Raw genomic sequence first — 55,873 nt, 5'->3', positions numbered from 1 at the left:
TCGTTGGTGGTCCCGGCGATGATCATGTTCGGCATCGGGACAGGCGTGTGGGACGCGGCGATGAACATCGAAGGGGCTGCCGTCGAGCAGCGCCTGGGCCGCGCCATCATGCCGCGCTTCCACGCCGGCTTCTCGTTCGGCACGATGGCCGGCGCGGGCCTCGGGGCGGTCGCCGCCTGGCTGCACGCGCCCGTGCTGGTGCACCTTGCCGTCGTGCTGACGCTCAGCCTGACCGGGGTGCTGGTCGCAGCGCGGTACCTGCTGCCCGAGGGCACCCACGACGCGGTGGACCACGAGCCGAACGCCGCCGCCCCTGAGCCGGGTGCGAGCCCGCGGCGTGCCGTCAACGCCTGGCGTGAGCCCCGCACCCTGCTGATCGGGCTGGTCGTGCTCGCCGCGGCGCTGACCGAGGGCGCCGCGAACGACTGGGTGAGCCTGGCTGTGGTGGACGGCTTCGGCACCTCCCACGCGATGGGCGCGGTGGGCTTCGGGGTGTTCGTCACGGCGATGACCGGGATGCGCCTGCTCGGCACCGCTCTGCTCGACCGGTGGGGAAGGGTCCGCGTGCTGCGGCTGTCGGCGGGTCTGTCGTTGGCGGGTCTGCTGGTCTTCGCGCTGGTGGGACCCCTGTGGCTCGCGCTGATCGGTGTGGTGGCCTGGGGGATGGGCGCCGCCCTCGGCTTCCCGGTCGGGATGAGTGCGGCCTCGGACGACCCCACGCGCGCGGCCCCGCGGGTCGCGGTGGTGGCGACCATCGGGTACAGCGCGTTCCTGGCCGGGCCGCCGCTGCTGGGGATGCTCGCCGAGGTCACCAGCTACCGTTCGGCGCTGCTGGCGATCACGGTGCCGGTGGTGATCGGGCTGTTCGTCCTGCGCGCCGCCGAGCCGCTCCCCACCGCCGCGGGGGCACGCCCCCGCGAGGAGCGAACTAGCCTGGGGGCGTGACGTCCACCTCCTCCGCGGCGACCCCTGCACCCACCCGGGCCCCCGCGCTCGCCGATCTCACGACCCTGCGCCTGGGTGGACCGGCCGGTCGGTACCTCGAGACGACCTCGGACGAGGAGCTCGTCGCCGCGGTCCGCTCGGCGGACGACGCGGGTGAGCCGGTCCTCGTGCTCGGCGGCGGCTCGAACGTCGTCGTGCACGACGACGGCTTCCCGGGACTGGTGGTGCGCGACGTCCGTTCGGGCATCGAGGTCGAGGCCGCGGACACCTGCGGAGGGGCGAGCATCCAGGTGCCGGCGGGCACCCCGTGGGTCGACGTCGTCGACCGCGCCGTGGTCGAGGGGTGGGTGGGGGTCGAGGCGCTCGCCGGGATCCCCGGGTCCACCGGGGCGACTCCCGTGCAGAACGTCGGCGCCTACGGGCAGGAGGTCTCGGGGGTCGTCTCGACCGTGCGGGTGTGGGACCGGGACGAGTCCCGGGTGCGGACCTTCACCCTGGGGGACCTGGACTTCGGCTACCGCAGCTCGGTGCTCAAGCGGTCGCTGCGCGGGCCAGACGGCGGGCCGTCACGGTTCGCCCCGACGCCCCGTCACGTGGTGCTCGACGTCGGGTTCCAGCTGCGTCTGGGCACGCTCTCGGCTCCGGTCGCCTACGCCGAGCTGGCGCGTCGCCTGGGTGTCCCGGTGGGGGGCCGCGCTCCGTTGGCCGAGGTGCGCGCGACGGTCCTGGAACTGCGCGGCGGCAAGGGCATGGTGCTCGACCCGGCTGATCCGGACACCTGGAGCGCCGGCTCGTTCTTCACCAACCCGATCGTCCCGGCCGCACTCGCCGACGGCTTGCCCGAGGGTGCTCCTCGGTACCCGGTGCGGTCCGCCCGCCCCGAGCGCACGACCGGGCCGAGCCTCGGGGCGGTGGACGGGTCGGTGGTCAAGACCAGTGCTGCCTGGCTGATCGAGCACGCGGGCTTCGGCAAGGGGTTCGGGCTCCCCGGTCCGGTGGGCCTGTCGACCAAGCACGCGCTGGCCCTGACCCACCGGGGGGGTGGGAGCACCGCCGAGCTGCTCGCGCTGGCGCGCACGGTACGTGACGGGGTGCGCGACACCTACGGCGTGACCCTCGAGCCCGAGCCCGTGCTCGTCGGCTGCACCCTCTGACCCGCCCGGCGCCCGATCAGCCCGGTCCGGCCAGCAGCGCACCCCGGACGAGGTCGAGCACGTCGTCGTCGGCCAGACCGGCGGCTCGTGCGGCGCGGACCAGGTGGTCCGCCGCCGTCCGCAGGGTGTCCTGCGCGCCGGTCGTCCCGTGCGCGACGACGGTCCCGGTCCGGCGTCGCGTGGTCACCACCCCGGTGCTCTCGAGCTCGCGGTAGGCGCGGGCGACCGTGCCCTGGGCCACACCGAGGTCGGTGGCCAGGGCGCGGATGGTGGGCAGCCGGTCGCCCACCCGGAGGCGGCCGGCCGAGACGTGGGCCAGGACCTGCAGCCTGATCTGCTCGTAGGGCGGGACTCCCGAGCCGAGGTCCACCTCGACCTGAAGGCTCACGCGGGGCGGTCCGCGTCGCTCGTCGGGCGGGGCGCTGCCTGGTCCGACGGCGTCTGCGGCGCTCGACCCGGCGTCGCGGCGAGGGCCACGCAGGCCCCGGCGACGAGGACGGCCAGCACGGCGACGACGGTCCCCCCCGTGGTGTAGGCAGGGCTCGCGCCGAGCGGGACGGCACCCACCGAGCCCACCGCTGACCCGATCGAGCGAATCGCCTGACCGGCCACCACCAGCACCCCGGCAAGGGTCAGCCCGACGACCAGCTGGGCCCCGCGCAGCACCCGGTGCGCCGAGAGCCGGCGCAGGCCCAGATCCCACTCGGGGGCCGCGTCCATGACCGCGGGTCTGGCCGCGATCAGGCGCAGCACGCCGACCGTGGCGAGCAGGACGACCGCCACCCCGACCAGCAGCGGCACCCCGTAGAACCATCCGGGGAAGGGGCTCGCCCCCGAGCTCCCTTCGGGGAAGGTCCGGCTGACCCGTCGACCCTCGTCGGCCATCACCCCGAAGACCAGCAGCGCGAGCACCAGCAGACCCGACCACAGCAGGAGGGCCCGTCGCAGGCGACGCGGGGCGACGTCGGTCATGGTCCGGGGGGTCAGCGGGGCACGCCGGACGGCACCGGTCGGCCGGGGCCAGGTCAGCTCGCCCACCGCGTGGACGCCGATGAAGACCAGTCCCACGGTGGCGGGCAGCAGTCCGGCCGCGACCCCCACGCTGAGCGGACCGCCCCACGAGGCGAGGGCAGGCGAGAGCGCCGCCAGCACGAGCGCGGGGCTGAGGACCCCGGCGAGCCAGGCGATGACGCTCACCACGGTCGCGTGGCGGCGCGCTGCCTCGGCCGCCTGCGAGGGCGAGGGTTCGGGCCTGCGGGCGAGGGCCACGACGAGCCCGGCGAGGGTCGCCCCGAGGCCCACCAGGAGGGCCGGGACGAGGATCGAGACGATGCGCACGGTGCCACCCATCAGTCAATGTATTGAGTGATTGACACATTGGCGGGTGCCGCGGTGGTTGTCAACCCCGGTTCGCGGCCCCGTCCCGCGCTGTCACGCCGTCGGCCGCCGCCGTGTCGCGGGGCACCGCCCCGCCCCCGACTCCGGGTGCGGACCCCTCGTCAGGTGCGGCGAGCCATGCGTCGATCCCTGCCAGCAGCCGGGAGCGCGTCTCGCCGGTGGCTCGCGAGGCCCGCACCGACCCGCGCGCCAGCTCGGCGAGCGCAGCGTCGTCGAAGCCGTGCACCGTGCGTGCCGCCTCGTACTGCGCGACCAGCCGGGACCCGAACAGCAGCGGGTCGTCCGCACCCAGGGCCACGGTCGCCCCTGCCCGGGCGAGTCGCCGCAACGGCACCTGGTCGTCCGCGGCGTAGACCCCGAGCGAGACGTTCGACGCCGGGCACACCTCGAGAGCCACCCCCCGCCGCACCACGTCGTCCAGCACCCGGTCGTCCTCGCCCGAGCGCACCCCGTGACCGAGCCGGTCCGGCACGAGGTGCTCGAGCACCTCGCTCACGTGGCGCGGCCCGAGCAGCTCGCCCCCGTGCGGCACCGACGCCAGACCGGCACGCCGCGCGATCGCGAACGCCGGCGCGAACTCCGCAGTCGCTCCCCGGCGCTCGTCGTTGCTCAGCCCGAAGCCCGTCACCTGCCCCGCCCCGTCGCCCGCATACCGGGCCGCGAGACGCGCGAGGGTGCGGGCCTCGAGCGGGTGGCGCATCCGTGAGGAGGCGACGACCACCCCGACCTCGACCCCCGTGGCCGTGCTCGCGGACCTCGCCTCGTCCAGCACGATCTCCAGCGCGGGGGTGAGTCCCCCCACGAACGGGGCGTAGGAGGTCGGGTCGACCTGGATCTCGAGCCGTCCCGACCCTTCCGCGGCGTCGTCGGCCGCGGCCTCGGCGACGATCCGCCGCATGTCGGCCTCGGAACGCACGCAGGCCCGGGCTGCGTCGTAGAGGCGCTGGAAGCGGAACCAGCCGCGGTCACCCGGCGGCAGCCGCAGCGGGTCCCCGTCGAGCAGGGCGGCCGGCAGCCGCATCCCGCGCGCGGTCGCGAGGTCGCGCAGGGTCGCCGGGCGCATCGATCCGGTGAAGTGCAGGTGCAGGTGCGCCTTGGGCAGGTCGACGAGGTCGCGCATCGGGGCAAGTGTGCCAGCCCACCGAACAGGCCACCCCTCACCACCTGGCCCTCACGACGATCCAGATCAGGCTTTCCGTCGCTTTCCACACGTGGAAAGCGACGGAAAGCCCAACCTCGGCCGCACCGTGCCGGGTCGAGCGAGGGGCGGATGAGAGGTTTCTCATCGTGGTCTCTTGGGGTTCTCACTGTGGGTGGTGATGCTGGGCGGGTGTTCATCCCTGGATCGGTCGTGACGCGGGGGTGGGGCGAGCCTGTCGCGTCGGGGGGTGCGGTCGACTTGGGAGGTGCGGTCGACGAGGCGGCTGACGTCGACCTGCTCGCCGGGCCTGCCGCGGGAGAGCTGCTGCACGCGGTCCTGGAGGCCGAGGGGGTCAGGCTCACCGCATGGTCGGTCCACCAGGTGCACCACCGCCCGGGCGTCGGCGTCACCGTGGGCTGGCGTGTGGACTGGGAGTCCGGGGCGGCACGCGGCAGCGAGTACCTCCTGGGCACCACGGCGCCCGTGCCCACCGTCGCCACGTCGACCACCGTCCTGCACGAGGGTCGGACCCTGCACGTCTGGCGCCACCCCGCCGACCCTGCCCTCCCCGGTCTGGTCGCGGCCTCGGACGTGACGCACGTGGCAGCGCTGCTCGGGACCGATCCGGCGACGACCACCCTGGACCTGGTGACCTACCGGCCCCTGCGTCGCGCGGTCCTGCGCGCGACCTCGCCGGGCCGCGCCGCGTACCTCAAGGTCGTCCGCCCGCATGTCGCGGCGGACCTGCACGCCCGCCACCGGCTGCTGGCCGCGGCCGGACTGCCGGTCGCGCCGGCCACCGTGCACGCCGACGGGCTGATCCGGCTCGACGTGCTCGAGGGTCGGCCACTGATCGTCTCGCTCGCCGCCGATGGCGCCTCCCAGGTCTCGCCCCACCTGGTCCTGGACCTGCTGGACCGCCTCCCGCGCGAGCTCGTCGGGCTGCCGCGGCGTCCCTCGTGGTCCGACCGGGTCGAGTCGTACGCCCACGCGGCCGCCGTCGCCGTGCCCGGCCGGCGGGAGGAGATCCTCGGCCTGGGTCGCGAGGTCGCCGGGATGGTGGCCGGGGCCGACCCGGGGCCCGTGGTGGCGACCCACGGCGACCTGCACGGCGCGAACCTCCTGCTCACCGGCGCCGAGGTGACCGGTCTGCTCGACGTGGACTCGGCAGGTCCCGGGCACCGGGTCGACGATCTCGCGTGCCTCCTCGGCCACCTGAGCGTGCTCCCGGCCCTTGCCCCCGGGGCCTACCGTCACGTGCCGCGGATCCTCCCCCGCTGGGTCGCGGTGATGGAGCGGGGTGTCGACCCGGTCGCGCTCCGGGCCCGCGCCGCAGCGGTCGCGCTGTCCCTCGTGGCCGGCGCCCGCACCCACGCAGGGGAGGAGGGGCCGGGCTGGACCGACGACGCGGGCCGGCGCCTCGACGTCGTCCGAGGCTGGCTCGAGGACGCCCGTCGTCTGAGAGACCTCTCATCGGCGCGTCCTGCTGCTCTCATCCGGCCGCACCAGGCTGATCAGCACGCGGCCGGACAGCTCGTCCGCACAGACGAAGGAGAACGACCATGAACGCACGCAAGGTCTTCATCGTGACCGGGGCGCTGGGTGCTCTGGGTGTCGGTGGTGCAGCCGCGGTCGGGGCGGGTCCCTTCACCGACCCCGGCCCGCGCGAGGTCGGGACCTCGGTGACCACAGGTCCGACCGCGACGCCGACCAGCCCTTCGCGGATCTCGCCGACCACCCTGAGCGCGGGCAGCGCGATCTCCACGGTGACCGCCCAGTCCGCCGAGTCGCCCGTGACCCCCGACTCCCCGGCGTCGGCCCCGTCGCCCGCGTCCCCGGCGTCGGCTCCCTCACCGGTCTCACCCCCCAGCCCGGCGTCGGCCCCGACCCCGGCGTCGGCCCCGAGCCCGCCGAGCCCCGACTCCCCGCCCAGCCCCGACTCGCCCGCCAGCCCGGACTCCCCGCCGAGCGCGGACTCCGCCGACTGACCCGCCCGCCCGAAGGTCGAGATCGGGCTTTCCGTCGCTTCCCGCACCCGGGAGACGACGGAAAGCCCGATCTCGGACGTGGGCCCGTGCTCAGGGGCGTGGGCCCATGGGGAGGGGTGTCAGGTGGGGGTGCTGGCGGATCGCTCTGCGGGGTCGGGGGCGTGGTCGGGGTCGACCAGGCGGTAGCCCATCCCGCGGACCGTCTCGACCCGGTCGGCGCCGATCTTGCGACGCAGGTACCGCACGTACACGTCCACCACGTTGGACCCCGGGTCGAAGTCGTAGCCCCACACCCGCGAGAGGAGCTGCTCGCGGCTCAGGACCTGCCCGGGGTTGCGCAGGAAGGCCTCGGCGAGCGCGAACTCGCGTGCGGACAGGTCGACCTCCCGCTCGAGGACCCGTGCGCGCCGGGTCCGCAGGTCCAGGCTCAGCCGGCCCAGGCTCAGCAGGGTGGCCTCTCCACCGCCTCCCTCCGAGCGCAGCCGCAGCCGCACCCGGGCCAGGAGCTCCTCGAAGCGGAACGGCTTGGTCATGTAGTCGTCGGCGCCACCCTCGAGGCCCGCGACGGTGTCGGTCACCGAGCTGCGTGCGGTGAGGATGATGACCGGGAGCGTGCTGCGAGCCTCCCGCAGCCGGCGCAGGACGGTGAAGCCGTCCTGGTCGGGCAGGCCCAGGTCGAGCACCAGGAGGTCGACCTCACCGCTCTGCGCCAGGTCGTAGGCCTCGCGTCCGGTGTCGACGACCACGGGGGAGTACCCGGCCGCCCGCAGGCCCTTGGCGACGAACGAGGCGATGCGCCCCTCGTCCTCGGCGATCAGGATCTGGCTCACGGGGCTCCCTCGGTGGCGGGCAGGACGGCGGGCGGGAAGCTGGGTGGCGCTCCGTCCGGGGTGGGCGCACCGTCCGAGGGCGCACCGTCCGAGGGTGCAGCGACGCTCGGTGCGGGCACGGCAGCCAGCGGCAGGTCGATCGTGAAGCGTGCACCCGGTCCGGCTCGGTCGGGACCGGGGGTCGACGACGCGGGCGTCGGGTCCACCCGGGCGACGCCTCCGTGCGCCGCAGCGATGGCGTCCACGATCGGCAGCCCCAGCCCGGCGCCGTCGACCCCCCGTCCGGCCTGGCCCCTCGCGAAGCGCTCGAAGATCCGCTGGGCGTCCTCGGCGCGCACCCCCGGACCTGTGTCGTGGACGGTCAGCAGCAGCCTGCCACGATCGAGTGCACTGCCCAGCCGCACCGTGCTGCCGGGTGGGGCGAACTTCGCCGCGTTGGCGGCCAGCTGCAGCCACGCCTGGGTGATGCGCTGGGCGTCGAGCACGACGGTTCCCTCGGCGCGACCCTCCACGACCCACCGGTGGCCTCCCAGCGTGCGGGCCTTGTCCAGGACGTCGTCGGTCAGCAGGCCCACGTCGGTGGGGGCGGGCCGCACGAAGTCCGGTCGGTCGGCGGTGGCCAGCACCACGAGGTCCTCGACCAGACGGTGCATGCGGTCCAGCTCGTCGAGCACCAGGGTCCGCGTGTCTGCCACGTCGGCGGGGTCGTCGGTGTCCATCAGCTCGACGTGGCCCCGGATGATCGTCAGCGGGGTCCGGAGCTCGTGGCCCGCGTCGTCGAGCAGCTCGCGCTGGGACCGGAACGCCCGCTCGAGCCGGTCGAGCATCGAGTTGACCGTGCGGGCCAGGTCGGACAGGTCGTCGGTGCCCTGCACGGGGATCCGGTCGGACAGGTCGGAGTCGCTGATCCGCTGGGCCGTGCGCCGCAGCAGACGGATCGGCGCGAGCAGGCGCCCGGCCACCACCCAACCGACCAGGGCGAGGACCGCGAGGCACCCCAGCGCCACCAGGGCGAACGTGCGGTACGTCCGCACCAGCTCGGCGTGCTCGGCCTGCCGGTCGAAGGCGAACACCAGCACGCCGGCACTGGTGTCCCCACGCACGGTGACCGGGATGGTCGCGTACCGGTAGGTCGTCCCCTGGGCGTCGACCGAGCCCAGGCTGACGACGTCGTCCTGCTGCGCGGCGACCGCAGCGGCGACCAGCTCGGGTACCCGCTCGGGCCGGAGCCGGACGGCGTCGATGGCACGGAAGGGCACCTCGCCGTCGACGACAGCCAGCATGCCCTCGTTCGCGGCCGGCACGGTGCGCTGGAGCGCGACGTACAGCAGGTCGCGCACCGTGGTGAACCCGGCGCCCGTGGACGGGTCGACGCCGTTGACGGCGAGCTGGCGGAACTCCTCGACGTTGCGGGTCAGGGAGTCGTCGATGAGCACGTCGACCCGTTCACGCTGCAGCAGGTAGGCGGTGCCCCCGGCGATGACCATGCCGAGCGCGGCGAGGGTGACCGCAGCAGTCACGAACCGCGCGCGTACCGTCAGGCGGGGCCGCTCGGTCGTCCGGCCGGCGACGGCGTTCACCCGGGTCATCGGACCAGTATCGAGCCTCTCGATGAGAGCCGGATGAGAGGTCCCTGGCCCCTGCGGACCAGACCGGCCTCACCTCACGGCCGGATGGTCACGGTGTCGCGCTGTTCACGGGGCGGTGAGGATGCCGCGCTCGAGGGCGACCGTCACGGCTCGCGTGCGGTCGTCGACCCCGAGCTTGGCGAAGATGCGCAGCAGGTGCGTCTTGACGGTGGCCTCGGTGATGAACAGGTCGCGGCCGATCTGGGCGTTGCTGCCGCCGCGGGCGACCTTCGCGAGGACCTCGAGCTCCCGGGGCGTCAACCGCTCGTGGCTGCTGCGGACCTGCGAGACGAGGCGTCGGGCGACCGACGGGGCGAGCACGGTCTCGCCGCGCGCGGCGGCGCGCACACCGTCGACGAGCTGGTCCCGCGGGGTGTCCTTGAGCAGGTAGCCGGTGGCGCCCGCCTCGACCGCCCGCAGGATGTCGGTGTCGGTCTCGTAGGTGGTCAGGACCACGACCCGGACCCCGGGGACGGTCGCGACGATGCGCCCTGTGGCGGTGGCCCCGTCCATCACCGGCATCCGCAGGTCCATCAGCACGACGTCGGGCCGCAGCGCCTCGGCCTGTGCGAGCGCCTCGGCGCCGTCGCCCGCCTCGCCGACCACCGACAGGTCGGGCTCACCCGCGAGCAGCCCGACCAGCCCGGCGCGCACGACCGGGTGGTCGTCGACGACGAGCACTCGCAGGGGGTTCATGGTCGCTCCGGGTCGGTGTCGGTCTGCGTGGCTGGTTCAGGACCCACGGTGCGTGGGGTGGGCGTCGCAGGCTCGCGCGCGGTGGGCAGGGTCACCCTGACATGGGTGCCGCCGCGGAGGCCGGCGCTCACCGCGAGCCGCCCGCCGCCCGAGGTCACCCGCTCGCGCATCCCGCGCATCCCGAAGCCCTCGGAGGTCCCGTCGGGGATGCCTCGACCGTCGTCGACCACCTCGAGCTCGACGGTGGGGCGCGAGGCCTCAGCCGCCGTGCCTACCGTGCCCGCCGTGCCGTCGTCCGGCAGGCCCAGGTTGGCCCGCAGCACCAGGCGGACGTGCCGCGCGTCGGCATGACGCCGGACGTTCGACAGCGCCTCCTGCGCGGCGCGCAGCAGGATCACCTCCTGGGCGCGGCTCAGCGCGGCGACGGCGGCGCCGTCGGCGACCTGGGCGACCTCGACCTCGACGCCCGTCTCGGCACCGAAACGCTCGGCGAGCCGCTCGATGGCCTCGACCAGGGTCGAGCCCTGCAGGCTCACCGGTGAGAAGGCCGCGACGAGGGCGCGCGCCTCGGCGAGGTTGTCCCGCGCGGTCGCCTCGATCAGCTCGACCCGCTCTCGGGCGTGCTCGGCGTCCCCGCGGTGCAGGTCGGCGTCCGCGGTCTGCGCGAGCATCACGATGCTCGTGAACCCCTGGGCGAGGGTGTCGTGGATCTCGCGCGCGAGCCGCTCGCGCTCGGCCGCGACCCCCTCGGCGTGGTGCGACCGGCCGAGCTCGGCCTGGGCAGCCTCGAGGCGTTCGAGCAGGTCGGCGCGCTCCTCGCTCTGCTCGGCCATCTGGGTGACCCACAGCCCCAGCAGGACGCCGAAGGCCAGCACCATCCCCGCCTGCGTGGCGAGATCGGCCACCACGGAGGTGGTGAGCACCTCCTCGCGCAGCGCGAGGGCACCGAAGACCCCGACGGTCAGCGCGGTGCATGCCAGCACGCCGAGGCGACGGGTCTCGGCGAAGAACCAGATCTGGCTGAAGGCGATGAAGAGCATCACCGTCCCGGCAGGGTTCGCCCGGACGATCACGGTCACCGCGACCACCAGGATCACCAGGTACAGCACCGCCAGGGTGGTGCTCGCGGTGCGCGCGGCGCGTCGTCCGACCAGCGTGTAGGCCACCACCAGTGCGGCCAGGCCCCCGAGCTCGACCCGCAGGTCACCGGTGGACGAGCCGGTGGCGAGTGCTCCGACGGCGATCAGCACCATCACGTAGAAGGCGATGTCCCACCAGCGCAGCGCGCGCGCCCAGAAGGCGGCGCGCTCGGACAGCACGCCGCCTGCCGGGTGGGTCTCGGCCGTCTGGTTCTCAGCCGTCGTCACGGCGCTTCCACCGGAAGGTGCGGATGCCGAGCACGAGTCCCAGCACGAGGTACCCGGCGAGCACGGCCGCGGTCATGGGGTGCTCCCACGCACCGGCCGGCTCCATCTGCTCGGCCCACTCGGGCAGGAAGACCGACCGCATCCCCTGAGCCATCCACTTGAGCGGGAACAGCGCGGCCACCTGCTGCATCCACAGCGGAAGCGAGGGGAAGGTGAAGAACACCCCTGAGATGAACTGCAGCACCAGGACGATGGGGGTGACCACGGCCGAGGCGCTCTTGCCCGATCGGGGCACCGAGGAGAACGCGACGCCGCAGACCGCACCCGAGGCCGTGCCGAGCGCGAACACCCAGGCGAAGGTGACCCAACGGTCCGCCGTGGTGGGCAGGTCGATGCCGAACAGCGTCGAGGCCACGACGAGCAGGATGGCGACCTGGGCGAGCGAGGTGACCAGCACCGAGCCGACCTTGCCCAGGAAGTACGCCGTCGGGGGCATCGGCGTACCCCGCAGCCGCTTGAGGCCGCCCTCGTCCCGCTCGACGGCGATCGACATCGCCAGGTTCTGGAAGCTCGACAGGAGCACGCCGGTCGCGACCATCCCGGGCAGGAAGTACTGCCCGAACGGGATGCCCGGCTCGGGGCCGACCGTCGTACCGTCCTGGCCGAAGACCGAGGCGAAGATCGCGAGCATGATCACCGGGTAGGCGAAGATGAAGACGACGGCGTCGCGCTCGCGGAAGAACTGGCGCAGCTCGATCTGGGTGCGGGCGAGGCTCAGCGCGAGGGTCGAGGGCAGGGTGACGGTCCGGCTCGCCCGGTCCGTCGCTCGGGTGGACGGGGTGACGGTCATCGCAGGGCCTCCGCGCTCGGGTGGTGGTCGGTGGAGACCCCGTCGAGGGCCAGCACCAGGTCCGGCTCGTTCGTGACCGGCTCGCCGATCAGGGAGAGGTAGACGTCCTCGAGGCTGGGGCGCACCACCTCCAGGCCCGGGACCTCTCCCGAGGGCTGCTGGGCGGCCAGCGCGGCCACCAGTGCGGTCGGGTGGTCGGTCGCCTCCTGCCGGACGAGTCCGTCCTGCGTCCAGCGCACCACGGCCTGGCGCGCGGCGCGGTCACCCAGGGCGGCGGGTGAGTCGAGGGCCACCACGCGACCATCGCGCACCACGGCGCACCGGTCGGCGAGGTGCTCGGCCTCCTCGAGGTAGTGCGTGGTGAGCAGGATCGTGGTCCCCTCGTCGCGCAGCCCCGAGATCAGGTCCCAGAAGGACCGGCGTGCCTCGGGGTCGAAGCCGGTGGTCGGCTCGTCGAGGAAGAGCAGCTCGGGGCGCCCGACGATCCCCAGCGCCACGTCGAGCCGTCGACGCTGCCCGCCCGAGAGCTGGCGGGTGCGGGTGCGCGCCTTGTCGGTCAGGCCGACGGCAGCGATGACCTCCTGGGGGTCGCGGGACGCGGAGTAGTACAGCGCGAAGTGCCGCACGAGCTCGTCGACCGTGAGCTCGGCCTGGTCGTTGGCCGATTGCAGGACGATGCCGACGCGGCTGCGCCACTCTCGGCCGGCGTGCTGGGGGTCCTGCCCGAGCACCGTGACCTCGCCGCGGTCGCGGTGCCGGTACCCCTCCAGGATCTCGATCGTGGTGGTCTTGCCGGCGCCGTTGGGGCCGAGCACGGCGAAGATCTCGCCCTGGTCGACGGTGAGGTCGAGACCGTCGACGGCGCGTTTGGGCCCGTAGTGCTTGTGCAGGTCACGGACGTGGACCGCGGGTTCTGTGGACATGGCTCCAGCCTGTCGCACCCGGACGCCCGCGGGGAACGGTTGAGGGGTGGAACCCGGCGTCCACCGACCGGTGGACGCCGGTGGTCAGCGGGCCTCGCCCAGCAGGGTCTGCAGCCGCGTGACGCCCTCGACCAGGTCGTCGTCGCCGAGCGCGTAGGAGAGGCGCAGGTAGCCGCTCGGGCCGAAGGCCTCACCCGGGACCACGGCGACCTCGACCTCGTCGAGGATCACCGCGGCGAGCTCGGCCGAGGTGGTGGGCGTGACGCCACGGATCGTCCGCCCGAGCAGGCCCTCGACGCTCGGGTAGGCGTAGAACGCGCCCTGGGGTGTCGGGCAGTGGACGCCGTCGATCGCCGAGAGCATCTCGACCATGGTGCGCCGGCGCCGGTCGAACGCTGTGCGCATGAGGTCGACCGCGGACAGGTCGCCGGTCAGTGCGGCGACGGCGGCCCGCTGGGACACGTTGGCCACGTTCGAGGACAGGTGGGACTGGAGGTTGGTCGCGGCCTTGGTGACGTCCAGGGGGGAGATCATCCAGCCGACCCGCCAGCCGGTCATCGCGTAGGTCTTGGCGACACCGTTGAGCACGATCGTGGTGTCGGCGAGCTCGGGCACGGCACGGACCATCGGGGTGAAGACGGCCTCGTCGTAGACCAGGTGCTCGTAGATCTCGTCGGTGATCACCCAGATGCCGTGCTCGAGGGCCCAGCGTCCGATCTCGGCGGTCTGCTCGGGGCTGTAGACCGCGCCCGTGGGGTTGGACGGCGAGCAGAACAGCAGAGCCTTGGTGCGCTCGGTGCGCGCGGCCTCGAGCTGCTCGACCGTGACCAGGTAGCCCTGGTCGGCGCCCGCGAAGACCTCGACCGGCACGCCCCCGGCCAGACGGATCGCCTCGGGGTAGGTGGTCCAGTAGGGGGCCGGCAGCAGGACCTCGTCGCCCGGGTCGACGATCGTCGCGAACGACTGGTAGACGGCCTGCTTGCCGCCATTGGTGACCAGCACCTGCTGCGGGCTGATCTCGTAGCCCGAGTCGCGCAGGGTCTTGGCAGCGATCGCCTCACGGAGCACCGGCAGCCCGGCCGCGGGGGTGTAGCGGTGGTTGGCCGGCACGCTCGCCGCCGCGATCGCCGCCTCGACGATGTAGTCCGGGGTCGGGAAGTCGGGCTCTCCGGCTCCGAAGCCGATGACCGGGCGTCCGGCAGCCTTGAGGGCCTTGGCCTTGGCGTCCACGGCGAGGGTCGCGGACTCCGCGATGGCGCCGATGCGGGCCGAGACACGGCGGCGGGGGGCGGGCGTGGGGACCGGGGTGGCTGGCGTCTGGCTCACCGCTCCATACTGTCAGAGAGGCATCGACGACCCCAGGGACCGCCCGGGGGTCGGACCCTGTGTTCGACCCATGCCGCGGAACCACGTACACTCGACCGCTGGTGGTTGACGTCCACCATGATGCGGCATGCCCGGCGTCGGGCGGGGGAGACCTCGACCAGTCGGGCGGTGTGCGGACGAGGGGCGTCACGACCGAAGGGCAGTGGCGCAATTGGTAGCGCACCGGTCTCCAAAACCGGCGGTTGTGGGTTCGAGTCCCTCCTGCCCTGCACAGACCAGGTACGACCCAGCGGACTGCTGGTGACGACGAGACGTAGGGACGAACGGTGAGCGATTCCGCACAGGCGGCCGCATCCGGTGCCGAGGGCACGGGGCGCGGCGGCGAACGGTCGGCGCACGGCGGTGAGCCGGCACGCCGTGGCCTGTTCGCGCGCATCGCGGTCTTCGTGCGCCAGGTCGTCGCCGAGCTCAAGAAGGTCGTCCGGCCCACGCGGTCGGACCTCCTGACCTACACCTCGGTCGTCCTGGTGTTCGTCGCGGTCGTGATGGCCTACGTCACGGGTCTCGACCTGGTCATCGGGACCGCGGTCGGCTGGATCTTCGGCGGCTGACCCCGGTCGGCCGGGCCCCGCCTCGCCGGTCCCCAGCACGACGCACCACCGCAGACCACAAGACAGACAAGCCAGCAGAAAGCAGGTCCAGCCCGTGTCGCAGGAGTCCCTGGAGCCGACCGAGCACGACGAGACGTCGATGGTCGAGAGCGACGAGACGCCGACCTCGGACGACGCCGTCGGTGCCGACGACGTCGCACCCGTCGAGGTCGACCCTGCGCCGGCTGACGAGACGTCCGAGGGCGACGAGACGTCCGAGGACGGCGTGTCTGACGAGGCCGCGCCCGACGCCGTCCCTGACGAGGACGAGGAGGTCGACCCGGTCGTCGCCTACAAGGCCGAGCTGCGGCGTCAGCCGGGCGAGTGGTACGTCATCCACTCGTACGCGGGCTACGAGAACCGGGTCAAGGCGAACCTCGAGAACCGGACCCAGAGCCTGAACATGGAGGACTACATCCACCAGGTGGAGGTCCCCATGGAAGAGGTCACCGAGATCAAGAACGCTCAGCGCAAGGTGGTGCGCCGGGTGCGCATCCCCGGGTACGTGCTGGTGCGGATGGACCTCACCGACGAGTCCTGGGGCGCGGTCCGCCACACCCCGGGCGTCACGGGCTTCGTCGGGCACACCCACCAGCCCGTCCCGCTCACGCTCGACGAGGTCTTCTCGATGCTCGCACCGACGCTCGCGCCGACGGCTGCCGAGCAGGCCAAGGCCAGCTCCACCCCCGAGATCACCGTCGACTTCACGGTCGGCGAGTCGGTCACGGTCACCGACGGCCCGTTCGACACCCTTCCCGCGACGATCTCCGAGATCAACGCCGAGGGTCAGAAGCTCAAGGTGCTCGTCTCCATCTTCGGCCGGGAGACCCCGGTCGAGCTGTCGTTCAACCAGGTCGCCAAGATCTGATCGGACGTCTCCGTGGACGTCGCGCGGCGCCCACCCCAGAAGTAGTCACCACCTAAGGACCCGACATGCCTCCCAAGAAGAAGAAGGTCTCCGGCCTGATCAAGCTCCAGATCAAGGCTGGGGCTGCCACGCCGGCGCCGCCCATCGGCCCTGCGCTGGGTCAGCACGGCGTCAACATCATGGAGTTCTGCAAGGCGTACAACGCTGCGACCGAGTCGCAGCGCGGGGACGTCGTGCCGGTGGAGATCACGGTCTACGAGGACCGCTCCTTCACCTTCATCACCAAGACCCCCCCGGCCGCCGAGCTGATCAAGAAGGCTGCCGGTGTGGCGAAGGGTTCGCCGACGCCGCACACCACCAAGGTCGCGTCGTTGTCCTCCGACCAGGTCCGGGAGATCGCCCAGACCAAGCTCGAGGACCTCAACGCGAACGACATCGACGCCGCGATGAAGATCGTCGCCGGCACCGCCCGTTCCATGGGCATCACCGTCAAGGACTGATCGGTCCCTGACGACCCCAGTGGCAGGGCCCGCTGTGGCCCGACGACCACGACTGCCTGACCGAGGAGAAGCAGATGGCACAGCACAGCAAGGCATACCGCAACGCAGCAGCGACGATCGACCGGGAGCGGCTCTACCCGCCGCTCGAGGCCATCCGCCTCGCCCAGTCGACCTCCGTCACCAAGTACGACGCGACCGTCGAGGTGGCCTTCCGCCTCGGTGTCGACCCCCGCAAGGCGGACCAGATGGTCCGCGGCACCGTCAACCTCCCGCACGGCACCGGCAAGACCGCCAGGGTCCTGGTCTTCGCCACCGGTGAGCGTGCCGAGCAGGCTCGTGCCGCAGGTGCCGACGAGGTCGGTGGTGACGAGCTCATCGAGAAGGTCGCCGCCGGCTACACCGACTTCGACTCGGCCGTCGCGACCCCTGACCTCATGGGCAAGGTCGGTCGTCTGGGCAAGGTCCTGGGTCCGCGCGGACTCATGCCGAACCCCAAGACGGGCACCGTGACGATGGATGTCGCGAAGGCTGTCGCGGAGATCAAGGGCGGGAAGATCGAGTTCCGTGTCGACAAGCACGCGAACCTGCACTTCATCATCGGTAAGGCGTCGTTCACCGACATCCAGCTGGTCGAGAACTACGCGGCCGCGCTCGACGAGGTGCTGCGGCTCAAGCCGTCGTCGTCCAAGGGCCGGTACATCTCCAAGGCCGTGGTGACCACGACCATGGGGCCGAGCATCCCGCTCGACCAGAACAAGACGCGCAACCTCACCGAGGAGAGCGACGAGGGCTGACCTCACCCTGTTCGCGCGAAGAGCCCGGTAGCTGCTGCTGCCGGGCTCTTCTGCGTCCGCGACGGGCCGGGGGCGCAGCGCCGTGAGCGGACGGGGGCCGCGGTCAGTGCCCTGCGTGGTCCGCAGGTGGCGCCGTCGTCGTGGGCGCCCCGACCCCGGGGCCCGAGGGGGCCCGGACCTCGCTGGTGGGGCCTGACGGCGTGGTGCCCGGGCCGATGGTCAGGGCCGGGGTGGTGATGGCGGTGGCCACTCCCGCGGCGAGGACCCAGCCGATCAGGTTCCTGAGGTGGTGTCGGTCCCTGACACCCCGCCCCTGCGCTCCGAGGGCGCCCGTGCGGACGACCGTCCGGCGGTGCACCACGGCCAGGCCCACGAGTCCGAGGAGCTGCAGCCCCACGACGCTCGCGTCGGCCGAGCTGACCCGGCCGGCCCCGGCGGGACCGACCGGTCCCAGGCCCTGGAGGACCACGACGGACCAGCCACCCGCCGCGATCACGAGGGTGGTCAGCGCGGTGCGGGCCAGCAGCGGGCGGGCGCGGGCCAGGGTCGCGGCGGCCCACAGCACCTGCGCGACTCCGAGCCCGACCAGCGCCAGGCCCCACCCCGGGGAGCCCCCGAGGAGCCGGACGCCGAGGGTGAGGTCGACGAGGCCGGCTCCGGCGACCGTGCAGGTCGCCCACGCGAGCGTCGGTCGAGGGTGGGTGGCGGTCATCGGGGTCTCCTCGCAGAGGGGCACGTGCCGGCTGTCACGTACCGGGTGCGGCGAGCCGGTGGCACGTCTCGTGCGAGGTTCGGAGCCGTGGTGCGGGTGGATGGGCGTGGTCGCGGTCCGCCCCCGGCCGACGGACGGGCAGAATCCGGTCGGCCAAGATCGTCACAGAACCGCTCGCGTGTGCTCCTGAGGGGTGACGGGCGCGATCGAGGTGTGCGACAGCACGCCCCGCCCGGTGCGGGTCGGGAGGCTCGAGTGGTGGATAGCACGGTTGTGGAGGCCCGAGCGGGCGCCGTAGTGTCGGAGGCCCGGCGGATCGGCGAAGGGCCAGGTCGGTGAACCGGACTGCGGGTGGTACCACGGAGGAGGCCGACGTCGCGAGCACCAGCCTGGGAGGCAGGGCCGCGGCCGCCCTCGAGTCCTACCGGGCGGGCGACCCTCACCTCCTGGCCGAGCTGGTCCAGGAGGCGACGCCCCTGCTGTGGCACATCGTGCGCGGGCAGGGGGTCGACCGTGACGACGCCGAGGACGTCGTCCAGGAGGTCTGGCTGGCCTTCGTCCGCAGCACGTCGACGATCCGCGAGCCGCAGGCCCTGCTCAAGTGGCTCGTGGTCAGTGCGCGCAGGGCCGCCTGGAGGACGTCGGGTCGCCGTCGCGAGGACCTGCGCCGGACCGCACCGCTGCCCGAGGACGACCGGGCGGTCGCTGTCCGGTCGACCGAGCCTCCGGTCGACGAGCCGCTCCTGGTGGCCGAGCGTGACCAGACGCTCTGGCGTCGGTTCCTCGAGCTGCCCGAGCGGTGCCAGCAGCTGCTGCGCTTCGTCGCGATGGCCGACCGGCCCGACTACAAGGCGATCGCCGAGGTGACCGGCATGCAGGTCACGGCCGTCGGGGTGACCCGCGGGCGGTGCCTGGCCAAGCTCCGTGCCCTGCTCGACGCCGATGAGAGGTGGGTGGAGGCATGAGCGCCACGTTCTCGCCGGACGAGCCCATGGATGCTGCTGACCACGCGGTGCTGGAGGCCCTGGCGCGCGTCCTGGACCGGGTCGATCCGGTCCCTGCGGGACTGGTCGACAGGTCGCTCTTCGCCCTGACCCTCGAAGGGCTGCATGCGGAGGTCACCGAGCTGCGGGTGCTCGAGCTCGCGGTGCCTGCGGTGCGTGGGGCGGGGGACCGGGGAACCGTCGAGGCGCGCACCATCACCTTCACGTCGGACCCGATCACTGTCATGATCACCCTGTCGGTCGCCCCTTCGGGTGGTGTCCGGATCGACGGCTGGGGGGCGCCGGCGCAGCGGTTCTCGGTCGAGCTGTACCGTCCGGGTGCGACGGTGCACGCCGAGTCGGACGACGGTGGCTCGTTCGTGCTGCCGGATGTCCCACGCGGTCCCGCGAGCCTGGTGCTGCGACCTGTCGACGGAGCAGGGCCGGCCGTCAGCACGCCGGTGATCGAGCTGTGAGCCCCGCCGCCGGTAGGGGCGTCCTGGAAGGGGACCGATGAGCAACGACGCCGCCGACCGACCGCGCCCGAAGGGTGACGGCGAGCCCATCGGCCCCTCGCTCGACTGGCGGTTGCGGGTCCTGGACCCTGCCACCGCGGTGCGCCGGGGTGGTTCCCCGGTGCCACGGCCCACGGCGTACGTGTCCGATCGCTTCCTCGTGCCCGGACTGCCGGGCGCGGTCGGCGACGAGCTCGACGACGTCCAGCAGATCGCGGGGCGACGGGGGTGGTCGGTCACCGTCGAGCCCGGTGACCTCGAGGACCTCGAGCTGCTGCGACGTGCGGACCTGGACCAGGAGGTCCTGGCGGGGGTCGAGGCGGCCTGGGGGTACGGGCTCCTCCTGGCGCCGTCGGACGGCACGGTGTCGGAGCCGCCCGACGCCTGGGAGCTGTTGGAGGAGTTCGAGGACCGACGGGCCAAGAGCGGTGCGGCCCTGGGGCTGGACCATGTGCTCGTCGCGGGTGGACCCGCGGTGCACGGTGCGCCTTACACCCAGCCCCATCCCTACACCCAGCCCCATCCCTACACCCAGCCGCACCCGTACACCCAGCCGCACCCGTACACCCAGCCGCACCCGGCCGGGGCCCTGGCGGAGTACGGCGCGGCCGGGTGGGGAGGGCGCAGCCCGGTGACCTGGGTCGGTCCTCGTCCCGCACGACGTCACGGCCCCGGCCGGACGGTCGACCGCACGGCGAAGGGGACCAGGCGACCCGTGGTCGCGGTCCTGGACACCGGCACCGGCCCCCACCCGTGGCTCGACGAGAGCGTGGTGGTGCGCAACCCGACCGTGCTGGGTCAGCCGATCGGGCTCTTCCCGACCGCCTCGTCCCCGCTGCGCGACTGCGAGCACGGCGGCATGGGGGTCTTCCCGCTGACCGGCGGGCTGGACCCGTGCGCGGGCCATGGGACGTTCATCGCCGGGCTGATCCACCAGAGGTGTCCCGACGCGGTGGTGCTCTCGTGCCGGCTGTACGGCGGGGCGGGGATCATCTCGGAGTGGGAGATGCTCCGCTCCTTGCGCAGGCTCCTGCTGTTCCACGTGCTGGGGATGCTCGGACGCCCCGGCTGCTACCCGGTCGACGTGCTGAACCTGTCGCTCGGCTACTACCACGAGCGTCCGCAGGACGTGGCCTTCGACGACCCGTTCGCGCGCTGCCTGGCGGCCCTGCGGCGGCACGGCGTGGCCGTCGTGGTCTCGGCGGGCAACGAGGCCGACCCGCGCCCGCTCTACCCGGCCGCGTTCTCGCCCTGGCTCGACAGGGCAGCGGTGCCCCCGGTGCCCCTGCATCCCGGTGAGCTCACCCGGGCCGAGCCGGCCATCCTCAGCGTGGGCGCGCTCAACCCTGACGGCACCACGGCGTTGATCAGCAACGACGGCGACTGGGTCACCTGCCGTCGGCCGGGTGCCGCGGTGGTCAGCACGCTGCCGACGTCGATGAACGGCTCGTCGACCTCCTCGCGGTCCCTTCCGGGGGGCGGTCCCGGCGAACGGCGGACGACCATCGACCCGGACGGTTTCGGGGGTGGGTTCGGGGTGTGGAGCGGGACCTCGTTCGCAGCACCTGTGCTGGCGGGGGAGGTCGCGGCCGCGCTGCTCGAGCGACGTGAGGGTGAGGTCGCACCGGCAGCCGCCGGGGGGTGGGTCGACCAGGTCCGAGCGCGGTGCGAGCACACCTGGAAGGCCATCACGGCGACGACGGGCCTCGTGCCCGAGGCATGAGCGTCGTCGACCCGGTCGACGGGGGACGTGTCGCCGACCCGAGGGATCGCGTGCGTGCCGCGCGCCGGGCCCTCGAGCAGGGGCTCGCCCACAACGCCGAGGGCCGACCGGCTCGGGCCTCGGTCCGCTTCCGGGCCGCGCTGCGGCTGGTCGACGCCGTCGCCGGTACCCGCGCCGACCCGACCGTCGGTGCCGCCGCCGACCCCGATGGGCCGGAGGCCGCCCGCGTCCGGGCGCGCGCGCTGCTGGGTCTGGTGATGAGCGACTTCGAGCTCCGCGCCGACGTCGACGCGAGTCGGGAGGCCCTGGACGAGGCTGAGCTCTGGGCACGCACAGCGGGTGACGGGGCGCTCGAGGTGGCCGTCCAGGGGCAGCGTGGCCTGCTCTGGCTTCGCGCCGGCGACGACCTCCGGGCGCTCGCGGCGCTCGATCGTGCGGCAGCGCGGATCAGGGAGGCGGAACCTGTCGACGCCTGCTGCCTGCTGCTCAACCGGGGCACGCTGCACCTCGAGCTGGGTCACCTGGGCCGGGCACGCTCCGACCTGCAGGCCTGCGCGGTCCGGGCCGAGAGCATCGGCGACCCGCTGCTGCAGTTCAAGGCCCGGCACAACCTGGGGTACCTGGAGTTCCTCGCCGGTGACCTGCCGGCGGCCCTGTCCACGATGGCCGACGCGTCGCGGATCGACCACGGCGGGTCCCCGGCGGTCGCCCTGCTCGACCAGGCGCAGGTGCTGCTCGAGGCGGGCCTGGTCACCGAGGCCGATGCGTGCCTTGCTCAGGCAGCCGACCTCTTCGCGACGCACAGGCTCGCGTACGACCTCGCTCAGGTCGAGCTCATCCGTGCGCACTGTGCGCTCCTGTCGGCGCGACCTGTCGAGGCGCTGCGATGGGCGCGATCGGCCCGACGCCGCTTCTCGCGCCGTCAGAACCCGGGGTGGACGGCTCGTGCCGACCTGGCGGTCTGCCGCGCGCAGCTCGCCACCCAGCTCGCCTCCGGTGCGTCACCGCGCTCGCTGGTGAGCACGGGTCGTCGTGCCGCCGCGCTGGCCGATGCGGTGTGGTCCCGCGGCCCGGCTGCTCGGGAGGTGGGGCGATCGGCACGGGTCGCGGCTGCCGAGGCCTTCGTCGCCGCGGGGCGAGCCGATCTCGCGCGTGAGGTCCTGGGTGCGGTGGGACGTCTCAGTGGTCGTGAGCCGCTGTCCCTGGCGGTCCAGGTCCGTACCGTCAGGGCTGGGCTCGCGCTGGCCGAGCACGCGCCGGCACAGGCCCGACGACACGTCCGGATCGGGCAGCAGGTGCTCGCCGAGCACCGACGTCAGCTCGGCTCGGTCGAGGCGGTGACCGCCGCGGCGGTGCACGCCGACCGTCTGACGGACGTCGACGTCGCGATGGCCCTGGACTCGGGGGACCCTGGGGCGGTCCTGGATGCCGTGGAACGCGGGCGAGCGACCTTCGCAGGTCCGGTCCGGGTGCGTCCTCCGGCGGACCCGGAGCTCGCCGAGCTGCTCGCCGAGCTCCGGCAGTGCGTCGAGCGCGAGCGCCTCGCCGAGCCCGGGGGTGACGGGGCGGCCGGCGCGCAGCGCGCCGCGCTGGCCCGCGAGGCGGCCCGGCTGAGGTCGCTGGCGCGGGAGCGCTCGTGGCGCCTCGGGGACGGGGTCGGTGCCCCGCGTGCTGCGCGTGCCCGGGACGTCGTGGCGGTGCTGGGCGCGAGGCCGTCGCTGAGCGTGGCCGACTACGTGACCCATCGCGGTGCGGTCCACGCGGTCGTGCTGGACCCGGGCGGGGTGCGCCTGCTCACGCTGGCTCGTGCCGACGAGGTCGACGAGCTCGCGCGACGGCTGCGCGCTGACCTCCAGGCGGCAGCCAACCCGTTGCTGCCCCCCGCGCTGCGCGAGGTGGTCGGCAGGTCTCTCGTCCACGGTCTGACCGGGCTCGACCGTCTGCTCGTGGAGCCGCTCGGCTGCGAGGGTCCGCTGCACGTCGTCGCGGGAGGTGCGATGGCGACCCTCCCGTGGGGGCTGGTCCCCTCTCGTGCGGGCCGTGCGACGAGCGTGGCCACGCGGCTCCAGCTCACCCCTGAGGGGGTTCACGGGGAACCCGGTCGTCGGGGAGGCTCACGGGTCGTCGAGGCGTTGGCGGGTCCTGGGCTGGCCCATGCGCAGGACGAGGCCGTGGCGGTCGCGGGGTCGTGGCCGCAGGCAACCGTCCGGCTGGGTCAGGAGGCCACCTGCGGCGCGGCCTCGGGTGCGCTGGGCCGGGCGGACGTGGTCCATCTGGCGGCGCACGGCCACCACGAGGCGGACAACCCCTTGTTCTCGTGGCTGCGGCTCGCGGACGGCCCGCTGTTCGCCCACGAGCTCGAGGGGGCGAGCCTGCCCGGGTCGCTCGTGGTCCTGTCCGCCTGCGAGGTCGGGCGCGCCAGCGTCCGGCCCGGTGGTGAGGTGCTGGGCCTGGCCAGTGTCCTGGTGCGGTTGGGGGCCGGCGCTGTCGTCGCCTCGCTCGCCCCGCTGCGGGACGACGTCGCGGCGCAGGTCATGCCCGCGCTGCACGGCCTCCTCGCGGCAGGTCGGGAGCCGTCGCAGGCCCTGGCGACCGCCTGCTCAGGCATGGATGAACCGGTCCCGCTGGTGTGCTTCGCCCCGGTCGCGCCGCCCGACCACCTCGTGGGCGAGTCCGGCCCAGGCACCCGCGGCGAGCACCGTGGCCGGCCCGGTGCCACGCAGCAGGAGGGTGCGGCCGGGTCCGGCCGCGGGGACGGCGTGACCGGGGGCGGCGAGGTCGGCCCGGCTGCTGCACCCCGGTAGGAGGGACCGGCCGTCGTGGGCCGTGACGGCCACGACACCGCTGACCGAGCCCGGGAACGTGAGCACGTCGGGTCCGAGGTCTCCCGCGGAGACCAGGACCTGGACCCCCTCCTCGGCGGCGGCACGCAAGGTCGTCGCGACCCCGCGCCCCGGTCGACGGCGTCCGAACGGCAGCACGATCACCTGGGCGCCCTCGCGCAGCGCCCAGTGCACCGCCCGGACGACCAGCTGGTCGGCGGGTCGGGCGTCGGGGTCCAGGACGGTTGCGACCAGGAGGTCGGCGCGTGGCACCAGACCCCGCACCTGCTGATGGCCCTGGCCGACGAGGAGTGACGCGCACGCGGTCGCCTGACCTGCCGGGTCGGCCGGCGCAGGGTGCCTGCCCTCCGTGCGGGAGGTCACCGAGGCCTGTCGCAGGTCGGGGTGGGTGGTGTCGACCCGACCTCCGAGCAGGGCGATCCGCACGCCGTGCCCGGTGCGTCGTCGATCGGCGGGGCCGTAACGCAGGGGCCGGACCTCGAGCGAGGGGCGGGGCTGGTCGGCGAGCCACCGGGCGCAGTCCACGACCTCGGGACCGTCCGGGGTGCTCGTGCTCGTCGGCGGCATGGAGGCTCCTCTCGAGGCCCGTGGGCACGGGTCCTGCACACCAGGAGCGGTTGACGGCGTGCTTGTGACGACTTCGGCCCGCCTCGTGCGTCGACCGGGCGGATTTGGTCCCACCCCGTCTCTCGCGTACGCTGACCGAGCCCAAGACCGCAGGTTGTCGGCTGCCCCGCTCGACGGGGAGGCGACCGAAGTCCCGTTCGTACGGGGGCCGGCGCAGGTGAGAGTCTCGTCCCAGCAGGTCTTCCTGCTGTGATCCGAGCCCCGCGCCTGCGCGGGGCTCTTCGTCTGTCCGGGGTGACGGCGCACCGACAGCGTGCGGGACCACCACCGGAAGGAATGCCATGGCGAGGCCGGACAAGGCAGCCGCGGTCGCAGAGCTCACGGAGCAGTTCCGTGACTCCAAGGCCGTCGTGCTGACCGAGTACCGCGGGCTCACCGTCGCCCAGCTCAAGCAGCTGCGACGGAGCCTCAGCGGCAACGCAAGCTACGCCGTGGTGAAGAACACGCTGTCCGCCATCGCGGCCAAGCAGGCCGGCGTCGAGGGTCTCGACGACCAGCTCGCCGGTCCCTCGGCCGTCGCCTTCGTCACCGGTGACCCGGTCGAGGCGGCCAAGGGTCTGCGTGACTTCGCCAAGGTCAACCCGCAGCTCGTCATCAAGGGCGGTGTCCTCGACGGACGCGCCCTGACGGCTGCGGACATCACCAAGCTCGCGGACCTCGAGTCCCGCGAGGTCCTGCTGGCCAAGCTGGCCGGCGCGTTCAAGGCGTCGCTCTACCAGGCGGCGTACCTCTTCACCGCGCCCTCGGCCCAGGCCGTGCGCACCATCGATGCCCTGCGCGAGAAGCGGGCGACCGAGGAGCAGGCTGCCTGACCGACCCCGGCCTCGGCCGGGCGGTCTTCACCCGCTCTTCGACACACCACCCCACCTGCTCGCGCGAGCAGGGCAAACCAGGAAGGACACGCCACCATGGCGAAGCTCACCACCGACGAGCTGATCGATGCTTTCAAGGACCTCACCCTCATCGAGCTCTCCGAGTTCGTGAAGGCCTTCGAGGAGACCTTCGAGGTCACCGCTGCGGCCCCGGCCGCGGTTGCCGCTCCGGCCGCTGCCGGCGGCGCGGGCGAGGCTGCTGCCGAGGAGGAGAAGGACGAGTTCGACGTCGTCCTCGAGGCTGCCGGCGACAAGAAGATCCAGGTCATCAAGGAGGTGCGCGCGCTGACGAGCCTGGGCCTCAAGGAGGCCAAGGACCTCGTCGACGGTGCCCCCAAGCCCGTCCTGGAGGCCGCCACCAAGGAGGCCGCCGAGAAGGCGAAGGCTGCTCTCGAGGCTGCCGGAGCGACCGTCACCCTCAAGTGACCTCGTCCCACCGCTGAACACTCGGGCTCCCTCGGGCGCCCATGCGCTGAGGCCCGTGCCCCCCGGGGTGCGGGCCTCAGCCGTGTCCTGCTGACCGCCCGGTGACCCGGGTGCGCCGACCGGGGAATGCCCCGGGACGTGGACCGGTTGAACCGTTCACGACGGTCGGTTGGACACCGTTGACATCCTTGGCTACGCTAGCGCTTTGCGCTGGCTTGTGCCTGCACCCCTCAACCTCCGGACGCCGTCCCCGAGCCATGCCCGGGTGACCTGACGCACGGCAGGTAGAGGAACGGTAGGCCAAGACCCGCGCGCGTGCACTCGATCCGCAGGGAAGGACCCCTCTTGGCTGCCTCGCGCACCCCTTCTGCACCGACCGCCGACGCTATCGCGAACCGTACTGCTTCTCGCCGCGTCTCTTTCGCCAAGATTCACGAGCCGCTCGAGGTGCCGGACCTTCTGGGTCTGCAGACCGAGAACTTCGACTGGCTGCTCGGTAACGCCGCCTGGCAGGAGCGTGTCGCCGCTGCTGTGGCGGCAGGTCGTCAGGACGTCCCGGAGACCTCCGGGCTCGAGGAGATCTTCGAGGAGATCTCCCCGATCGAGGACTTCGGCGGCAGCATGTCGCTGTCGTTCCGGGACCACCGCTTCGAGCCGCCGAAGTACACGGCGGAGGAGTGCAAGGAGAAGGACTTCACCTACGCGGCGCCGTTGTTCGTGACGGCCGAGTTCGTGAACTACACCACCGGTGAGATCAAGAGCCAGACGGTCTTCATGGGTGAGTTCCCGCTCATGACCGAGCGCGGCACCTTCATCATCAACGGCACCGAGCGCGTCGTGGTCTCGCAGCTGGTCCGTTCGCCGGGCGTGTACTTCGAGCGCACGGCCGACAAGACCTCGGACAAGGACATCTTCACCTCGAAGATCATCCCGTCCCGTGGTGCGTGGCTGGAGTTCGAGATCGACAAGCGTGACGCGGTCGGCGTGCGCATCGACCGCAAGCGCAAGCAGTCGGTCACCGTGCTGCTCAAGGCGCTCGGCATGCCCGAGGCGGACATCCGCGAGGAGTTCGCGAACTTCCCCGCCGTGCTGGAGACCCTCGAGAAGGACCACGTGTCCACCGAGGAAGAGGCGCTGCTGGACATCTACCGCAAGATCCGCCCGGGCGAGCCGCCCACGATCGAGGCCGGCCGGTCGCTGCTCGAGAACTTCTACTTCAACCCCAAGCGCTACGACCTCGCCAAGGTCGGCCGCTACAAGGTGAACAAGAAGCTCGGCATCGACGCGCCGCTCACCGACTCGGTGCTCTCGGTGACCGACGTCGTGGCGACCATCAAGTACATGGCCGCGCTGCACGCCGAGGTCGCGACCATCCCCGGCAAGCGCGCGGGTGAGGCCATCGACGTCCGCGTCGAGACCGACGACATCGACCACTTCGGCAACCGCCGCATCCGTGCGGTCGGCGAGCTCATCCAGAACCAGGTCCGCACCGGCCTGTCCCGGATGGAGCGGGTCGTCCGTGAGCGGATGACGACGCAGGACGTCGAGGCGATCACGCCGCAGACCCTGATCAACATCCGCCCCGTGGTGGCCTCGATCAAGGAGTTCTTCGGAACCTCCCAGCTGTCGCAGTTCATGGACCAGAACAACCCCCTCGCGGGCCTGACGCACAAGCGTCGCCTCTCCGCGCTGGGCCCGGGTGGTCTGTCGCGTGACCGTGCCGGCATGGATGTGCGTGACGTCCACCCCTCCCACTACGGCCGCATGTGCCCGATCGAGACCCCTGAGGGCCCGAACATCGGCCTGATCGGCTCGCTCGCCACCTATGGGCGGATCAACCCGTTCGGCTTCGTGGAGACGCCGTACCGCAAGGTCACCAACGGCATCGTCACCGACGAGGTCAACTACCTCACGGCCGACGACGAGGACCGCTACGTCATCGCCCAGGCCAACGCCGAGCTGCAGGCCGACGGCAAGTTCGCCGAGGACCGCGTGCTGTGCCGGACCAAGGGCGGCGAGGTCGAGATCGTCCCCGGTGCCAACGTGGACTACATGGACGTCTCGCCGCGCCAGATGGTCTCGGTCGCGACCGCGATGATCCCGTTCCTCGAGCACGACGACGCCAACCGCGCGCTCATGGGCGCCAACATGCAGCGTCAGGCCGTGCCGCTGGTGCGCTCCGAGGCGCCGCTGGTCGGCACCGGCATGGAGCGCCGTGCGGCGATCGACGCCGGTGACGTGATCGTGGCGACCAAGGCCGGTGTGGTCACCGAGGTGTCCGCCGACCTGATCACCGTCGCCAACGACGACGCGACCACCTCGACCTACCGGGCTGCGAAGTTCCGCCGGTCCAACCAGGGCACGTCCTACAACCAGCGGGTGCTGGTCGACGACGGCGCTCGGGTCGAGGTCGGTTCGGTGCTCGCCGACGGCCCCGCGACCGACGAGGGCGAGCTGGCCCTGGGCCGCAACCTGCTCGTGGCGTTCATGTCGTGGGAGGGCTACAACTACGAGGACGCCATCATCCTGTCCCAGCGCCTGGTGCAGGACGACGTCCTGTCCTCGATCCACATCGAGGAGCACGAGGTCGACGCCCGCGACACCAAGCTCGGCCCGGAGGAGATCACCCGGGACATCCCCAACGTCTCCGAGGAGGTCCTCGCGGACCTCGACGAGCGAGGGATCATCCGGATCGGTGCCGAGGTCACGGCCGGCGACATCCTGGTCGGGAAGGTCACTCCCAAGGGCGAGACCGAGCTGACCCCCGAGGAGCGCCTGCTGCGTGCGATCTTCGGCGAGAAGGCGCGCGAGGTGCGCGACACCTCGCTCAAGGTGCCCCACGGCGAGTCCGGCACGGTCATCGAGGTGCGCACGTTCAACCGTGAGGACGGCGACGAGCTGCCCGCCGGGGTCAACGAGCTGGTCCGTGTCTACATCGCGGCCCGACGCAAGATCACCGACGGCGACAAGCTCGCCGGTCGCCACGGCAACAAGGGCGTCATCTCCAAGATCCTCCCGGTCGAGGACATGCCCTTCCTGCCCGACGGCACCGCGGTCGACATCGTGCTCAACCCGCTGGGCGTGCCCGGCCGGATGAACGTCGGCCAGGTCCTGGAGACCCACCTCGGGTGGGTCGCCAAGCAGGGCTGGGACATCGAGCTCGCGGACGCCTCGGCGTCCTGGGTCAAGGACGTCCCGGCCGCCGCGGTCAAGAGCGTCCCCGGCACCCCGGTGGCGACCCCTGTCTTCGACGGCGTGCCCGAGACGGTCCTGACCGGTCTGCTCGACGCGACGTACCCCAACCGGGACGGCGACCGCATGGTCGACTCGACCGGCAAGGCGCGTCTGTTCGACGGCCGGTCCGGTGAGCCGTTCCCGGACCCGGTCGCGGTCGGCTACATGTACATCCTCAAGCTCCACCACCTGGTCGACGACAAGATCCACGCCCGCTCGACCGGGCCGTACTCGATGATCACGCAGCAGCCGCTGGGTGGTAAGGCGCAGTTCGGTGGACAGCGGTTCGGCGAGATGGAGGTCTGGGCCCTCGAGGCGTACGGCGCTGCCTACACCCTGCAGGAGCTCCTCACCATCAAGTCCGACGACGTCCCCGGGCGCGTCAAGGTCTACGAGGCGATCGTCAAGGGCGAGAACATCCCCGACTCGGGGATCCCGGAGTCCTTCAAGGTCCTCCTCAAGGAGATGCAGTCGCTCTGCCTGAACGTGGAGGTGCTGTCCTCGGACGGCGTCTCCATCGACATGAAGGAGAACGACGACGAGGTGTACCGGGCGGCCGAGGAGCTGGGGATCGACCTCTCCCGCCGGCCCAACGCCTCGAGCGTCGAAGAGATCTGACCTCGCGGGTCCTGGGCGGGCACCACGGTGCCGCCCAGGACCAGCCACCGGCTCTCACCGGCCGCTTCACGGTGAACATGGACAGACGAAGGAAGTAGGACACTTTGCTCGACGTCAACGTCTTCGACGAGCTGCGCATCGGTCTGGCGACCGCGGAGGACATCCGCACGTGGTCGCACGGCGAGGTCAAGAAGCCCGAGACCATCAACTACCGGACGCTCAAGCCGGAGAAGGATGGCCTCTTCTGCGAGAAGATCTTCGGTCCCACCCGGGACTGGGAGTGCTACTGCGGCAAGTACAAGCGCGTGCGCTTCAAGGGCATCATCTGCGAGCGCTGCGGCGTCGAGGTGACCCGGTCGAAGGTGCGTCGTGAGCGCATGGGCCACATCGAGCTCGCCGCTCCGGTGACCCACATCTGGTTCTTCAAGGGCGTGCCCTCGCGGCTCGGCTACCTGCTGGACCTGGCCCCGAAGGACCTCGAGAAGGTCATCTACTTCGCGGCCTACATGATCACCGAGGTCGACGACGAGGGTCGCCACGAGGACCTCCCCAACCTCCAGAACGAGATCGACCTGGAGAAGAAGGAGATCACCACGCGGCGCGACGTCGACATCGACAAGCGTGCCCGCAAGCTCGAGGCCGACCTGGCCGAGCTCGAGGCCGAGGGTGCCCGCTCTGACGCCCGCCGCAAGGTGCGCGACTCCGCCGAGCGTGAGATGGCGCAGATCCGCAAGCGGGCCGACGCCGAGGTCGAGCGTCTGGACGCCGTCTGGGACCGCTTCAAGAACCTCAAGGTGGCCGACCTCGAGGGTGACGAGCTGCTGTACCGCCAGCTGCTGGACCGGTACGGCAACTACTTCAAGGGCTCGATGGGCGCCGCGGCGATCCAGAAGCGCCTCGAGGCCTTCGACCTGGTCGCCGAGGCCGACTCGCTGCGCGACACGATCAAGAACGGCAAGGGTCAGCGCAAGACGCGTGCCCTCAAGCGGCTCAAGGTCGTCAACGCGTTCCTGACCACGAGCAACACGCCCCAGGGCATGGTCCTGGACGCTGTCCCGGTCATCCCGCCGGACCTGCGTCCGATGGTCCAGCTCGACGGTGGCCGGTTCGCCACCTCGGACCTCAACGACCTGTACCGCCGTGTGATCAACCGGAACAACCGCCTCAAGCGCCTGCTCGACCTGGGCGCCCCGGAGATCATCGTCAACAACGAGAAGCGGATGCTCCAGGAGGCCGTCGACGCGCTGTTCGACAACGGCCGCCGTGGACGTCCGGTGACCGGTCCGGGCAACCGCCCGCTCAAGTCCATCTCGGACATGCTCAAGGGCAAGCAGGGTCGGTTCCGTCAGAACCTTCTCGGCAAGCGCGTCGACTACTCGGGCCGTTCGGTCATCGTCGTCGGCCCGCAGCTCAAGCTGCACCAGTGCGGCCTGCCCAAGCAGATGGCTCTGGAGCTCTTCAAGCCCTTCGTCATGAAGCGGCTGGTGGACCTCAACCACGCGCAGAACATCAAGAGTGCCAAGCGCATGGTCGAGCGCGCCCGTCCCCAGGTCTGGGACGTGCTCGAGGAGGTCATCACCGAGCACCCGGTGCTGCTCAACCGCGCACCCACGCTGCACCGTCTGGGGATCCAGGCCTTCGAGCCCCAGCTGGTCGAGGGCAAGGCCATCCACCTGCACCCGCTCGTCTGCGGCGCGTTCAACGCCGACTTCGACGGTGACCAGATGGCGGTCCACCTGCCGCTGAGCACCGAGGCGCAGGCCGAGGCCCGCATCCTCATGCTCTCGAGCAACAACATCCTCAAGCCGTCGGACGGCCGTCCGGTGACCATGCCCTCGCAGGACATGATCATCGGTCTGTTCCACCTGACGGCCGACAAGGACGAGCCGCTCGGCGAGGGCCGGTTCTTCAGCTCCGTCCCCGAGGCCATGATGGCCTTCGACCAGGGCTCGCTGGACCTCAACGCCGTCATCGGCCTGCGGTTCCGTGACCTGGTGGTCCCCGAGGGCTTCGAGGCTCCCGAGAACCACACGCCCGAGTCGATCGTGCTGCAGACCACGCTGGGTCGTGCGCTGTTCAACGAGCTCCTCCCGGTCGACTACCCCTACGTCAACGGGGTCGTGGACAAGAAGAAGCTCTCGGCCATCGTCAACGACCTCGCTGAGCGGTACCCCAAGGTCGAGGTCGCGGCCAGCCTGGACGCGCTCAAGGACGCCGGCTACTACTGGGCCACGCGCTCGGGGGTCAGCATCGCGATCTCCGACGTGACCACGCCCGAGTCCAAGGCGCAGATCCTCGAGGAGTACGAGGGCCGCGCGGCGAAGATCCAGGGTCAGTACGACAAGGGTCTGATCACCGACGACGAGCGTCGCCAGGAGCTCATCGAGATCTGGACGCAGGCCACCGACGAGGTCGCCAAGGCGATGCAGAAGAACTTCGGCGCCCGCAACACCCTGAACCGGATGGTCGGCTCGGGGGCCCGTGGTAACTGGATGCAGGTTCGTCAGATCGCCGGTATGCGCGGTCTCGTGGCGAACCCGAAGGGCGAGATCATCCCGCGCCCGATCAAGTCCAACTACCGCGAGGGCCTGTCGGTCCTGGAGTACTTCATCGCGACGCACGGCGCCCGCAAGGGTCTGGCGGACACCGCGCTGCGGACCGCTGACTCGGGGTACCTCACGCGCCGTCTGGTGGACGTGTCCCAGGACGTCATCATCCGCGAGGAGGACTGCGGCACCGAGCGCGGCCTGACCCTGCCGGTGGCGGAGGCCGGTGCCGATGGCACGCTGCGTCGCCACGAGAAGGTCGAGACGAGCATCTACGCCCGCAACATCGCGACCGACGTCGTCGGTCCGGACGGCACGGTGCTCGCCCACGCAGGTGAGGACGCCGGTGACGTGGTCATCGACGCGATCATCGAGGCCGGCGTGACCGAGCTCAAGGTCAGGTCCGTCCTGACCTGCGAGTCGCGGGTCGGCACGTGCGCCAAGTGCTACGGACGGTCGCTGGCCACCGGCAAGCTGGTGGACATCGGCGAGGCCGTCGGCATCATCTCGGCGCAGTCCATCGGTGAGCCGGGGACCCAGCTGACGATGCGGACCTTCCACACCGGTGGTGTGGCCTCGGCCGACGACATCACGCAGGGTCTGCCCCGCGTGCAGGAGCTCTTCGAGGCGCGCACCCCCAAGGGTGAGGGCACCATCGCGGAGTTCCCGGGCCGGGTCACGATCGACGAGACCGACCGGACCCGTCGGATCGTGCTCACGCCGGACGACGGCTCCGAGGAGATCGCCTACCCGATCACCAAGCGCTCGCGCGTGCTGATCAGCGACGGCGACCACGTCGAGGTCGGTGACCAGCTGGTCTTCGGTGCGATCGACCCGAAGAAGGTGCTGCGCATCCTCGGGCCTCGGGCCACCCAGAAGCACCTGGTGGACGAGGTCCAGGAGACCTACCGCTCGCAGGGTGTGGACATCCACGACAAGCACATCGAGGTCATCGTGCGGCAGATGCTGCGGCGCGTGACGGTGCTCGACTCGGGCGACACGGGACTGCTCCCGGGCGAGCTCGCGGAGCGTGGACGTTTCGAGGACCACAACCGGCGCGCGATCGCCGAGGGTGGCCAGCCGGCCTCGGGGCGTCCGGAGCTGATGGGCATCACGAAGGCGTCGCTCGCGACCGACTCGTGGCTCTCGGCGGCGTCGTTCCAGGAGACCACCCGCGTCCTGACCGAGGCGGCCATGAGCGGGCGCAGCGACCCGCTGCTCGGGCTCAAGGAGAACGTCATCATCGGAAAGCTCATCCCGGCGGGTACCGGTCTTCCCCGGTACCGGAACGTCACGGTCGAGCCCACCGAGGAGGCCAAGGCCGAGCTCTACCCGAGCTTCGGCTACGACGAGATCGACTTCCCGGCCCTGGGCATGGGCTCGGGCGAGGCGATCCCGCTCGAGGACCTCGACTTCGGCGACCTGCGCTGACGTCGGTCTGATCGACCCGGAGGGGCCCACCGTTCGCGGTGGGCCCCTCCGTCGTCGTGGGGCCGTTCTCGAGCCGTGCCCTCCCTCTCGGGAGGCGGAGGCCGCAGCGGGCACGGTGGGCCCGCCGCGGGGCCCGGGGGCCCACCGCAGGGGTGAGACCCCCTGGGAGGCTCGCACCATGCGGACACGTGGACAGGCCCGGACGGTCACCGTCGGGGGCGACCGAGGTTCGGGGACGCTCGAGTACCTGGGGATCGTGGTGGTCGCCGCGCTCCTGGTCGTGGCAGCGGTGACCGCGGTGGTCCGGACCGACGTCGGCGAGACCGTCGCGTGCCAGCTGCGGTCCATCGCCTCCCAGGCAGGCACCTGCGGGGCCCCCGAGGTCCCGACGACCTACGGCGACGCGGGGGACGGCCCGGCAGCGGGGGCACCGGGGGCGGGGGGCGACTCGGGTGGCGACGCGGGCGAGGAGCCGCCCGCGGGAGTCCACTACGTCAACGCGTCGGATCCTCCCGAGGTCGATCCCGAGCGCGTGCAGACGGCTCTGGACGACCTGCGGGACGCCCTCGACGGCGGGTTCTGGGGTGTGCGCGGGGGTGATCTCGCTGACGCACGTGACGCCGTGTCGGCTCTCAACGGGGCCGAGGTCGACGCCCTGATCGCCGGCATGACCGACGACGAGCTGGCGCACTGGATCTCGCAGATGGAGGACGGCTGGCTCTTCGGCGGGTGGGACCGTGAGGATCGGCGCGAGCTGTGGGAGGTCTTCGCGAGCAAGGCCTCCAAGGAGACCCTCGACCGCCTGGCCGGTCTCACCGACGAGCTCGAGCCGCGCTTCGACGGCGTCGGTGGTGACAGCGCACGGGACAACCCGCAGAGCCCGGCGAACTCGGGGGAGTACGGGGAGATCCCGCACCAGCTCGTGGTGGACGGGATCGCGCCCGGAGACGTCAGCCAGGGCCAGATCGGTGACTGCTGGTTCATCGCGTCGCTGATGGCTATCGCCCAGGCCGACCCCTCGGTGATCGAGGACGCGATCACCGTCAACGACAACGGCACCTACACCGTGCGTCTCTACGACGACGGCCGGGAGGTCGAGGTGACGGTGACGCCCGAGATGGTGCTGGACGGCGGGAACCCGGCCTTCGTGCGGTCTCCGGCCGGTGAGGACGGCCACGAGCTGTGGCCCATGGTCATGGAGAAGGCCCTCGCGCTGCACTGGGGGGACTTCCACGCGATCGAGGGCGACTCGCCCGGCCTGGGTCTCGAGCTCGTGACCGGGGTGCCGAGCGAGCGACGGTCGCTCGACGACGCAGGGGGTGCGGGCTCGCTCGCCGACTACCTGGCCGAGGGTGGGGCGGTGACGCTCGCGACGTTCACCGAGTCCGACGACAACCCCGACATCTACCACCTGGACCCCTCGTCCGGTGGTCTGGCGAGCAACCACGCGTACTACGTGAGTGCGGTGGACGTCGAGAACGGGACGGTCACCGTGACCAACCCCTGGGGTGCCGGCTGGCCCACGGTGACGATGACCTACGGTGAGTTCGAGGACAGCTTCTCCAGCATCTACTTCAACGAGGTGGCGAGATGAGCCCGGCACGAGGACGATCGCCGGCGTGTCCGGTGGGGCCGGGCCGGTCGCGCGTGCGTTCGACGACCGGCGCGGGGATCGCCCTGCTCGCCCTCTGCTTCGGCGCGCTCGTCGCGGGCTGCACCACCCAGGAGGACCCCGTGGACCGACCCGAGGGCGCGGTCGCCCTGGTGCAGAACCAACCGACGTCGGTGGGTGACGTGACAGTCGTCGCCTCCAACATCCGGGAGGGCAGCGCCGCGATCTCGGTCGTGGGCGGGGCCGAGGGCTCGGCCGCCCAGGGGGGGCGGGTCGCTCTGGGGGAGGCTGCGACCTTCGGCGACCTCACCTTCGAGGTGGTCGACATCGTCCTGGCGCAGGACCGGTCAGGTGAACCGGGTTCGGACACCTCGACGGTCTGGATCCTGCCCGAGTGAGAGCCCTTCGCGCCGTAGCGGTGCCCGTAGCGGTGCCCGTGGCGGGCTGTGCTGCGCAGGGGGCCACCGTCGAACACCCGGAGGAGGGGTCCGTCGGGTCGCGAACCAGCGCCGTGGCGCCGACGGGGCGAGCAGGTCAGCGGCCTGGATCCTCGTCGACCGAGGTGCGCCCGGCCGGGGCGACGGCGAGAGCGGTCCGTCGCGCACCGGCCCGAGCCCGCTTTGACGGCGCACCGGACGCCAGGTAACGTTGGACACCGTGCCCGCGCCGTCGGGCCCTCGCGCGTGCACCGTGTGCGAGTCGTCACCCAGAAGTACCGGATGATGGCCCTCAGAATCGGTGACGGGTGGCGATGCCATCTCCGTGCGGTCCCTCCGTCCAGGAACGTCTGGCGGGCGGTGCTGCGCTCAGGTGGGGCGACACACCCGGGTGCGGGGGTCGGGAGCAGGACGAAAGACACCAGGTCCGGCAGGTGCCGGACCTCATGGCCGGGCGACCCGTCCGGTTGACCAGAGAACGTCGAGCACGACCGAGAAGACACGGAGACGCAGTGCCCACGATTCAGCAGCTCGTGCGCAAGGGACGGACGTCCAAGACGACGTCCTCCAAGACGCCGGCCCTCAAGGGCAGCCCGCAGCGGCGCGGTGTGTGCACCCGCGTCTACACCACCACCCCGAAGAAGCCGAACTCGGCGCTCCGCAAGGTCGCCCGAGTCAAGCTCTCGAGCCAGATCGAGGTCACGGCGTACATCCCGGGCGTCGGTCACAACCTGCAGGAGCACTCCATCGTGCTCGTGCGCGGTGGCCGTGTGAAGGACCTCCCCGGTGTGCGCTACAAGATTGTGCGCGGGGCACTCGACACGCAGGGCGTCAAGAACCGTAAGCAGGCCCGCAGCCGCTACGGCGCCAAGAAGGAGAAGAGCTGATGCCTCGTAAGGGTCCGGCCCCGAAGCGGCCGCTGATCATCGACCCCGTCTACGGGTCGCCGGTCGTCACACAGCTGATCAACAAGGTCCTCATGGACGGCAAGAAGTCCGTCGCCGAGTCGATCGTCTACGGCGCCCTCGAGGGCGCGCGGGACAAGACCGGTGGCGACCCCGTCGTCGTCCTCAAGCGCGCCCTGGAGAACGTGCGCCCCTCCCTCGAGGTGCGTTCGCGCCGCGTGGGTGGCGCCACCTACCAGGTCCCTGTCGAGGTGCGTCCGGTCCGTCAGACCACCCTCGCCCTGCGCTGGCTCGTGGACTACTCCCGTGCCCGTCGTGAGAAGACGATGACGGAGCGCCTCATGAACGAGATCCTCGACGCGAGCAACGGCCTGGGTGCCGCGGTCAAGCGTCGCGAGGACATGCACAAGATGGCAGAGTCGAACAAGGCGTTCGCGCACTACCGCTGGTAACACCGCGCTGGTAGTCCAGACCGCGACTCCGACAAGAGGGGCAACACACCGTGGCACTCGACGTGCTGACCGACCTGAACAAGGTCCGCAACATCGGCATCATGGCGCACATCGACGCCGGCAAGACGACCACCACCGAGCGGATCCTGTTCTACACCGGGGTCAACTACAAGATCGGTGAGACGCACGACGGTGCGTCGACGATGGACTGGATGGAGCAGGAGCAGGAGCGCGGCATCACGATCACGTCCGCCGCGACGACCTGCTACTGGAAGGACAACCAGATCAACATCATCGACACGCCCGGCCACGTCGACTTCACGGTCGAGGTCGAGCGGTCGTTGCGCGTGCTGGACGGTGCCGTCGCGGTCTTCGACGGCAAGGAGGGTGTCGAGCCCCAGTCCGAGACGGTGTGGCGCCAGGCGGACAAGTACGAGGTCCCGCGCATCTGCTTCGTCAACAAGATGGACAAGCTCGGTGCGGACTTCTACTTCACGGTCAAGACGATCGTCGACCGGCTGAAGGCCAAGCCGCTGCCGATCCAGCTGCCGATCGGCGCCGAGGGCGACTTCATCGGTGTCATCGACCTGATCGAGGAGAAGGCACTGGTCTGGCGCGGCGAGACCGCGCTCGGCGAGGAGTACTCGACCGAGGCGATCCCGGCCGACATGGTCGAGCAGGCCGCGGAGTACCGGGCAGCGATCGTCGAGGCCGTCGCCGAGACCGACGAGGCGCTGCTCGAGAAGTACCTCAGTGGCGAGGAGCTGACGATCGCCGAGATCAAGAAGGGCATCCGGGCGCTCGTGCTCTCGGGCGAGGCCTTCCCGATCCTGTGCGGCTCGGCGTTCAAGAACAAGGGCGTGCAGCCCATGCTCGACGCCGTCATCGACTACCTGCCGTCCCCTCTGGACGTCCCGGCGGTCGAGGGCCACGTGATCGGTGACGAGGAGAAGATCCTGCGGCGTGAGCCGAAGTCGTCCGAGCCGTTCGCCGCGCTGGCCTTCAAGGTCGCCTCGCACCCGTTCTTCGGCAAGCTGACCTACGTCCGGGTGTACTCCGGTCAGGTCTCCTCGGGCGCGCAGGTCTACAACGCGACCAAGGACAAGAAGGAGCGCATCGGCAAGCTCTTCCAGATGCACTCCAACAAGGAGAACCCGGTCGAGGACGCCACGGCCGGCCACATCTACGCCTTCATCGGCCTCAAGGACGTCACCACGGGGGACACCCTGTGCGACCCGGCCCACCGGATCGTCCTCGAGTCGATGACCTTCCCCGAGCCGGTCATCACGGTCGCGATCGAGCCCAAGACGAAGGGTGACCAGGAGAAGCTCTCCCTGGCCATCCAGAAGCTCGCCGAGGAGGACCCGACCTTCCGGGTCTCGCTCAACGAGGACACGGGCCAGACCGAGATCGCCGGCATGGGCGAGCTGCACCTGGACATCCTGGTCGAGCGCATGCGGCGCGAGTTCAAGGTCGACGCCAACGTCGGCAAGCCGCAGGTGGCCTACCGCGAGACCATCCGTCGGACGGTCGAGAAGATCGACTACGTCCACAAGAAGCAGACCGGTGGCTCGGGCCAGTACGCCAAGGTGCAGATGACCTTCGCGCCGCTGGACCCCGCCGAGGGCGAGCTGTACGAGTTCGAGAACAAGGTCACCGGTGGCCGCGTCCCTCGCGAGTACATCCCGTCGGTCGATGCTGGTATCCAGAGCGCGATGGGCCTGGGTGTCCTGGCGGGCTACCCGCTCGTGGGCATCAAGGCGACGCTGCTCGACGGTGCCGCGCACGACGTCGACTCCTCGGAGATGGCGTTCAAGATCGCCGGCTCGATGATCCTCAAGGAGGCGGTCCGCCGCGCGGACCCCGTCCTCCTGGAGCCGGTCATGGCCGTCGAGGTGCGTACCCCCGAGGAGTACATGGGTGACGTCATCGGCGACATCAACTCCCGTCGTGGCATGATCCAGGCGATGGAGGACGCGACGGGCGTCAAGGTCGTCACGGCCCTCGTGCCGCTCTCCGAGATGTTCGGCTACGTCGGTGACCTGCGGTCCAAGACCCAGGGTCGCGCGGTGTACTCGATGCAGTTCGACAGCTACTCCGAGGTTCCTCGTAACGTTGCCGAGGAGATCATCAAGAAGACCCGGGGCGAGTAGTCCCACAGGTCGACACCAGCAGTACAACCATCAACCTGTAGCGACCGCAACGCCCCGCAGGAGTCAACCGGCACCTGCATCGTTCGGCACAACTACCCGAGTCCGAGGAGGACCCCAGTGGCGAAGGCCAAGTTCGAGCGGACCAAGCCGCACGTCAACATCGGGACCATCGGTCACGTCGACCACGGCAAGACGACGCTGACCGCTGCGATCTCGAAGGTGCTGCACGACAAGTACCCCGAGCTGAACCCCTTCACGCCGTTCGACGAGATCGACAAGGCGCCCGAGGAGAAGCAGCGCGGTATCACGATCAACATCGCGCACGTCGAGTACCAGACCGAGAAGCGCCACTACGCGCACGTCGACGCGCCTGGTCACGCCGACTACATCAAGAACATGATCACGGGTGCGGCGCAGATGGACGGCGCGATCCTGGTCGTGGCGGCCACCGACGGACCGATGGCCCAGACGCGTGAGCACGTCCTGCTCGCCCGCCAGGTCGGCGTGCCCTACCTGCTGGTCGCGCTCAACAAGTCCGACATGGTCGACGACGAGGAGATCCTCGAGCTCGTCGAGCTCGAGGTCCGTGAGCTGCTCTCGGCGCAGGGCTTCGACGGCGACAACGTCCCCGTCATCCGGGTCTCCGGCCTCAAGGCCCTCGAGGGCGACCCGACCTGGACCGCCTCGGTCCAGGAGCTGCTCGACGCGGTCGACGAGTCGGTCCCCGAGCCGGTGCGTGACATGGACAAGCCGTTCCTCATGCCGATCGAGGACGTCTTCACCATCACGGGCCGTGGCACCGTCGTGACCGGCAAGGTCGACCGCGGCAAGCTCGCGATCAACTCCGAGGTCGAGATCGTCGGCATCCGCCCGGCGCAGAAGACCACGGTCACCGGGATCGAGATGTTCCACAAGCAGATGGACGAGGCGTGGGCCGGCGAGAACTGTGGCCTCCTGCTCCGCGGCATCAAGCGTGAGGACGTCGAGCGCGGCCAGGTCGTCGTGAAGCCGGGCTCGATCACCCCGCACACCGACTTCGAGGCCCAGGTCTACATCCTGGCCAAGGACGAGGGCGGGCGTCACAACCCGTTCTACTCGAACTACCGTCCCCAGTTCTACTTCCGCACCACGGACGTCACCGGCGTCATCACGCTGCCTGAGGGCACCGAGATGGTCATGCCCGGGGACAACACCGAGATGTCGGTCGAGCTGATCCAGCCGATCGCCATGGAGGAGGGCCTCGGCTTCGCCATCCGTGAGGGTGGTCGGACCGTCGGCTCCGGCAAGGTGACGAAGATCCTGAAGTGACCTGCGCGAGGGCCCGGGCAGCTGTTGCCCGGGCCCTCGCCATGTCGTTCGACCTCCGTCCCCGGCCTCATGCCCGGTGACGGAGGGCCGCAGGAGCCCGACGAGAGCGCGATTGGTATTCGCGGGGATCGTCTGGCACACTGTTCAGGTTGCCCGATGCCGGTGCGGCTCGTGCAGGTAGCTCCTCGGAGCGCCTGGGAGCGAAGCGCTGCATAGGCCGGCAGCCACGTATGACAGACGTTGAGGACCGGTAGTCGCCCTTCGGGGCGCGAGTGGTCCACACAGCATCCAACGACCTCGTACCGTCCTGGTGCGCAGCGCGTGGGTATGTCGCCAAGTGCGACACGCCCGAGTGCGGGGGTCGGACAGCTAGCGGTTCGAGAGAGAGAGTCAGACGACGCCATGGCGGGACAGAAGATCCGCATCCGGCTCAAGTCCTACGACCACGAGGTCATCGACAGCTCGGCGCGCAAGATCGTCGACACGGTGACACGCGCTGGTGCAACGGTCGTGGGCCCGGTGCCGCTGCCGACGGAGAAGAACGTGTTCTGCGTCATCCGGTCGCCTCACAAGTACAAGGACAGCCGCGAGCACTTCGAGATGCGCACACACAAGCGCCTCATCGACATCATCGATCCCACGCCGAAGGCGGTTGACTCGCTCATGCGTCTCGACCTGCCGGCGGACGTGAACATCGAGATCAAGCTCTGAGGCTGCGGAGGAGATCACGATGACCACGCTTCCCCAGAACATCAAGCCGATCACCGCTGTGCTCGGCACCAAGCTCGGCATGACCCAGGTGTGGGACGAGGCCGGACGCCTCGTCCCGGTCACCGTCGTGCAGGTGGGCACCAACGTGGTGACCCAGGTCCGGTCGCAGGACGCGGACGGCTACGCAGCCGTCCAGCTGGCCTACGGCCCGATCGACCCGCGCAAGGTGAGCCAGCCTCTCAAGGGTCACTTCGAGAAGGCCGGCGTCACGCCGCGTCGTCACGTCGCCGAGGTCCGCACCTCCGACTCGAGCGAGTACTCGCTCGGTCAGGAGATCACCGCTGAGGCGTTCACCGCCGGTCAGCTCGTGGACGTCACAGGGACGACCAAGGGCAAGGGCACGGCGGGCGTGATGAAGCGTCACGGCTTCCACGGCGTCGGCGCCTCGCACGGTGCGCACCGCAACCACCGCAAGGCCGGCTCGATCGGCGGCGCTTCCACGCCGTCGCGGGTCTTCCGCGGCATGAAGATGGCCGGTCGGATGGGTCACGACCGTCAGACCACCCAGAACCTGACCGTTCACGCGGTCGACGCCGAGAGGGGTCTGCTGCTCGTCAAGGGCGCGGTCCCCGGTAACAAGGGCGGCGTCGTCCTCGTGCGTACCGCCGTGAAGGGGGTGTGAGTCGGATGACCACGCTGACCATCGACGTCGTCGACGCCACGGGCAAGAAGGCCGGTACCACCGAGCTTCCTGCCGAGGTGTTCGACGTCCAGACGAACGTCCCGCTGATCCACCAGGTCGTGGTCGCGCAGCTCGCCGCAGCTCGGCAGGGCACGCACAGCACCAAGACCCGCGGCGAGGTCCGCGGTGGTGGGCGCAAGCCCTACAAGCAGAAGGGCACCGGCCGCGCCCGTCAGGGTTCGACCCGCGCTCCTCAGTTCGCCGGCGGTGGCGTCGTGCACGGCCCCAAGCCGCGTGACTACAGCCAGCGGACGCCCAAGAAGATGAAGGCCGCCGCGCTGCGCGGGGCCCTGTCCGACCGCGCTCGCGCCGGTCGGGTGCACGTCGTCTCGAGCTTCTCGCTCGAGGGCGGTGTGCCGTCGACCAGCACGGCGATCCAGACCCTGGCCACCATCTCCTCGCGCCGCCACGTCCTCGTGGTGCTCGAGCGGGCGGACCAGGCGAGCTGGAAGTCGCTGCGCAACGCCGAGCAGGTCCACCTGCTGCTCGCTGACCAGCTCAACACCTACGACGTGCTGATGTCTGACGACGTCGTGTTCACGCAGGGCGCCCTCGCGGAGTTCCTCGCGCGGCCCACGTCCGGTCGCTCGGCCAAGGCCGTCGCGACCTCGACCGAGGCAGACGCCCTCGACACGGAGGAGACGAAGTGACCACCGTGAACAAGGACCCGCGCGACATCCTGATCTCGCCGGTCGTCTCCGAGAAGAGCTACAACCTTCTCGACGAGGGCAAGTACACCTTCGTGGTCGACCCCCGGGCCAACAAGACCGAGATCAAGATCGCGGTCGAGCAGGTCTTCGGCGTCAAGGTCTCGTCCGTCAACACGGTCAACCGCAAGGGCAAGACGCGGCGGACCAAGTTCGGGCTGGGCAAGCGCAAGGACACCAAGCGCGCGATCATCACGCTGCGCGAGGGAACCATCGACATCTTCGGCGGACCGGTCGGCTGACGCCGGACCGACGAGACAGATTGAGGACTGACCTTCATGGGAATCCGTAAGTACAAGCCGACGACGCCCGGACGCCGCGGCTCCAGCGTTGCCGACTTCGTCGAGATCACGCGCTCCGAGCCGGAGAAGTCGCTCGTCCGCCCGTTGCACAAGACCGGTGGACGCAACAACACCGGCCGGGTGACGATGCGTCACCAGGGCGGCGGGCACAAGCGCGCCTACCGGGTGATCGACTTCCGTCGTCACGACAAGGACGGCGTGCCGGCCAAGGTCGCGCACATCGAGTACGACCCCAACCGCACCGCGCGCATCGCGCTCCTGCACTACGCCGACGGCGAGAAGCGCTACATCATCGCGCCGCACAGGCTCAAGCAGGGCGACGTCATCGAGAACGGTGCGTCCGCGGACATCAAGCCCGGCAACAACCTGCCGCTGCGCAACATCCCCACCGGTACCGTCATCCACGCGATCGAGCTCAAGCCCGGTGGCGGCGCGAAGATGGCCCGTTCGGCCGGTGCGTCGGTGCAGCTGGTCGCCAAGGACGGTCCGTACGCGCAGCTCCGCCTGCCGTCCGGCGAGATCCGCAACGTCGACCTGCGCTGCCGTGCGACGGTCGGCGAGGTCGGCAACGCCGAGCAGTCCAACATCAACTGGGGCAAGGCCGGCCGCATGCGGTGGAAGGGCAAGCGCCCCTCCGTCCGTGGTGTCGCCATGAACCCGGTCGACCACCCTCACGGTGGTGGCGAGGGCAAGACCTCTGGTGGTCGTCACCCGGTGAGCCCCTGGGGCCAGGCCGAGGGACGCACCCGCCGTCCGAACAAGCCGAGCGACAAGCTGATCGTCCGCCGTCGCCGGTCCGGCAAGAACAAGAAGCGCTGAGAAGGAGCCTGACAGATGCCACGCAGCCTGAAGAAGGGCCCCTTCGTCGATGGGCACCTCCAGAAGAAGGTCGACGCTCACAACGCGGCCGGTGCCAAGACGGTCATCAAGACCTGGTCCCGGCGCTCGATGATCACGCCGGACTTCCTCGGCCACACCTTCGCCGTCCACGACGGCCGCAAGCACGTCCCGGTCTTCGTGACCGAGTCGATGGTCGGCCACAAGCTCGGCGAGTTCGCCCCGACGCGGACGTTCCGCGGCCACGAGAAGGACGACCGCAAGGGGCGTCGTCGCTGACCTCGGTCAGTGACGACACCCCCGTGAGCGGCAGTTCTTCGACATGACGACACAAGAAGGCAGGACAGCAATGGAAGCCAAGGCGCAGGCACGGTTCGTCCGTGTCACGCCCCAGAAGGCCCGGCGCGTCGTGGACCTCATCCGTGGCAAGCAGGCCGAGGAGGCCGTCGCGACGCTGAAGTTCGCGCCGCAGGCCGCGGGGGAGACCGTCCGCAAGGTGGTCGAGAGTGCGATCGCCAACGCCCGCGTCAAGGCCGATCGTGCGAACGAGGCGTTCGACGTCTCGACGCTCGTCGTCCAGGCGGCATACGTCGACGAGGGCCCGACCCTCAAGCGGTTCCGGCCCCGTGCGCAGGGCCGTGCGAGCCAGATCCTGAAGCGGACGAGCCACATCACCGTGGTCGTCGCTCCGGTCGAGAAGAAGGAGAGGACCCGATAGTGGGACAGAAGGTCAACCCGCACGGGTACCGTCTCGGCATCACCACCGACCACCGGTCGCGGTGGTTCGCCGACAGCACCAAGCCGGGGCAGCGGTACCGCGACTACGTCCGCGAGGACGTCCAGATCCGTAAGCTCATGTCCACCGGGCTCGAGCGGGCCGGCATCGCGAGGGTCGAGATCGAGCGGACGCGTGACCGCGTCCGTGTCGACATCCACACCGCGCGGCCCGGCATCGTCATCGGACGGCGTGGCGCCGAGGCGGACCGCATCCGCGGCGAGCTCGAGAAGCTCACGGGCAAGCAGGTCCAGCTGAACATCCTCGAGGTCAAGAACGCCGAGATCGAGGCACAGCTGGTCGCCCAGGGCATCGCCGAGCAGCTCGCGAGCCGTGTCTCCTTCCGTCGTGCGATGCGCAAGGGCATGCAGTCCGCCCAGCGTGCCGGGGCCAAGGGCATCCGTGTCCAGTGCTCGGGCCGCCTCGGTGGTGCGGAGATGAGCCGTTCGGAGTTCTACCGCGAGGGCCGTGTGCCGTTGCACACGCTCCGGGCGAACATCGACTACGGCTTCTACGAGGCCCGGACCACGTTCGGCCGCATCGGCGTCAAGGTCTGGATCTACAAGGGCGACATGACCGAGAAGGAGTTCGCTCGCGAGCAGGCAGCAGCCGGCCCGCGTGCCCCTCGCGGTCCTCGTGCCGACCGGCCCGCCCGTGGCGGTGCACCGCGTCGTCCCGAGCGCACCGAGGCTCCTGCCGAGGCGCCGGCCCAGCCTGCTGAGGCCCCGGCCTCGACCGGCGCGGCCGCTGAGACCGGAACGGAGGCCTGAGCATGCTGATCCCGCGCAGGCTGAAGCACCGCAAGCAGCACCACCCGTCGCGCTCGGGCCAGGCGACCGGTGGCACCACGATCGCGTTCGGTGAGTACGGCATCCAGGCTCTCGAGCCCGCCTACGTCACCAACCGGCAGATCGAGGCTGCTCGTATCGCCATGACCCGCCACATCAAGCGTGGTGGCAAGGTCTGGATCAACATCTACCCGGACCGCCCGCTGACCAAGAAGCCGGCGGAGACCCGCATGGGTTCCGGTAAGGGTTCCCCTGAGTGGTGGATCGCCAACGTCAAGCCGGGTCGCGTGCTCTTCGAGCTCGCCGGCGTGCCGGAGCCCCTCGCCCGTGAGGCGATGCGCCGTGCGATGCACAAGCTCCCGATGAAGTGCCGCTTCGTGGCACGCGAGGGTGGTGGCAGCTGATGGCTATCGGGTCGAAGGAGCTCGCTCCGGTCGAGCTGGACGGCATGGACGACGACGCGCTCGTCGCCGAGCTGAAGAAGGCCAAGGAGGAGCTGTTCAACCTCCGGTTCCAGTCGGCCACCGGCCAGCTGGAGAGCCACGGGCGTCTGAAGGCCGTTCGTCGCGACATCGCACGGATCTACACGATCCTGCGTGAGCGTGAGCTCGGCATCCGTACCGCACCCAGCCCCAGCGCTGAGTGAGCGAGAGGTCAACATGAGCAACACTGAGACGAACGCCCCCGAGGCGACCAAGCCGTCCGACGCCGACTCCCGTGGCTACCGCAAGACGCGGCGCGGCTACGTGGTCAGCGACAAGATGGACAAGACCGTCGTGGTCGAGGTCGAGGACCGGGTCAAGCACCCGCTCTACGGCAAGGTCCTGCGACGCACGAGCAAGGTCAAGGCGCACGACGAGGCCAATGCGGCCGGCACGGGCGACCTTGTCCTGATCATGGAGACCCGCCCGCTGTCAGCCACCAAGCGCTGGCGCGTGGTGGAGATCCTGGACAAGGCGAAGTAGGACGGCGTGGCCTCGCCGGACACCGTCCGACGAGGCACCGAAGTCACCACACGTATCCGTTCGGCCAGGCTCGCTTGCGAGAAGCGGTGCGAGAACCAGCAGACGACAGGAGTAGGTAGATGATCCAGCAGGAGTCGCGACTGAAGGTCGCCGACAACACGGGAGCGAAGCAGATTCTCTGCATCCGTGTTCTCGGCGGTTCCGGACGTCGCTACGCCGGTATCGGCGACGTCATCGTCGCGACCGTCAAGGACGCCATCCCCGGCGGCAACGTCAAGAAGGGCGACGTCGTCAAGGCTGTCATCGTGCGCACCACCAAGGAGCGCCGACGTCCGGACGGTTCGTACATCAAGTTCGACGAGAACGCTGCCGTGATCCTCAAGGGTGACGGCGAGCCTCGTGGGACCCGCATCTTCGGCCCGGTGGGCCGCGAGCTGCGCGACAAGAAGTTCATGAAGATCATCTCGTTGGCTCCGGAGGTGCTCTGACCATGGCCAAGATCAAGAAGGGCGACCTCGTCGTCGTCATCTCAGGCCGCGACCGTTCGAAGCAGGGACGCGTGCTGGAGGTCCTCAAGGACTCCGACCGTCTCATTGTGGAGGGCGTGCAGCGTGTCACCAAGCACGTCAAGGCGGGCCAGACCAACCGCGGTTCGCGGACCGGTGGCATCGAGAGCGTCGAGGCACCGATCCACGTCAGCAACGTCATGCTGGTCGACCCGGAGACCAAGAAGGGCACCCGGGTCGGGTACCGCACCGAGGAGATCGAGCGTGACGGGCGTCAGCGCACCGTCCGGGTCCGGGTGGCCAAGCGCTCCGGTAAGGACATCTGATGAGCACCGAGACCACCACCGAGACCACGACCGCGGTCGTCCCCCGGCTCAAGCTGCGCTACGCCGAGGAGATCGTCCCCGGCCTGCGTGAGGAGTTCGGGCACGCCAACGTCAACCAGGTGGCGCGACTGTCCAAGGTCGTCGTCAACATGGGCGTCGGCGAGGCCGCGCGCGACTCGAAGCTGATCGAGGGGGCCATCAAGGACCTCACCGCGATCACCGGGCAGAAGCCGCAGGTCACCAAGGCGCGTCAGTCCATCGCGCAGTTCAAGCTGCGCGAGGGCATGCCCATCGGTGCCCACGTCACCCTGCGTGGTGACCGGATGTGGGAGTTCACCGACCGCCTCGTCTCGCTCGCGCTGCCGCGCATCCGTGACTTCCGCGGGCTCTCGCCCAAGCAGTTCGACGGGCGTGGCAACTACACCTTCGGCCTGACCGAGCAGGTGATGTTCCACGAGATCGACCCCGACCGTACCGACCGGGTTCGTGGCATGGACATCACCATCGTGACGACGGCGACCACCGACGACGAGGGCCGCTCGCTGCTCCGCCGTCTGGGCTTCCCCTTCAAGGAGAACAACTGACATGGCGAAGACTGCCCTGATCCAGAAGGCGGCGCGGAAGCCGAAGTTCGGCGTGCGTGCCTACACCCGGTGCCAGAAGTGCGGTCGCCCGCACTCGGTGTACCGCAAGTTCGGGCTGTGCCGTATCTGCGTGCGCCAGATGGTGCACCGCGGCGAGCTTCCCGGCGTGACCAAGAGCAGCTGGTAACAACTACGCCGCAGGTCCCCGACGCGGATGCGTGGGGATACCCCGGCGAGGAAGGGTGCGAGCCCGATGATGACTGACCCGATCGCAGACATGTTGACACGTCTGCGTAACGCAAACTCTGCGTACCACGACTCGGTGACGATGCCGTTCTCCAACCTCAAGTCTCACATCGCTGAGATCCTTGAGGCGGAGGGCTACATCGCCGGCTGGAGCGTCGCGGACGCAACCGTGGGCAAGAGCCTGACGATCCAGCTCAAGTTCGGCCCCAACCGCGAGCGTTCGCTCGCCGGTGTGCGCCGCGTGTCCAAGCCGGGCCTGCGTGTGTACGCCAAGTCGACCAACCTGCCCAAGGTCCTGGGCGGTCTGGGTGTGGCGATCCTGTCCACGTCCTCCGGACTGCTCACCGACAAGCAGGCCGCCAAGAAGGGCGTGGGTGGGGAAGTCCTCGCCTACGTCTGGTAACCCGAGCACCGAGAGGAGAGAGCCATGTCTCGAATCGGCAAGGTCCCCGTCCCGGTCCCGGCCGGCGTGGACGTCAGCATCGACGGTGCCCTCGTGACCGTCAAGGGTCCCAAGGGCACGCTCACGCACACCATCCCGAACCCCATCGCGGTCACCCGTGGCGAGGACGGCACCCTCGTGGTCGCCCGTCCGGACGACGAGCGTGCCTCGCGTTCACTGCACGGCCTGACCCGCACGCTGCTGGCGAACCTCGTCACCGGCGTCACCGAGGGCTACGAGAAGAAGCTCGAGATCGTCGGCACCGGTTACCGCGTGACCGCCCGGGGAGCGGACCTCGAGTTCGCTCTCGGGTTCAGCCACCCGGTGCACGTGACCGCCCCTGCGGGCATCAGCTTCGCCGTCGAGGGCCCCACACGGTTCTCGGTCAGCGGGATCGACAAGCAGCAGGTCGGCGAGGTCGCCGCGAACATCCGCAAGATCCGCAAGCCCGAGCCCTACAAGGGCAAGGGCGTGCGCTACGCCGGCGAGGTTGTCCGCCGCAAGGCCGGAAAGGCTGGTAAGTAACGTGGCACTCACGATCCGAGGTAAGGGCAAGGCTGTCGCCCGGGCCCGTCGTCACCTCCGCCTTCGCAAGAAGGTGGTCGGCACGACCGTGCGTCCGCGTCTGGTCGTCACCCGGTCCGCGCGGCACATGGTCGCGCAGGTCGTCGACGACTCCGTCGGTCGCACCCTGGCGTCCGCATCCACCCTCGAGGCGGACCTGCGGGCGCTCGACGCCGACAAGTCCGCCAAGGCGCGTCGCGTCGGTGAGCTGATCGCCGAGCGCGCCAAGGCTGCCGGCATCGAGGCGGTCGTCTTCGACCGCGGTGGGAACAAGTACCACGGCCGGGTCGCGGCCGTGGCCGACGGCGCCCGCGAAGGCGGTCTGACGCTGTGACCGCCACCCGAGTCCAGTCCGTACGGAAGCAGAGGAACTACTGATGGCTGCACCTCAGCGCAGCAACACCGGCGCACAGGCCGGCGGCGGTGCCGCCGGCGGCGGTGACCGTCGTGACGGCGGCCGCCGTGACGGTGGCGGACGCCGCGGAGACGCTGCCGAGAAGAGCGCATTCGTCGAGCGCGTGGTCACCATCAACCGGGTGTCCAAGGTCGTCAAGGGCGGTCGGCGCTTCAGCTTCACCGCCCTCGTGGTGGTCGGCGACGGCGACGGCACCGTGGGTGTCGGCTACGGCAAGGCCAAGGAGGTGCCCGCTGCGATCGCGAAGGGTGTCGAGGAGGCCAAGAAGAGCTTCTTCCGCGTCCCGCGCATCCAGGGCACCATCCCGCACCCCATCACGGGTGAGGCAGCGGCCGGCGTGGTCTTCCTGCGCCCCGCGTCGCCGGGTACCGGTGTGATCGCCGGCGGTCCGGTGCGTGCCGTGCTGGAGTGCGCCGGGATCCACGACGTGCTCTCCAAGTCGATGGGCTCGACCAACGCCATCAACGTGGTGCACGCGACGGTCGCAGCCCTGCGTGGGCTCGAGGAGCCCGAGGCCGTGGCCGCTCGTCGTGGGCTGCCGCTCGAGCACGTCGCCCCGGCACCGATGCTCCGGTCGCGTGCGGCCGGCATCGCTGCAGCGAAGGCAGGTGCCTGATGCCGCGCCTCAAGGTGACCCAGACCAAGTCCGCCATCGGCGGCAAGCAGAACCAGCGCGACACGCTGCGGACCCTCGGCCTCAAGCGCATTGGCGACGTCGTCGTCAAGGAGGACAGGCCTGAGATCCGCGGCATGGTCGTCACGGTGGCACATCTCGTCGCCGTCGAGGAGGTCGACTGACCATGGCAGACACGAAGGACACCCAGCCGGCCGAGAAGCCTGAGAAGGCCTCGGCTGCGAAGAAGCCCGCGACCAAGGCTGCGGCGGAGAAGAAGCCTGCGGCCAAGGCTGCGGCGGACAAGAAGCCTGCGGCCAAGGCTGCGGACAAGCCCGCGACCAAGGCAGCGGCGGAGAAGAAGCCTGCAGCCAAGGCTGCTGCTGACGCCCCCGCGGCCAAGGAGTCCGGCGCGAAGGCGTCGAGCACCAAGGCTGCGGCCTCGCCCGCCAAGAAGAAGGCGCCCGCCGAGGGGGCCGGTGGCATCGTCAAGCTGCACCACCTGCGTCCGGCCCCGGGTGCGCACACCGCCAAGACCCGCGTGGGTCGCGGCGAGGCGTCCAAGGGCAAGACCGCCGGTCGGGGGACCAAGGGCCAGAAGGCTCGTTACCAGATCCCCGAGCGGTTCGAGGGTGGGCAGATGCCCATGCACATGCGCCTGCCGAAGCTGCGCGGGTTCAAGAACCCGTTCCGCGTCGAGTTCCAGGTGGTCAACCTCGACACCCTCACGGCGCTCTACCCCAAGGGCGGTGAGGTGACCGTCGAGGACCTGGTCGCCAAGGGGGCCGTCCGCAAGGGCAAGCCCGTCAAGGTGCTCGGTACCGGTGAGCTCGACGTCAAGCTCTCGGTGGCCGTGCACGCGTACTCCGCCTCCGCCAAGGACAAGATCCTTGCAGCGGGCGGATCCGTCTCCGAGGACTGATCGACCCAAGAGGCCGGGCCGCGATGCGACCCGGCCTCTTGTGTCGTCCCGGTCGCGATCTCGGCTAGGGTTCCCCTCGGTCCCATCGCGGGTGGGAACCCCGCTCAGCCGGCTCCCCGGCACCATGCGAGACCGCCCCCGGGCGGAGCAGGAGGACTAGTGCTCAGCGCATTCGTGCGGGCGTTCCGGACGCCCGACCTGCGGCGCAAGCTGCTGTTCACGATGGCCATCATGGCGATCTTCCGGGTCGGGTCGTTCATCCCGACCCCCGGGGTCGACTACGGCAACGTCCAGCAGTGTGTCTCCCAGATCGACGAGGCGAACTCGCTGCTCGGCCTGGTGAACCTCTTCAGCGGTGGTGCCCTGCTCCAGCTCTCGGTGTTCGCGCTCGGGATCATGCCGTACATCACGGCGAGCATCATCGTGCAGCTCCTGCGAGTGGTCATCCCTCGCTTCGAGGCCCTGCACAAGGAGGGCCAGTCGGGCACCGCACAGCTCACGCAGTACACGCGGTACCTGACCATCGGTCTGGCGATCCTGCAGTCGACCACGATCATCACGGTGGCTCGCAGCGGGAACCTGTTCCCCGGCTGCGCCGTCCCGGTGATCCCCAACGACAGCGTCGCGACGATCCTGCTCATGGTGGTCACGATGACCACGGGTACCGCACTGATCATGTGGCTCGGCGAGCTGATCACCGAGCGGGGGATCGGCAACGGCATGTCGCTGCTGATCTTCACCTCGATCGCGGCGACCTTCCCGGGTGCGATGTGGTCGATCGCCGGCGGCGCGAACGGTGCCACCAACTTCGCCATCGTCATGGTCGTGATCCTGCTGGTGATCGCCCTGGTGGTCTTCGTCGAGCAGTCCCAGCGGCGCATCCCGGTGCAGTACGCCAAGCGGATGGTCGGTCGCAAGATGTTCGGTGGCTCGAGCACCTACATCCCGATCAAGATCAACATGGCGGGCATCATCCCGGTCATCTTCGCCTCGTCGCTGCTGGCGATCCCGGGCCTCGCCGCGCAGTTCGGCGACCAGTCCCAGGAGTGGGTGATCTGGGTCAGCCGCTACGTCGCCCGGCCCGAGGCCCCGCTGCACCTGGTGCTCTACGTCATCCTGATCATCTTCTTCGCGTACTTCTACACGGCCATCACGTTCAACCCGGACGAGGTCGCCGACAACATGAAGAAGTACGGCGGGTTCATCCCGGGCATCCGGGCCGGTCGGCCGACCGCCGAGTACCTCGACTACGTGATCTCGCGGATCACTGCCGCGGGGTCGGTGTACCTGGCGGCTGTCGCCCTGATCCCGACGATCGTCTTCATCATCCTGGACGTGGGAGCGAACGTTCCCTTCGGCGGTGCCTCGATCCTGATCGTCGTCGGCGTCGGCCTGGAGACCGTCAAGCAGATCGAGTCCCAGCTGCAGCAGCGGCACTACGAAGGGTTCCTGCGGTGACCCGCCGACGTATCGTCCTGCTCGGCCCCCCCGGGGCGGGCAAGGGGACGCAGGCCTCACGGATCGCCGAGCATCTCGCGATCCCGGCGATCTCGACCGGCGACCTGTTCCGGGCGAACATCTCGGGCGGGACGGAGCTGGGTCGCACCGTGCAGGAGTACACCTCGCGCGGCGCGCTCGTGCCGGACTCCGTCACCAACGCGATGGTGGCCGACCGCCTGACCCACCAGGACGTCACGGACGGCTTCCTGCTCGACGGGTACCCGCGCAACGTCGCCCAGGTCGAGGAGCTCGACACCCTGCTCGCGGCGCGCGGACAGGATGTGCAGGTCGCCGTGGAGCTGACCGTGGACGTCGACGCCGTGGTGGCCCGGCTTCTCCAGCGTGCGCAGGTCGAGGGACGCGAGGACGACACCGAACCGGTGATCCGTCACCGCATGGACGTCTACGCCGAGCAGACCGCCCCGGTCGCGGCGGTGTACGCCCAGCGCGGGCTGCTGGTGCAGGTCGACGGCCTGGGGTCCGTGGACGAGGTGACCGAGCGCCTGCTCGCGGTCCTCGACCAGGACGCCTGACCGAGGAGAGCACGTGTTCGGGCGCGAACGGATCGAGTACAAGACCACCGAGCAGATCCTGGTGATGCGACGGGCTGGGCTCGTCGTGGCCCAGATCCACGCTGCGGTGCGCGAGTCCGCACGGCCAGGCGTGACCACCGGGAACCTCGACGGCGTCGCGGCCCAGGTGATCGCCGACCATGGCGCGACCTCGTCCTTCCTCGGCTACCACGGGTACCCGGCCACGATCTGCGTCTCGGTCAACGACGAGATCGTCCACGGCATCCCGGGGGACCGGGTCCTCGAACCGGGAGACGTGGTGTCGGTCGACTGCGGTGCGATCGTCGACGGCTGGCACGGCGACGCCGCGTTCACGACGGTGCTGCCCGAGGCGGACCCCGCCGACGTCGAGCTCAGCGACGTGACCGAACGCACCATGTGGGCCGGCATCGCGGCTCTCGCGACGGCCGAACGGCTCGGTGCGGTCGGCGAGGCCGTCGAGGACGTCGTGGACGCCTCGGGCCACGAGTACGGCATCGTCCAGGAGTACGTGGGTCACGGCATCGGGAGCGCGATGCACCAGCCTCCCGAGGTGCTCAACTACCGGACCCGCGAGAAGGGGCCGCGCATCAAGCCCGGTCTGTGCGTCGCGGTCGAGCCGATGCTCACCCGTGGTTCGCGGATGACCCAGGTGCTCGAGGACGACTGGACGGTCGTGACGGCTGACGGGTCGCGAGCCGCGCACTGGGAGCACACGGTGGCCATCGGGCCGCAGGGCATCTGGGTGCTCACGGCGGCCGACGGCGGCGCGCAGGCTCTCGCCGCGCTCGGTGTCACCGTCGTCCCGCTGGACTGAAGGACGGCGAGCACCTGGTTTCCGGTGAGCCCGTCCATGGCGTAGGATTGTCCGTTGGGTGTGCTCCGCCGACTGCCTTCGGGCAGCCACGGAGCGCACGTCAATCCACTGCACCTCACGACCTGCTCCTCCACGGGGCGGTCGTGGCGCGGGGTGGATCAGAAGATGTCCCAGAGAGTTAGCGGAGGATATGGCGAAGAAGGACGGTGTCATCGAGATCGAGGGCAGCGTGGTCGAGGCCCTGCCGAACGCGATGTTTCGCGTCGAGCTGGCGAACGGTCACCGGGTTCTCGCGCACATCTCGGGCAAGATGCGGCAGCACTACATCCGGATCCTCCCCGAGGACCGCGTGGTGGTGGAGCTGAGCCCGTACGACCTGTCCCGTGGCCGGATCGTCTACCGCTACAAGTAGTCCACCCCGACGGACCGAACAACACTGCCGACGTCGCACGCTCGTGCGCGCGTGCGGCGGCGGAGGAACGAGCATGAAGGTCAAGCCCAGCGTCAAGAAGATCTGCGACAAGTGCAAGGTGATCCGCCGGCACGGTCGCGTCATGGTCATCTGCGACAACCTGCGGCACAAGCAGCGCCAGGGCTGAGCCCTGGCGTCCCGGTCTCGGCCGGGCAGCAGCAGGTCGACAGTCGACCACGGCACACCACCGCACGGTGGTCTGCCACCAGCGCACGGTCAGCATCCTGGCCACGGCCCCTCGGGGCCGTATCAGGACGCCACCCCCGGTCGGAGGCCGGGGCCCGCATCAGCGGGAGGGCCGTGCGGAGGACCTCCGAGCAGTACAGGAGTCAGTGACACATGGCACGTCTCGTCGGCGTCGACCTTCCCCGCGACAAGCGGCTCGAGGTTGCGCTCACCTACATCTACGGCGTCGGCCGTACCCGCGCCCAGCAGACGCTGGCAGCAACGGGCATCAGCCCGGACCTGCGCGTCAAGGACCTCGGCGACGCCGAGCTCCTCGCGCTGCGCGAGCACCTCGAGGGCAGCTACCGCCTCGAGGGTGACCTCCGCCGCGAGGTCGCAGCGGACATCCGTCGCAAGGTCGAGATCGGCAGCTACGAGGGCATCCGGCACCGCCGCGGTCTGCCCGTGCGCGGTCAGCGGACCAAGACCAACGCCCGCACCCGCAAGGGTCCGAAGCGCACCGTGGCCGGCAAGAAGAAGGCCGGACGCAAGTAGCCAGCAGCAGTCCGTCCGCGTGAGGACCGCACGCAGACCCGTGCACCACGCAGACGGTCCGACGACCTCAGACCAGGAGTAGTGACGCAATGCCTCCCAAGACCCGCTCCGCGGCGCGCAAGCCCCGCCGCAAGGAGAAGAAGAACATCGCTGTGGGCCAGGCCCACATCAAGAGCACGTTCAACAACACCATCGTCTCGATCACGGACCCCGCGGGTGCCGTCATCGCCTGGGCCTCCTCGGGCCAGGTCGGCTTCAAGGGCTCCCGCAAGTCCACGCCGTTCGCCGCGCAGCTCGCGGCCGAGGCCGCGGCACGCCGCGCCCAGGAGCACGGCATGAAGAAGGTCGACGTCTTCGTCAAGGGCCCCGGCTCGGGCCGTGAGACCGCGATCCGCTCGCTCCAGGCGACCGGCCTCGAGGTCGGCTCGATCCAGGACGTGACCCCCCAGGCGCACAACGGCTGCCGTCCCCCCAAGCGCCGCCGCGTCTGACACACCGATCCACCGGCCCAGGTCGGCCGGGCTGCACCCAGCCCGGCCGACCTGGACCGTCAGGTCGCGCGAGCGAGCACCGGACCCGTCCTGCGCTCGCTCGCCCGGCCGCCCTGTCGGGTGGACCGAGACCCGGCAGACCGCACAGCGTGATGCGTCATATGGCGGACGCACACTGAGAGGAACCACACCGTGCTCATCGCACAGCGCCCCACCCTGACCGAAGAGGTCATCTCCGACTACCGCTCGCGGTTCGTGATCGAGCCCCTCGAGCCCGGCTTCGGGTACACGCTCGGCAACTCGCTGCGCCGCACCCTGCTCTCCTCGATCCCCGGAGCGGCCGTCACGTCGATCCGGATCGACGGCGTCCTGCACGAGTTCAGCACGATCGTCGGTGCCAAGGAGGACGTCACCGAGATCAT

General features: G+C 70.6%; 62 protein-coding genes, 1 tRNA gene and 1 pseudogene (2 of these 64 cut by a window edge). 52 read left to right on the top strand and 12 right to left on the bottom strand.

Annotated features, from left to right (window positions below; all coding sequences use genetic code 11):
• Both M1R94_RS03470 and M1R94_RS03465 read left to right on the top strand, forming a co-directional pair.
• Nucleotides 1-945, top strand: partial view of an MFS transporter gene (locus M1R94_RS03470; RefSeq protein ID WP_249380267.1) — the 3' portion only. It extends 309 nt beyond the left edge of the window; 945 of the gene's 1,254 nt are visible here — the last part of the coding sequence; its start codon lies off the left edge, out of view; its stop codon occupies nt 943-945.
• Nucleotides 942-2,099: a UDP-N-acetylmuramate dehydrogenase gene (locus tag M1R94_RS03465; protein WP_249380266.1), complete on the top strand. Its 1,158-nt coding sequence runs from the start codon at nt 942-944 to the stop codon at nt 2,097-2,099. Before M1R94_RS03470 ends, M1R94_RS03465 begins: the two co-directional genes overlap by 4 nt.
• Nucleotides 2,100-2,115: 16 nt before the next feature.
• Here the strand turns inward: M1R94_RS03465 and M1R94_RS03460 are convergent, their stop codons facing one another.
• From M1R94_RS03460 to M1R94_RS03450, 3 genes are read right to left on the bottom strand one after another with little or no spacing between them, the layout of a single operon-like run.
• Nucleotides 2,116-2,487 (bottom strand): GntR family transcriptional regulator, encoded by a 372-nt coding sequence (locus M1R94_RS03460; protein ID WP_249380265.1) that lies wholly within the window; start codon nt 2,485-2,487, stop codon nt 2,116-2,118.
• On the bottom strand, nt 2,484-3,449 hold the full coding sequence (locus tag M1R94_RS03455) for a hypothetical protein (RefSeq protein ID WP_249380264.1): 966 nt from the start codon (nt 3,447-3,449) through the stop codon (nt 2,484-2,486). Before M1R94_RS03455 ends, M1R94_RS03460 begins: the two co-directional genes overlap by 4 nt.
• Before the next feature lie 49 nt (nt 3,450-3,498).
• Nucleotides 3,499-4,617 carry an adenosine deaminase gene (locus M1R94_RS03450; RefSeq protein ID WP_249380263.1) on the bottom strand — a complete coding sequence of 373 codons (1,119 nt, stop codon included), beginning with the start codon at nt 4,615-4,617 and terminating at the stop codon, nt 3,499-3,501.
• A 210-nt stretch (nt 4,618-4,827) separates the two neighbouring features.
• Between M1R94_RS03450 and M1R94_RS03445 the strand changes: the two genes are divergently transcribed.
• Together M1R94_RS03445 and M1R94_RS03440 are read left to right on the top strand one after the other, a co-directional pair.
• A complete protein-coding gene (locus tag M1R94_RS03445; protein WP_249380262.1) occupies nt 4,828-6,204 on the top strand; it encodes a phosphotransferase in 1,377 nt (458 codons plus the stop codon).
• Nucleotides 6,201-6,626 (top strand): hypothetical protein, encoded by a 426-nt coding sequence (locus M1R94_RS03440; RefSeq protein ID WP_249380261.1) that lies wholly within the window; start codon nt 6,201-6,203, stop codon nt 6,624-6,626. The genes M1R94_RS03445 and M1R94_RS03440 overlap by 4 nt, the downstream gene beginning before the upstream one ends.
• Nucleotides 6,627-6,745: 119 nt before the next feature.
• On the opposite strand, the gene M1R94_RS03435 is transcribed toward M1R94_RS03440, so the two are convergent.
• The 7 genes from M1R94_RS03435 to M1R94_RS03405 form a co-directional block, all read right to left on the bottom strand.
• The gene (locus M1R94_RS03435; RefSeq protein WP_249380260.1) at nt 6,746-7,456 is read right to left on the bottom strand and encodes a response regulator transcription factor; all 711 of its coding nucleotides are present in this window, start codon (nt 7,454-7,456) and stop codon (nt 6,746-6,748) included.
• Nucleotides 7,453-9,045, bottom strand: coding sequence for a sensor histidine kinase (locus tag M1R94_RS03430; RefSeq protein ID WP_249380259.1), 1,593 nt, complete (start codon nt 9,043-9,045; stop codon nt 7,453-7,455). The genes M1R94_RS03435 and M1R94_RS03430 overlap by 4 nt, the downstream gene beginning before the upstream one ends.
• 105 nt (nt 9,046-9,150) lie before the next feature.
• A complete protein-coding gene (locus M1R94_RS03425; protein WP_249380258.1) occupies nt 9,151-9,780 on the bottom strand; it encodes a response regulator in 630 nt (209 codons plus the stop codon).
• Nucleotides 9,777-11,147 (bottom strand): sensor histidine kinase, encoded by a 1,371-nt coding sequence (locus tag M1R94_RS03420; RefSeq protein WP_249380257.1) that lies wholly within the window; start codon nt 11,145-11,147, stop codon nt 9,777-9,779. The genes M1R94_RS03425 and M1R94_RS03420 overlap by 4 nt, the downstream gene beginning before the upstream one ends.
• Nucleotides 11,134-11,997: an ABC transporter permease gene (locus tag M1R94_RS03415; protein ID WP_249380256.1), complete on the bottom strand. Its 864-nt coding sequence runs from the start codon at nt 11,995-11,997 to the stop codon at nt 11,134-11,136. Before M1R94_RS03415 ends, M1R94_RS03420 begins: the two co-directional genes overlap by 14 nt.
• Nucleotides 11,994-12,920 (bottom strand): ABC transporter ATP-binding protein, encoded by a 927-nt coding sequence (locus M1R94_RS03410; RefSeq protein ID WP_249380255.1) that lies wholly within the window; start codon nt 12,918-12,920, stop codon nt 11,994-11,996. The genes M1R94_RS03415 and M1R94_RS03410 overlap by 4 nt, the downstream gene beginning before the upstream one ends.
• A gap of 84 nt (nt 12,921-13,004) precedes the next feature.
• On the bottom strand, nt 13,005-14,246 hold the full coding sequence (locus M1R94_RS03405) for a pyridoxal phosphate-dependent aminotransferase (protein WP_249380254.1): 1,242 nt from the start codon (nt 14,244-14,246) through the stop codon (nt 13,005-13,007).
• A gap of 196 nt (nt 14,247-14,442) precedes the next feature.
• On the opposite strand from M1R94_RS03405, the gene M1R94_RS03400 reads away from it, so the two are divergent.
• The 5 genes from M1R94_RS03400 to rplA all read left to right on the top strand — a co-directional run bounded on the left by M1R94_RS03400 (nt 14,443) and on the right by rplA (nt 17,058).
• Nucleotides 14,443-14,515: transfer RNA gene (locus M1R94_RS03400), tRNA-Trp, on the top strand.
• A 57-nt stretch (nt 14,516-14,572) separates the two neighbouring features.
• Nucleotides 14,573-14,857, top strand: coding sequence for a preprotein translocase subunit SecE (gene secE / locus M1R94_RS03395; RefSeq protein ID WP_249380253.1), 285 nt, complete (start codon nt 14,573-14,575; stop codon nt 14,855-14,857).
• 94 nt (nt 14,858-14,951) lie between these two features.
• The gene (gene nusG, locus M1R94_RS03390) at nt 14,952-15,764 is read left to right on the top strand and encodes a transcription termination/antitermination protein NusG (RefSeq protein WP_249380252.1); all 813 of its coding nucleotides are present in this window, start codon (nt 14,952-14,954) and stop codon (nt 15,762-15,764) included.
• A 65-nt stretch (nt 15,765-15,829) separates the two neighbouring features.
• Nucleotides 15,830-16,264: a 50S ribosomal protein L11 gene (rplK, locus tag M1R94_RS03385; protein WP_249380251.1), complete on the top strand. Its 435-nt coding sequence runs from the start codon at nt 15,830-15,832 to the stop codon at nt 16,262-16,264.
• A 74-nt stretch (nt 16,265-16,338) separates the two neighbouring features.
• Complete coding sequence (gene rplA / locus M1R94_RS03380) at nt 16,339-17,058, top strand: 50S ribosomal protein L1 (RefSeq protein ID WP_249380250.1); 720 nt, start codon at nt 16,339-16,341, stop codon at nt 17,056-17,058.
• A gap of 103 nt (nt 17,059-17,161) precedes the next feature.
• On the opposite strand, the gene M1R94_RS03375 is transcribed toward rplA, so the two are convergent.
• Nucleotides 17,162-17,770: a hypothetical protein gene (locus M1R94_RS03375; RefSeq protein WP_249380249.1), complete on the bottom strand. Its 609-nt coding sequence runs from the start codon at nt 17,768-17,770 to the stop codon at nt 17,162-17,164.
• Between the two features lie 335 nt (nt 17,771-18,105).
• On the opposite strand from M1R94_RS03375, the gene M1R94_RS03370 reads away from it, so the two are divergent.
• The 4 genes and pseudogenes from M1R94_RS03370 to M1R94_RS20655 all read left to right on the top strand — a co-directional run.
• Nucleotides 18,106-18,735, top strand: coding sequence for an RNA polymerase sigma factor (locus M1R94_RS03370; RefSeq protein WP_249380248.1), 630 nt, complete (start codon nt 18,106-18,108; stop codon nt 18,733-18,735).
• Nucleotides 18,732-19,229 carry a hypothetical protein gene (locus M1R94_RS03365; protein ID WP_249380247.1) on the top strand — a complete coding sequence of 166 codons (498 nt, stop codon included), beginning with the start codon at nt 18,732-18,734 and terminating at the stop codon, nt 19,227-19,229. Before M1R94_RS03370 ends, M1R94_RS03365 begins: the two co-directional genes overlap by 4 nt.
• Before the next feature lie 37 nt (nt 19,230-19,266).
• Nucleotides 19,267-20,991, top strand: coding sequence for a S8 family peptidase (locus M1R94_RS03360; protein ID WP_249380246.1), 1,725 nt, complete (start codon nt 19,267-19,269; stop codon nt 20,989-20,991).
• A pseudogene (locus tag M1R94_RS20655) lies at nt 20,988-23,582 on the top strand (CHAT domain-containing protein); the annotation flags it as partial. The gene M1R94_RS03360 and the pseudogene M1R94_RS20655, both read left to right, overlap by 4 nt.
• Before the next feature lie 9 nt (nt 23,583-23,591).
• Here the strand turns inward: M1R94_RS20655 and M1R94_RS03350 are convergent.
• Nucleotides 23,592-24,401, bottom strand: a complete 810-nt coding sequence (locus tag M1R94_RS03350; protein ID WP_249380245.1) for a S8/S53 family peptidase — start codon at nt 24,399-24,401, stop codon at nt 23,592-23,594.
• Between the two features lie 341 nt (nt 24,402-24,742).
• Between M1R94_RS03350 and rplJ the strand changes: the two genes are divergently transcribed.
• The 39 genes from rplJ to M1R94_RS03155 form a co-directional block, all read left to right on the top strand.
• On the top strand, nt 24,743-25,273 hold the full coding sequence (gene rplJ, locus M1R94_RS03345) for a 50S ribosomal protein L10 (RefSeq protein ID WP_249380244.1): 531 nt from the start codon (nt 24,743-24,745) through the stop codon (nt 25,271-25,273).
• A gap of 96 nt (nt 25,274-25,369) precedes the next feature.
• Nucleotides 25,370-25,759, top strand: a complete 390-nt coding sequence (gene rplL, locus M1R94_RS03340) for a 50S ribosomal protein L7/L12 (protein WP_249380243.1) — start codon at nt 25,370-25,372, stop codon at nt 25,757-25,759.
• A 345-nt stretch (nt 25,760-26,104) separates the two neighbouring features.
• The gene (rpoB, locus tag M1R94_RS03335; protein ID WP_249380242.1) at nt 26,105-29,611 is read left to right on the top strand and encodes a DNA-directed RNA polymerase subunit beta; all 3,507 of its coding nucleotides are present in this window, start codon (nt 26,105-26,107) and stop codon (nt 29,609-29,611) included.
• A 104-nt stretch (nt 29,612-29,715) separates the two neighbouring features.
• Complete coding sequence (locus M1R94_RS03330) at nt 29,716-33,588, top strand: DNA-directed RNA polymerase subunit beta' (protein WP_249380241.1); 3,873 nt, start codon at nt 29,716-29,718, stop codon at nt 33,586-33,588.
• Between the two features lie 178 nt (nt 33,589-33,766).
• On the top strand, nt 33,767-35,182 hold the full coding sequence (locus M1R94_RS03325; RefSeq protein ID WP_249380240.1) for a C2 family cysteine protease: 1,416 nt from the start codon (nt 33,767-33,769) through the stop codon (nt 35,180-35,182).
• Nucleotides 35,183-35,235: 53 nt separating this feature from the next.
• Nucleotides 35,236-35,598, top strand: coding sequence for a hypothetical protein (locus M1R94_RS03320; RefSeq protein WP_249380239.1), 363 nt, complete (start codon nt 35,236-35,238; stop codon nt 35,596-35,598).
• A gap of 551 nt (nt 35,599-36,149) precedes the next feature.
• Nucleotides 36,150-36,524 carry a 30S ribosomal protein S12 gene (gene rpsL / locus M1R94_RS03315; RefSeq protein ID WP_249380238.1) on the top strand — a complete coding sequence of 125 codons (375 nt, stop codon included), beginning with the start codon at nt 36,150-36,152 and terminating at the stop codon, nt 36,522-36,524.
• Nucleotides 36,524-36,994 (top strand): 30S ribosomal protein S7, encoded by a 471-nt coding sequence (gene rpsG / locus M1R94_RS03310; protein WP_249380237.1) that lies wholly within the window; start codon nt 36,524-36,526, stop codon nt 36,992-36,994. The genes rpsL and rpsG overlap by 1 nt, the downstream gene beginning before the upstream one ends.
• 50 nt (nt 36,995-37,044) lie before the next feature.
• Nucleotides 37,045-39,147 carry an elongation factor G gene (fusA, locus tag M1R94_RS03305; RefSeq protein WP_249380236.1) on the top strand — a complete coding sequence of 701 codons (2,103 nt, stop codon included), beginning with the start codon at nt 37,045-37,047 and terminating at the stop codon, nt 39,145-39,147.
• Between the two features lie 117 nt (nt 39,148-39,264).
• Nucleotides 39,265-40,455: an elongation factor Tu gene (gene tuf, locus M1R94_RS03300; protein WP_249380235.1), complete on the top strand. Its 1,191-nt coding sequence runs from the start codon at nt 39,265-39,267 to the stop codon at nt 40,453-40,455.
• Nucleotides 40,456-40,857: 402 nt separating this feature from the next.
• Entirely contained in the window at nt 40,858-41,166 is a 309-nt protein-coding gene (rpsJ, locus tag M1R94_RS03295) for a 30S ribosomal protein S10 (protein ID WP_012867945.1), read from the top strand.
• 19 nt (nt 41,167-41,185) lie between these two features.
• Entirely contained in the window at nt 41,186-41,848 is a 663-nt protein-coding gene (rplC, locus tag M1R94_RS03290; RefSeq protein ID WP_249380234.1) for a 50S ribosomal protein L3, read from the top strand.
• A gap of 5 nt (nt 41,849-41,853) precedes the next feature.
• Entirely contained in the window at nt 41,854-42,558 is a 705-nt protein-coding gene (gene rplD, locus M1R94_RS03285; RefSeq protein ID WP_249380233.1) for a 50S ribosomal protein L4, read from the top strand.
• Complete coding sequence (rplW, locus tag M1R94_RS03280) at nt 42,555-42,857, top strand: 50S ribosomal protein L23 (RefSeq protein WP_249380232.1); 303 nt, start codon at nt 42,555-42,557, stop codon at nt 42,855-42,857. The genes rplD and rplW overlap by 4 nt, the downstream gene beginning before the upstream one ends.
• A gap of 36 nt (nt 42,858-42,893) precedes the next feature.
• A complete protein-coding gene (gene rplB, locus M1R94_RS03275; RefSeq protein WP_249380231.1) occupies nt 42,894-43,736 on the top strand; it encodes a 50S ribosomal protein L2 in 843 nt (280 codons plus the stop codon).
• A 15-nt stretch (nt 43,737-43,751) separates the two neighbouring features.
• Nucleotides 43,752-44,033, top strand: a complete 282-nt coding sequence (rpsS, locus tag M1R94_RS03270; protein ID WP_249380230.1) for a 30S ribosomal protein S19 — start codon at nt 43,752-43,754, stop codon at nt 44,031-44,033.
• A 70-nt stretch (nt 44,034-44,103) separates the two neighbouring features.
• Nucleotides 44,104-44,472 carry a 50S ribosomal protein L22 gene (rplV, locus tag M1R94_RS03265; RefSeq protein WP_249380229.1) on the top strand — a complete coding sequence of 123 codons (369 nt, stop codon included), beginning with the start codon at nt 44,104-44,106 and terminating at the stop codon, nt 44,470-44,472.
• Nucleotides 44,472-45,299, top strand: coding sequence for a 30S ribosomal protein S3 (gene rpsC / locus M1R94_RS03260; RefSeq protein WP_249380228.1), 828 nt, complete (start codon nt 44,472-44,474; stop codon nt 45,297-45,299). Before rplV ends, rpsC begins: the two co-directional genes overlap by 1 nt.
• Before the next feature lie 2 nt (nt 45,300-45,301).
• Entirely contained in the window at nt 45,302-45,721 is a 420-nt protein-coding gene (gene rplP / locus M1R94_RS03255) for a 50S ribosomal protein L16 (RefSeq protein WP_249380227.1), read from the top strand.
• Nucleotides 45,721-45,963 (top strand): 50S ribosomal protein L29, encoded by a 243-nt coding sequence (gene rpmC / locus M1R94_RS03250; RefSeq protein ID WP_283252807.1) that lies wholly within the window; start codon nt 45,721-45,723, stop codon nt 45,961-45,963. Before rplP ends, rpmC begins: the two co-directional genes overlap by 1 nt.
• A 13-nt stretch (nt 45,964-45,976) precedes the next feature.
• Nucleotides 45,977-46,282 carry a 30S ribosomal protein S17 gene (gene rpsQ / locus M1R94_RS03245; protein ID WP_249380226.1) on the top strand — a complete coding sequence of 102 codons (306 nt, stop codon included), beginning with the start codon at nt 45,977-45,979 and terminating at the stop codon, nt 46,280-46,282.
• Nucleotides 46,283-46,401: 119 nt separating this feature from the next.
• Nucleotides 46,402-46,770, top strand: coding sequence for a 50S ribosomal protein L14 (gene rplN, locus M1R94_RS03240; RefSeq protein WP_182112032.1), 369 nt, complete (start codon nt 46,402-46,404; stop codon nt 46,768-46,770).
• A 2-nt stretch (nt 46,771-46,772) separates the two neighbouring features.
• A complete protein-coding gene (gene rplX, locus M1R94_RS03235; RefSeq protein WP_249380225.1) occupies nt 46,773-47,114 on the top strand; it encodes a 50S ribosomal protein L24 in 342 nt (113 codons plus the stop codon).
• Complete coding sequence (gene rplE, locus M1R94_RS03230) at nt 47,114-47,698, top strand: 50S ribosomal protein L5 (RefSeq protein WP_249380224.1); 585 nt, start codon at nt 47,114-47,116, stop codon at nt 47,696-47,698. The genes rplX and rplE overlap by 1 nt, the downstream gene beginning before the upstream one ends.
• 1 nt (nt 47,699) lies before the next feature.
• Entirely contained in the window at nt 47,700-47,885 is a 186-nt protein-coding gene (locus M1R94_RS03225; RefSeq protein ID WP_249380223.1) for a type Z 30S ribosomal protein S14, read from the top strand.
• A gap of 69 nt (nt 47,886-47,954) precedes the next feature.
• Nucleotides 47,955-48,347, top strand: coding sequence for a 30S ribosomal protein S8 (rpsH, locus tag M1R94_RS03220; protein ID WP_249380291.1), 393 nt, complete (start codon nt 47,955-47,957; stop codon nt 48,345-48,347).
• A gap of 24 nt (nt 48,348-48,371) precedes the next feature.
• Complete coding sequence (gene rplF, locus M1R94_RS03215) at nt 48,372-48,911, top strand: 50S ribosomal protein L6 (RefSeq protein ID WP_249380222.1); 540 nt, start codon at nt 48,372-48,374, stop codon at nt 48,909-48,911.
• A 1-nt stretch (nt 48,912) separates the two neighbouring features.
• The gene (gene rplR / locus M1R94_RS03210; RefSeq protein ID WP_249380221.1) at nt 48,913-49,284 is read left to right on the top strand and encodes a 50S ribosomal protein L18; all 372 of its coding nucleotides are present in this window, start codon (nt 48,913-48,915) and stop codon (nt 49,282-49,284) included.
• Between the two features lie 43 nt (nt 49,285-49,327).
• Nucleotides 49,328-49,981, top strand: coding sequence for a 30S ribosomal protein S5 (rpsE, locus tag M1R94_RS03205; protein ID WP_249380220.1), 654 nt, complete (start codon nt 49,328-49,330; stop codon nt 49,979-49,981).
• Entirely contained in the window at nt 49,981-50,163 is a 183-nt protein-coding gene (gene rpmD, locus M1R94_RS03200) for a 50S ribosomal protein L30 (protein ID WP_249380219.1), read from the top strand. The genes rpsE and rpmD overlap by 1 nt, the downstream gene beginning before the upstream one ends.
• Before the next feature lie 2 nt (nt 50,164-50,165).
• The gene (gene rplO, locus M1R94_RS03195; RefSeq protein WP_249380218.1) at nt 50,166-50,900 is read left to right on the top strand and encodes a 50S ribosomal protein L15; all 735 of its coding nucleotides are present in this window, start codon (nt 50,166-50,168) and stop codon (nt 50,898-50,900) included.
• Nucleotides 50,901-51,059: 159 nt separating this feature from the next.
• On the top strand, nt 51,060-52,358 hold the full coding sequence (gene secY / locus M1R94_RS03190) for a preprotein translocase subunit SecY (RefSeq protein ID WP_249380217.1): 1,299 nt from the start codon (nt 51,060-51,062) through the stop codon (nt 52,356-52,358).
• The gene (locus M1R94_RS03185; RefSeq protein WP_249380216.1) at nt 52,355-52,933 is read left to right on the top strand and encodes an adenylate kinase; all 579 of its coding nucleotides are present in this window, start codon (nt 52,355-52,357) and stop codon (nt 52,931-52,933) included. The genes secY and M1R94_RS03185 overlap by 4 nt, the downstream gene beginning before the upstream one ends.
• Before the next feature lie 13 nt (nt 52,934-52,946).
• Complete coding sequence (map, locus tag M1R94_RS03180) at nt 52,947-53,768, top strand: type I methionyl aminopeptidase (RefSeq protein ID WP_249380215.1); 822 nt, start codon at nt 52,947-52,949, stop codon at nt 53,766-53,768.
• A gap of 190 nt (nt 53,769-53,958) precedes the next feature.
• Entirely contained in the window at nt 53,959-54,180 is a 222-nt protein-coding gene (infA, locus tag M1R94_RS03175) for a translation initiation factor IF-1 (protein WP_024286981.1), read from the top strand.
• Nucleotides 54,181-54,253: 73 nt separating this feature from the next.
• Nucleotides 54,254-54,367: a 50S ribosomal protein L36 gene (gene rpmJ, locus M1R94_RS03170; RefSeq protein ID WP_003956441.1), complete on the top strand. Its 114-nt coding sequence runs from the start codon at nt 54,254-54,256 to the stop codon at nt 54,365-54,367.
• Between the two features lie 212 nt (nt 54,368-54,579).
• Entirely contained in the window at nt 54,580-54,960 is a 381-nt protein-coding gene (gene rpsM / locus M1R94_RS03165; protein WP_249380214.1) for a 30S ribosomal protein S13, read from the top strand.
• An 89-nt stretch (nt 54,961-55,049) separates the two neighbouring features.
• Nucleotides 55,050-55,451 (top strand): 30S ribosomal protein S11, encoded by a 402-nt coding sequence (gene rpsK / locus M1R94_RS03160; RefSeq protein ID WP_249380213.1) that lies wholly within the window; start codon nt 55,050-55,052, stop codon nt 55,449-55,451.
• A 192-nt stretch (nt 55,452-55,643) separates the two neighbouring features.
• Nucleotides 55,644-55,873: the 5' portion of a DNA-directed RNA polymerase subunit alpha gene (locus M1R94_RS03155; protein WP_249380212.1), read on the top strand. It continues 778 nt past the right edge of the window; only the first 230 of its 1,008 coding nucleotides appear in the window; it begins with the start codon at nt 55,644-55,646; its stop codon lies beyond the right edge, outside the window.

The organism is Actinotalea alkalitolerans (assembly GCF_023369855.1).
In the GTDB taxonomy this organism is placed as follows: domain Bacteria; phylum Actinomycetota; class Actinomycetes; order Actinomycetales; family Cellulomonadaceae; genus Actinotalea.
Note: the sequence above shows the minus strand (reverse complement) of the source record. Positions and strands in the feature narration are given on the sequence as shown.

Coding starts and splice junctions, on each gene's coding strand:
- rpsE (WP_249380220.1), top strand. CDS start 49,328: ATGGCTGCACCTCAGCGCAGCAACACCGGCGCACAGGCCGGCGGCGGT.
- rpsS (WP_249380230.1), top strand. CDS start 43,752: ATGCCACGCAGCCTGAAGAAGGGCCCCTTCGTCGATGGGCACCTCCAG.
- rplB (WP_249380231.1), top strand. CDS start 42,894: ATGGGAATCCGTAAGTACAAGCCGACGACGCCCGGACGCCGCGGCTCC.
- M1R94_RS03410 (WP_249380255.1), bottom strand. CDS start 12,920: ATGTCCACAGAACCCGCGGTCCACGTCCGTGACCTGCACAAGCACTAC.
- rplO (WP_249380218.1), top strand. CDS start 50,166: ATGGCAGACACGAAGGACACCCAGCCGGCCGAGAAGCCTGAGAAGGCC.
- M1R94_RS03360 (WP_249380246.1), top strand. CDS start 19,267: ATGAGCAACGACGCCGCCGACCGACCGCGCCCGAAGGGTGACGGCGAG.
- rplL (WP_249380243.1), top strand. CDS start 25,370: ATGGCGAAGCTCACCACCGACGAGCTGATCGATGCTTTCAAGGACCTC.
- M1R94_RS03430 (WP_249380259.1), bottom strand. CDS start 9,045: ATGACCCGGGTGAACGCCGTCGCCGGCCGGACGACCGAGCGGCCCCGC.
- rplA (WP_249380250.1), top strand. CDS start 16,339: ATGGCACAGCACAGCAAGGCATACCGCAACGCAGCAGCGACGATCGAC.
- rplN (WP_182112032.1), top strand. CDS start 46,402: ATGATCCAGCAGGAGTCGCGACTGAAGGTCGCCGACAACACGGGAGCG.
- M1R94_RS03425 (WP_249380258.1), bottom strand. CDS start 9,780: ATGAACCCCCTGCGAGTGCTCGTCGTCGACGACCACCCGGTCGTGCGC.
- M1R94_RS03455 (WP_249380264.1), bottom strand. CDS start 3,449: ATGGGTGGCACCGTGCGCATCGTCTCGATCCTCGTCCCGGCCCTCCTG.
- rpsK (WP_249380213.1), top strand. CDS start 55,050: ATGCCTCCCAAGACCCGCTCCGCGGCGCGCAAGCCCCGCCGCAAGGAG.
- rplD (WP_249380233.1), top strand. CDS start 41,854: ATGACCACGCTGACCATCGACGTCGTCGACGCCACGGGCAAGAAGGCC.
- rpmD (WP_249380219.1), top strand. CDS start 49,981: ATGCCGCGCCTCAAGGTGACCCAGACCAAGTCCGCCATCGGCGGCAAG.
- rpmC (WP_283252807.1), top strand. CDS start 45,721: ATGGCTATCGGGTCGAAGGAGCTCGCTCCGGTCGAGCTGGACGGCATG.
- rplV (WP_249380229.1), top strand. CDS start 44,104: ATGGAAGCCAAGGCGCAGGCACGGTTCGTCCGTGTCACGCCCCAGAAG.
- rplE (WP_249380224.1), top strand. CDS start 47,114: ATGAGCACCGAGACCACCACCGAGACCACGACCGCGGTCGTCCCCCGG.
- M1R94_RS03375 (WP_249380249.1), bottom strand. CDS start 17,770: ATGACCGCCACCCACCCTCGACCGACGCTCGCGTGGGCGACCTGCACG.
- M1R94_RS03450 (WP_249380263.1), bottom strand. CDS start 4,617: ATGCGCGACCTCGTCGACCTGCCCAAGGCGCACCTGCACCTGCACTTC.
- rplF (WP_249380222.1), top strand. CDS start 48,372: ATGTCTCGAATCGGCAAGGTCCCCGTCCCGGTCCCGGCCGGCGTGGAC.
- M1R94_RS03325 (WP_249380240.1), top strand. CDS start 33,767: ATGCGGACACGTGGACAGGCCCGGACGGTCACCGTCGGGGGCGACCGA.
- M1R94_RS03365 (WP_249380247.1), top strand. CDS start 18,732: ATGAGCGCCACGTTCTCGCCGGACGAGCCCATGGATGCTGCTGACCAC.
- rpsJ (WP_012867945.1), top strand. CDS start 40,858: ATGGCGGGACAGAAGATCCGCATCCGGCTCAAGTCCTACGACCACGAG.
- rpsQ (WP_249380226.1), top strand. CDS start 45,977: ATGAGCAACACTGAGACGAACGCCCCCGAGGCGACCAAGCCGTCCGAC.
- rplC (WP_249380234.1), top strand. CDS start 41,186: ATGACCACGCTTCCCCAGAACATCAAGCCGATCACCGCTGTGCTCGGC.
- rpmJ (WP_003956441.1), top strand. CDS start 54,254: ATGAAGGTCAAGCCCAGCGTCAAGAAGATCTGCGACAAGTGCAAGGTG.
- M1R94_RS03225 (WP_249380223.1), top strand. CDS start 47,700: ATGGCGAAGACTGCCCTGATCCAGAAGGCGGCGCGGAAGCCGAAGTTC.
- M1R94_RS03440 (WP_249380261.1), top strand. CDS start 6,201: ATGAACGCACGCAAGGTCTTCATCGTGACCGGGGCGCTGGGTGCTCTG.
- M1R94_RS03350 (WP_249380245.1), bottom strand. CDS start 24,401: ATGCCGCCGACGAGCACGAGCACCCCGGACGGTCCCGAGGTCGTGGAC.
- M1R94_RS03415 (WP_249380256.1), bottom strand. CDS start 11,997: ATGACCGTCACCCCGTCCACCCGAGCGACGGACCGGGCGAGCCGGACC.
- rplK (WP_249380251.1), top strand. CDS start 15,830: ATGCCTCCCAAGAAGAAGAAGGTCTCCGGCCTGATCAAGCTCCAGATC.
- rplP (WP_249380227.1), top strand. CDS start 45,302: ATGCTGATCCCGCGCAGGCTGAAGCACCGCAAGCAGCACCACCCGTCG.
- infA (WP_024286981.1), top strand. CDS start 53,959: ATGGCGAAGAAGGACGGTGTCATCGAGATCGAGGGCAGCGTGGTCGAG.
- rpsG (WP_249380237.1), top strand. CDS start 36,524: ATGCCTCGTAAGGGTCCGGCCCCGAAGCGGCCGCTGATCATCGACCCC.
- rplJ (WP_249380244.1), top strand. CDS start 24,743: ATGGCGAGGCCGGACAAGGCAGCCGCGGTCGCAGAGCTCACGGAGCAG.
- rpsH (WP_249380291.1), top strand. CDS start 47,955: ATGACTGACCCGATCGCAGACATGTTGACACGTCTGCGTAACGCAAAC.
- rplX (WP_249380225.1), top strand. CDS start 46,773: ATGGCCAAGATCAAGAAGGGCGACCTCGTCGTCGTCATCTCAGGCCGC.
- rpsM (WP_249380214.1), top strand. CDS start 54,580: ATGGCACGTCTCGTCGGCGTCGACCTTCCCCGCGACAAGCGGCTCGAG.